This window comes from Rothia nasimurium (assembly GCF_928392795.1).
Classification (GTDB): domain Bacteria; phylum Actinomycetota; class Actinomycetes; order Actinomycetales; family Micrococcaceae; genus Rothia; species Rothia nasimurium_F.
Window position 1 is genome coordinate 113802 of sequence record NZ_CAKMTJ010000006.1, and the last position, 57671, is coordinate 171472.

Annotated in this window: 53 protein-coding genes (2 of these 53 cut by a window edge); 19 read left to right on the forward strand and 34 right to left on the reverse strand. The window is 58.6% G+C overall.

Translation table 11 applies throughout. The features are described 5' to 3' along the window. Both L6963_RS07840 and L6963_RS07845 read right to left on the reverse strand, forming a co-directional pair. A protein-coding gene (locus L6963_RS07840) for a zinc-dependent metalloprotease (RefSeq protein ID WP_237207314.1) crosses the window boundary here: on the reverse strand, positions 1–84 show its 5' end (the start). Its footprint begins 1044 nt before the window's first position; 84 of the gene's 1128 nt are visible here — the first part of the coding sequence; its start codon is at positions 82–84; the stop codon falls past the left edge of the window. Positions 85–238: 154 nt separating this feature from the next. Further along, on the reverse strand, positions 239–757 hold the full coding sequence (locus tag L6963_RS07845; protein WP_237207315.1) for an inorganic diphosphatase: 519 nt from the start codon (positions 755–757) through the stop codon (positions 239–241). Positions 758–965: 208 nt separating this feature from the next. Here L6963_RS07845 and dacB point away from each other — a divergent pair, with 208 nt between their 5' ends. Further along, on the forward strand, positions 966–2366 hold the full coding sequence (gene dacB / locus L6963_RS07850) for a D-alanyl-D-alanine carboxypeptidase/D-alanyl-D-alanine endopeptidase (protein ID WP_237207316.1): 1401 nt from the start codon (positions 966–968) through the stop codon (positions 2364–2366). A gap of 88 nt (positions 2367–2454) precedes the next feature. Here dacB and L6963_RS07855 read toward each other — a convergent pair whose 3' ends face one another. Beyond that, entirely contained in the window at positions 2455–3573 is a 1119-nt protein-coding gene (locus tag L6963_RS07855; RefSeq protein WP_237207317.1) for a CAP domain-containing protein, read from the reverse strand. 408 nt (positions 3574–3981) lie between these two features. Between L6963_RS07855 and L6963_RS07860 the strand changes: the two genes are divergently transcribed. From L6963_RS07860 to L6963_RS07870, 3 genes are read left to right on the forward strand one after another with little or no spacing between them, the layout of a single operon-like run. Further along, entirely contained in the window at positions 3982–7776 is a 3795-nt protein-coding gene (locus tag L6963_RS07860; RefSeq protein ID WP_237207318.1) for an AAA domain-containing protein, read from the forward strand. Between the two features lies 1 nt (position 7777). After that, positions 7778–8506 carry a hypothetical protein gene (locus L6963_RS07865; protein WP_237207319.1) on the forward strand — a complete coding sequence of 243 codons (729 nt, stop codon included), beginning with the start codon at positions 7778–7780 and terminating at the stop codon, positions 8504–8506. Between the two features lie 36 nt (positions 8507–8542). Next, positions 8543–9157 carry a recombinase RecJ gene (locus tag L6963_RS07870; protein ID WP_237207320.1) on the forward strand — a complete coding sequence of 205 codons (615 nt, stop codon included), beginning with the start codon at positions 8543–8545 and terminating at the stop codon, positions 9155–9157. A gap of 19 nt (positions 9158–9176) precedes the next feature. Here L6963_RS07870 and L6963_RS07875 read toward each other — a convergent pair whose 3' ends face one another. From L6963_RS07875 to L6963_RS07895, 6 genes are all read right to left on the reverse strand, one after another. Continuing rightward, on the reverse strand, positions 9177–10097 hold the full coding sequence (locus L6963_RS07875) for an AEC family transporter (protein ID WP_237207321.1): 921 nt from the start codon (positions 10095–10097) through the stop codon (positions 9177–9179). A 27-nt stretch (positions 10098–10124) separates the two neighbouring features. After that, positions 10125–10490: a thiol-disulfide oxidoreductase DCC family protein gene (locus tag L6963_RS07880; RefSeq protein ID WP_237207322.1), complete on the reverse strand. Its 366-nt coding sequence runs from the start codon at positions 10488–10490 to the stop codon at positions 10125–10127. Continuing rightward, positions 10468–11454: a glycosyltransferase 87 family protein gene (locus L6963_RS07885; RefSeq protein WP_237209109.1), complete on the reverse strand. Its 987-nt coding sequence runs from the start codon at positions 11452–11454 to the stop codon at positions 10468–10470. Before L6963_RS07885 ends, L6963_RS07880 begins: the two co-directional genes overlap by 23 nt. A gap of 271 nt (positions 11455–11725) precedes the next feature. Further along, a complete protein-coding gene (locus L6963_RS07890) occupies positions 11726–12094 on the reverse strand; it encodes an antitoxin HicB (RefSeq protein ID WP_237196313.1) in 369 nt (122 codons plus the stop codon). Next, entirely contained in the window at positions 12084–12290 is a 207-nt protein-coding gene (locus tag L6963_RS11910) for a type II toxin-antitoxin system HicA family toxin (RefSeq protein ID WP_135012196.1), read from the reverse strand. The genes L6963_RS07890 and L6963_RS11910 overlap by 11 nt, the downstream gene beginning before the upstream one ends. Positions 12291–12543: 253 nt before the next feature. Continuing rightward, entirely contained in the window at positions 12544–13404 is an 861-nt protein-coding gene (locus L6963_RS07895) for an HAD family hydrolase (RefSeq protein ID WP_237207324.1), read from the reverse strand. A 218-nt stretch (positions 13405–13622) separates the two neighbouring features. On the opposite strand from L6963_RS07895, the gene L6963_RS07900 reads away from it, so the two are divergent. After that, positions 13623–14306, forward strand: a complete 684-nt coding sequence (locus L6963_RS07900; RefSeq protein WP_237185258.1) for a metal-dependent transcriptional regulator — start codon at positions 13623–13625, stop codon at positions 14304–14306. Between the two features lie 84 nt (positions 14307–14390). Here the strand turns inward: L6963_RS07900 and L6963_RS07905 are convergent, their stop codons facing one another. From L6963_RS07905 to serS, 4 genes are all read right to left on the reverse strand, one after another. After that, entirely contained in the window at positions 14391–15206 is an 816-nt protein-coding gene (locus L6963_RS07905; protein ID WP_237201925.1) for a metal ABC transporter permease, read from the reverse strand. A 31-nt stretch (positions 15207–15237) separates the two neighbouring features. Further along, positions 15238–15981, reverse strand: coding sequence for a metal ABC transporter ATP-binding protein (locus L6963_RS07910; protein WP_237207325.1), 744 nt, complete (start codon positions 15979–15981; stop codon positions 15238–15240). A 149-nt stretch (positions 15982–16130) separates the two neighbouring features. Further along, positions 16131–17078: a metal ABC transporter substrate-binding protein gene (locus L6963_RS07915; RefSeq protein WP_237207326.1), complete on the reverse strand. Its 948-nt coding sequence runs from the start codon at positions 17076–17078 to the stop codon at positions 16131–16133. A 220-nt stretch (positions 17079–17298) separates the two neighbouring features. Further along, positions 17299–18606 (reverse strand): serine--tRNA ligase, encoded by a 1308-nt coding sequence (serS, locus tag L6963_RS07920; protein ID WP_237207327.1) that lies wholly within the window; start codon positions 18604–18606, stop codon positions 17299–17301. A gap of 144 nt (positions 18607–18750) precedes the next feature. Between serS and L6963_RS07925 the strand changes: the two genes are divergently transcribed. After that, the gene (locus tag L6963_RS07925; RefSeq protein WP_237207328.1) at positions 18751–19911 is read left to right on the forward strand and encodes a diacylglycerol/lipid kinase family protein; all 1161 of its coding nucleotides are present in this window, start codon (positions 18751–18753) and stop codon (positions 19909–19911) included. A gap of 265 nt (positions 19912–20176) precedes the next feature. Continuing rightward, positions 20177–21160 (forward strand): Abi family protein, encoded by a 984-nt coding sequence (locus tag L6963_RS07930; protein WP_237207379.1) that lies wholly within the window; start codon positions 20177–20179, stop codon positions 21158–21160. A 47-nt stretch (positions 21161–21207) separates the two neighbouring features. On the opposite strand, the gene pheA is transcribed toward L6963_RS07930, so the two are convergent. After that, positions 21208–22161, reverse strand: a complete 954-nt coding sequence (pheA, locus tag L6963_RS07935) for a prephenate dehydratase (protein WP_237207329.1) — start codon at positions 22159–22161, stop codon at positions 21208–21210. A gap of 227 nt (positions 22162–22388) precedes the next feature. Here pheA and L6963_RS07940 point away from each other — a divergent pair, with 227 nt between their 5' ends. Beyond that, positions 22389–23135 (forward strand): PmeII family type II restriction endonuclease, encoded by a 747-nt coding sequence (locus L6963_RS07940; RefSeq protein WP_237207330.1) that lies wholly within the window; start codon positions 22389–22391, stop codon positions 23133–23135. Positions 23136–23233: 98 nt separating this feature from the next. Here the strand turns inward: L6963_RS07940 and dcm are convergent, their stop codons facing one another. Both dcm and L6963_RS07950 read right to left on the reverse strand, forming a co-directional pair. After that, positions 23234–24490 carry a DNA (cytosine-5-)-methyltransferase gene (dcm, locus tag L6963_RS07945; protein ID WP_237209110.1) on the reverse strand — a complete coding sequence of 419 codons (1257 nt, stop codon included), beginning with the start codon at positions 24488–24490 and terminating at the stop codon, positions 23234–23236. Positions 24491–24704: 214 nt separating this feature from the next. After that, positions 24705–25742, reverse strand: a complete 1038-nt coding sequence (locus L6963_RS07950) for an HNH endonuclease (protein WP_237207332.1) — start codon at positions 25740–25742, stop codon at positions 24705–24707. 235 nt (positions 25743–25977) lie between these two features. Here L6963_RS07950 and L6963_RS07955 point away from each other — a divergent pair, with 235 nt between their 5' ends. The 5 genes from L6963_RS07955 to L6963_RS07975 all read left to right on the forward strand — a co-directional run bounded on the left by L6963_RS07955 (position 25978) and on the right by L6963_RS07975 (position 29306). Then, on the forward strand, positions 25978–26658 hold the full coding sequence (locus L6963_RS07955) for a DUF6318 family protein (RefSeq protein WP_237207333.1): 681 nt from the start codon (positions 25978–25980) through the stop codon (positions 26656–26658). Positions 26659–26705: 47 nt separating this feature from the next. Beyond that, positions 26706–27635, forward strand: coding sequence for a hypothetical protein (locus L6963_RS07960; protein ID WP_237207334.1), 930 nt, complete (start codon positions 26706–26708; stop codon positions 27633–27635). 352 nt (positions 27636–27987) lie between these two features. Further along, the gene (locus tag L6963_RS07965) at positions 27988–28410 is read left to right on the forward strand and encodes a hypothetical protein (protein ID WP_237207335.1); all 423 of its coding nucleotides are present in this window, start codon (positions 27988–27990) and stop codon (positions 28408–28410) included. Between the two features lie 67 nt (positions 28411–28477). Continuing rightward, a complete protein-coding gene (locus L6963_RS07970) occupies positions 28478–28903 on the forward strand; it encodes a hypothetical protein (RefSeq protein WP_237207336.1) in 426 nt (141 codons plus the stop codon). Beyond that, positions 28896–29306, forward strand: coding sequence for a hypothetical protein (locus L6963_RS07975; protein ID WP_237207337.1), 411 nt, complete (start codon positions 28896–28898; stop codon positions 29304–29306). The genes L6963_RS07970 and L6963_RS07975 overlap by 8 nt, the downstream gene beginning before the upstream one ends. Before the next feature lie 98 nt (positions 29307–29404). Here L6963_RS07975 and ald read toward each other — a convergent pair whose 3' ends face one another. From ald to L6963_RS07995, 4 genes are all read right to left on the reverse strand, one after another. After that, positions 29405–30493, reverse strand: coding sequence for an alanine dehydrogenase (ald, locus tag L6963_RS07980; protein WP_237207338.1), 1089 nt, complete (start codon positions 30491–30493; stop codon positions 29405–29407). 175 nt (positions 30494–30668) lie between these two features. After that, positions 30669–31640, reverse strand: a complete 972-nt coding sequence (locus tag L6963_RS07985; protein WP_237207339.1) for an Abi family protein — start codon at positions 31638–31640, stop codon at positions 30669–30671. Between the two features lie 180 nt (positions 31641–31820). After that, positions 31821–32237, reverse strand: a complete 417-nt coding sequence (locus tag L6963_RS07990; RefSeq protein ID WP_237207340.1) for a DUF3151 domain-containing protein — start codon at positions 32235–32237, stop codon at positions 31821–31823. A gap of 41 nt (positions 32238–32278) precedes the next feature. Then, complete coding sequence (locus tag L6963_RS07995; protein ID WP_237207341.1) at positions 32279–33490, reverse strand: Fic family protein; 1212 nt, start codon at positions 33488–33490, stop codon at positions 32279–32281. A 312-nt stretch (positions 33491–33802) separates the two neighbouring features. Between L6963_RS07995 and L6963_RS08000 the strand changes: the two genes are divergently transcribed. Beyond that, on the forward strand, positions 33803–35026 hold the full coding sequence (locus tag L6963_RS08000; RefSeq protein ID WP_237207342.1) for a sodium/glutamate symporter: 1224 nt from the start codon (positions 33803–33805) through the stop codon (positions 35024–35026). 121 nt (positions 35027–35147) lie between these two features. Here L6963_RS08000 and fbaA read toward each other — a convergent pair whose 3' ends face one another. The 7 genes from fbaA to L6963_RS08035 form a co-directional block, all read right to left on the reverse strand. After that, the gene (gene fbaA / locus L6963_RS08005; RefSeq protein ID WP_135012224.1) at positions 35148–36173 is read right to left on the reverse strand and encodes a class II fructose-bisphosphate aldolase; all 1026 of its coding nucleotides are present in this window, start codon (positions 36171–36173) and stop codon (positions 35148–35150) included. A gap of 335 nt (positions 36174–36508) precedes the next feature. Then, positions 36509–38119 (reverse strand): SLC13 family permease, encoded by a 1611-nt coding sequence (locus L6963_RS08010; protein WP_237207343.1) that lies wholly within the window; start codon positions 38117–38119, stop codon positions 36509–36511. A 142-nt stretch (positions 38120–38261) separates the two neighbouring features. Next, a complete protein-coding gene (locus L6963_RS08015) occupies positions 38262–39722 on the reverse strand; it encodes an MFS transporter (RefSeq protein WP_237207344.1) in 1461 nt (486 codons plus the stop codon). Positions 39723–39974: 252 nt separating this feature from the next. Next, entirely contained in the window at positions 39975–40631 is a 657-nt protein-coding gene (locus tag L6963_RS08020; protein WP_237207345.1) for a TrmH family RNA methyltransferase, read from the reverse strand. Beyond that, positions 40632–41213 (reverse strand): orotate phosphoribosyltransferase, encoded by a 582-nt coding sequence (gene pyrE / locus L6963_RS08025; RefSeq protein WP_237187354.1) that lies wholly within the window; start codon positions 41211–41213, stop codon positions 40632–40634. 83 nt (positions 41214–41296) lie between these two features. Further along, complete coding sequence (locus L6963_RS08030; RefSeq protein ID WP_237207346.1) at positions 41297–42718, reverse strand: anthranilate synthase component I family protein; 1422 nt, start codon at positions 42716–42718, stop codon at positions 41297–41299. 176 nt (positions 42719–42894) lie between these two features. Beyond that, entirely contained in the window at positions 42895–43224 is a 330-nt protein-coding gene (locus L6963_RS08035; RefSeq protein WP_237196268.1) for a rhodanese-like domain-containing protein, read from the reverse strand. 205 nt (positions 43225–43429) lie between these two features. On the opposite strand from L6963_RS08035, the gene pgm reads away from it, so the two are divergent. Then, positions 43430–45067 carry a phosphoglucomutase (alpha-D-glucose-1,6-bisphosphate-dependent) gene (gene pgm / locus L6963_RS08040; protein ID WP_237207347.1) on the forward strand — a complete coding sequence of 546 codons (1638 nt, stop codon included), beginning with the start codon at positions 43430–43432 and terminating at the stop codon, positions 45065–45067. 260 nt (positions 45068–45327) lie between these two features. Then, positions 45328–47310, forward strand: coding sequence for an OPT family oligopeptide transporter (locus L6963_RS08045; RefSeq protein ID WP_237207348.1), 1983 nt, complete (start codon positions 45328–45330; stop codon positions 47308–47310). A gap of 128 nt (positions 47311–47438) precedes the next feature. Here the strand turns inward: L6963_RS08045 and mnhG are convergent, their stop codons facing one another. The 6 genes from mnhG to L6963_RS08075 are packed head-to-tail and all read right to left on the reverse strand — an operon-like array spanning position 47439 to position 54057. Then, on the reverse strand, positions 47439–47795 hold the full coding sequence (gene mnhG / locus L6963_RS08050) for a monovalent cation/H(+) antiporter subunit G (protein ID WP_237207349.1): 357 nt from the start codon (positions 47793–47795) through the stop codon (positions 47439–47441). Positions 47796–47798: 3 nt separating this feature from the next. Beyond that, positions 47799–48218: a monovalent cation/H+ antiporter complex subunit F gene (locus tag L6963_RS11840; protein WP_336603540.1), complete on the reverse strand. Its 420-nt coding sequence runs from the start codon at positions 48216–48218 to the stop codon at positions 47799–47801. After that, on the reverse strand, positions 48215–48799 hold the full coding sequence (locus tag L6963_RS08060) for a Na+/H+ antiporter subunit E (RefSeq protein WP_237207350.1): 585 nt from the start codon (positions 48797–48799) through the stop codon (positions 48215–48217). The genes L6963_RS11840 and L6963_RS08060 overlap by 4 nt, the downstream gene beginning before the upstream one ends. Then, positions 48796–50412: a Na+/H+ antiporter subunit D gene (locus tag L6963_RS08065; protein ID WP_237207380.1), complete on the reverse strand. Its 1617-nt coding sequence runs from the start codon at positions 50410–50412 to the stop codon at positions 48796–48798. Before L6963_RS08065 ends, L6963_RS08060 begins: the two co-directional genes overlap by 4 nt. 9 nt (positions 50413–50421) lie before the next feature. Beyond that, positions 50422–50934 (reverse strand): Na(+)/H(+) antiporter subunit C, encoded by a 513-nt coding sequence (locus L6963_RS08070; RefSeq protein WP_237196262.1) that lies wholly within the window; start codon positions 50932–50934, stop codon positions 50422–50424. Positions 50935–50937: 3 nt separating this feature from the next. Then, positions 50938–54057, reverse strand: coding sequence for a Na+/H+ antiporter subunit A (locus L6963_RS08075; protein WP_237207351.1), 3120 nt, complete (start codon positions 54055–54057; stop codon positions 50938–50940). A 279-nt stretch (positions 54058–54336) separates the two neighbouring features. Between L6963_RS08075 and L6963_RS08080 the strand changes: the two genes are divergently transcribed. From L6963_RS08080 to L6963_RS08090, 3 genes are all read left to right on the forward strand, one after another. Beyond that, positions 54337–55152 carry a type IV toxin-antitoxin system AbiEi family antitoxin domain-containing protein gene (locus tag L6963_RS08080; protein WP_237207352.1) on the forward strand — a complete coding sequence of 272 codons (816 nt, stop codon included), beginning with the start codon at positions 54337–54339 and terminating at the stop codon, positions 55150–55152. Beyond that, positions 55142–55903 carry a nucleotidyl transferase AbiEii/AbiGii toxin family protein gene (locus L6963_RS08085; protein ID WP_237207353.1) on the forward strand — a complete coding sequence of 254 codons (762 nt, stop codon included), beginning with the start codon at positions 55142–55144 and terminating at the stop codon, positions 55901–55903. Before L6963_RS08080 ends, L6963_RS08085 begins: the two co-directional genes overlap by 11 nt. 121 nt (positions 55904–56024) lie before the next feature. Next, positions 56025–57371: a uracil-xanthine permease family protein gene (locus tag L6963_RS08090; RefSeq protein WP_237207354.1), complete on the forward strand. Its 1347-nt coding sequence runs from the start codon at positions 56025–56027 to the stop codon at positions 57369–57371. A 101-nt stretch (positions 57372–57472) separates the two neighbouring features. On the opposite strand, the gene L6963_RS08095 is transcribed toward L6963_RS08090, so the two are convergent. Then, positions 57473–57671, reverse strand: the 3' end of a protein-coding gene (locus L6963_RS08095; protein ID WP_237207355.1) for a glycerophosphodiester phosphodiesterase family protein. It continues 602 nt past the right edge of the window; 199 of the gene's 801 nt are visible here — the last part of the coding sequence; its start codon lies beyond the right edge, outside the window — the gene reads right to left on this strand; it ends in the stop codon at positions 57473–57475.

Sequence of the window (57671 nt, forward strand, 5' to 3'; positions counted from 1 at the left end):
CTTAGCACGCGGGCCAGCCGGAGCCAGCACACCGGCAATCTTATGGGCTAAAGAAAAATTCAGAGGCAAGGAAGATGAGCTCATGCCACCCCACTCTACCGGCTCCTAGCCACCCTAGCCTACCCAAGCCGCCCACCGGCGTCCGCACCCTTAAAGGGGCGGAGGCTGGGCCCTGTGCAGGGCCCAGCCTCCTATCCCGGTGGGGGCACTAGTTAGCTTTCGCTACCCCACCAAGTCTTTAGTTCTCGTCTGCTTCAGCTTCAGCAGCGGACTCGTAGTGCGACTTCTCAAAACGCTCCTGAGCCTCAGCTACCAGCTTCTCAGCGAAAGCGCGGTCTTCCCAGCCCTCGCCCTTAACCCACTTGCCGGGCTCCAGATCCTTGTAGCGCTCGAAGAAGTGCTTGATTTCTTCCTTGAGCTGGTCAGCGACATCGCCGATTTCCTGGATGTGGTCGTAGCGCTTATCTGCGGGAACGCACAGAACCTTGTCGTCGCCGCCAGCTTCGTCGGTCATACGGAAAACACCGATGGGGCGGGCTTCAACCAGCACGCCGGGAACAACGTCAACATCAAGAATAACCATGGCGTCGAGCGGGTCACCGTCTTCGCCCAGGGTGTCCTCAAAGTAGCCGTAGGCGGTGGGGTACTGCATGGAGGTGAACAGTACGCGGTCCAGACGCAGGCGACCGGTTTCGTGGTCAATTTCGTACTTGACGCGTGAGCCGCGGTTAATTTCAATCGTGACGTCGAGTTCCAAGGGGAACCTCCTGGTTGAGTGGTGTGTTTGACCCGCGCTGCGCGCGAGTGGTTCGGCATATTAGTCTAACCGAGAACCGGCAGACTGTACCCTTTTTACAGGGCAGGCGCGCCAGTGTCACCCGTATTACATGCCTCTGCTTCCAAGGTCAGGCATATACCCTATATAGAAGGACCCCTTCGCCCAAGAGCTAACCTGTGGAGGTTTCATGGCCACTTCTCACCGACGCCCCCTGACCGCCTGGCTGGTTACTGCCCTGCTCGCAGCCGGGTGCGCAGCAGCAGGAGCCTGGGCTGTACCGGCCTGGCAGGAGGCCCAAGACCTTCGCGAAGCCTCGGTAGCCCCCGATATCACGGCCTCGCCGGTTGCGGTGACAGAAGCAGGCACCGGTGCTGCCCCCGATTCAGCTGCCCTGAGCACAGAGCTCGATAGCGTCCTTGACGGTTTAGGCCAGGGAGTTTTCTCGGCCCAGGTTCTTGATGCAGAAACCGGCCAGAGCATCTACTCCCGTGAGGCCCAAGCGAGCCGAACCCCGGCGTCCAACATGAAGCTACTCGTGGACTACGCCCTGCTGACCACTGCACCGCAAGCCCGCTTCACCACGTCCGTCGACCTCAACGACGACTCAACCCTTACCCTGGTTGCCGGCGGCGACACCCTACTGGTGCCAGGGCACTCCGACCCCACCGCGGTGATGGGGCACGCCGGTATCGAGACCCTAGCAGAGCGCACCATCGAGGGCCTTAAAGAGCAGGGCATCAGCGGCAAGGCCCTTACTCTCAACCTGGACACCACTATCTTTTCCGGCAGCTCCCTCAACCCCGAATGGGCCCAGGAAGATATCGACTCCGGCTTCATCAGCGCTGTTACCCCCCTCGCCTTTTACTCCCACTACTCCCCCACCAGCGACGGAACCGCATCAAGCGGCAGCCGCCCCAGCAACGCCCCGGCAGAAGTGCAGCAGGTGCTGGTAGAGGCTCTCAATAGGTTAGGAACGGACGCCGGGCTCACCTTCACCGCGGGCGAGCAAGTTGCAGCCCCCAGCAGCGGACGCGAGATTGCGGCCGTACAGTCAGCCACCGCCGCAGAGCAATCGGCCCTCATGATGCAGGAAACAGACAATTCTCTGGCAGAGACTCTGGGGCGCAACCTTTCTACCCTCACCGGCGGCGACGGCTCTAGCCAAGGGGCAATAACCGCCGTGCGCGAGGCTCTCTCCACCGCAGGGTTACCCACCAACTACACCCAGATGGACCTCAGCGGCCTTTCCATGAACAACAAGGTCAGTAACGAACTGCTCACCAGCATTGCCCTGCGCGCGGTCAAGGGAAACACCAGCGAACGCCTCGCCCTGCAGGGTCTACCGGTAGCCGGCTACAGCGGAACCTTGGGCCTCGCCAGCCGTTTCAACGATGCTGACGAAACCGGTGGGCGCGGGGTCGTCCGGGCTAAGACTGGAACCCTGAACTCCGTGCTGTCCCTCACCGGCTATACCGTCACAGAATCGGGGCGGGTAGTAGTCTTCTCGATTATCATGAACGATCTGGAAGACACCGAGGCAGCCAAAAACACTATCGACCGGTTTGCAGCTGCTCTCAGCAACCGGTAGATATAGATAAATATAAAGACGGCGGCTCCACAGGTGTGGAGCCGCCGTTCGTGTCGGTGTCTAGGTGTCGGCGCCTAGAAGATAGTAGTTAGCTTACCCAGGTACCGCGAGCCTGGGTCCAGTTAATGGTGGTGCCGCTTGAGAAGGTCACACGGGTAACACCGTCAATCCAACGAACCTCGTCGGTGACAGGGAAGCCCAGTACAGCAGGACCGCCAAGGGCGTACCAGCGAGCTGAAATAGCGCCGGTCTCGATAATGGCTCGGGCACCGGTTGAAGGGGTCCAGTAGACCGAGGTAATGACGCCGCCCTTCACAAAGTCCTGGCGTATGCTGCCCCAGAATTCATACTCAGAGTTCATGGGGTAGCCCCAGTTACGCTCAAAGTCACTGCCCGCATAACGGCCACCGATAGCACCAGGCCAGTAAACATCTTGAGCTCCAGTGGTGGGAGACCAGTAGATTGTACGGCCCTTGGCGAAGTTCTGAATGATGCCACCGTTGATTGATGAGAAAGCCGCGCCGGTAGGAAGACCAAAGAAGTCGGCGCCGCCCCTGGATCGGTAGTGGCTCGCAAGCTTGTCACCCACAGCATAGGTGCCCACCTGAGACGACCCGTTAGATAGGGTATTGACGCCTGTGATGGTAGAGACATAGTCGTTCGGCCCCTTGCCCGCTTCGAAGCGGTAGATACCGACATTACCCAGCACGCGCCAGGGCAGGGAGGTGCCGTGGCCGTAGCAGAGACCGATAGCCATAACATTTGCCTGGGGAGCCAGAACGGCCTCGCGGTGCGGGCGCGAGCTCTTCCAGAAGTTCATCAGCTGGTTAAGATCATCGTTGTATGACAGAGCAATGACTTCGCTGACAAAGCTGTAGCCCTGCACCTTGGGGTTACCGTAAAACTCGGTACCATGAGAGTAGGATCCGGCCCTGAACTGGCGGGCTGCCTCGGCATCCATGATGGAAGCGATGGTTGCCGAGTGCTTTACAGGTGCCAGACCGTTCTGGATGCGGTAGGCATTAATGAGGTTAAGTAGAGTCTGCCGATCGGCTGCACGCTGGGCTGCTGAGACTGTGCGAATATCTGATGCAGCGGCAGTCGCAGCAGTCATAGCTGATGCAGTAGCCAGACCGGTTAGGGTCAGGACGGCAGCCTGACGGCGAGTGGGCCGAACAGCTCGTGTGGTTTCGAGAAGGCTCTTCAATCGTACTCCTGAGGTTCTAGTGGTAATGAGCAAGGGGGATTGCCGAAAACAACTTTATAGAACCGTGACCTATTTTTGATCATTTTGTGATGTTTTTTTGGGATTTAATTCAGGTCTGATGATCGACCGAGAGTTGCAGAATCTCCCATTCATTACATACCCGCAAGCCAATCGCAGCAAGCAAGCTCCGCGCAAAAAGAGAGGGGTCTGATATGAGCAAAATTTGTATATATGATTCAGATTACATCTTCAAAGTTTTTGTTCTATACCTGATAGTAACTTATAGAATTTATGTTCTAAATACCTCAAATGGTACGGACCAATTATGCGTGGGGTGAGCGTCCCCTGAGCTCCCTAAAATGTCAGTCTCCCTTGCTAGCCTTGAAGACAGTAACCTCTAGGAGCCCCATGTTCTTCATCGATGCAGATTCCGCACCGTCGCCGCTAGCGTCTGGCCTTGAACCCCTTGGTAAATCGCTGGTCTACTCAGCCTCTGACCTGGTGCTCTCAGCCCAGTGCCAATTTGCCGCCCTCTATGCTCTTGACCAGGCGTTAGGCAGGGTGCCCCGCTTAGAGCGCATTGAAGACCCTCAGCTTCGCAGAGCTGCGGCCCTGGGAGAAGCGCATGAGCAACGTATCCTACAAAACTTTAGAGACACCTACGGCAGCTGGAGCCCTGCAACGGGGCAGGGGGTATATGAGGTGAATCCGCCTCAGGCTTACACCCGGCAGGCCCTTGAAGAGAAGCGGGTAGAGACCCTGGAAGCTCTGCGTGCAGGCGCAGATGTTGTCTTCCAGGCCAGCTTCTTCGACGGGTCCTTTCACGGGCGTGCCGACTTCCTCGTCAAACAGCCCAACGGGAGCTATCGAGTAGTTGATACTAAGCTGGCACGTACAGCCCGCGTCCCTGCTCTCCTTCAGGTCGCTGCCTACGCCGACCAGCTCCACCGCGAGAGCATCCCCTGTGACCCTTACGTCTCGCTCATTTTGGGTAACGATATTGAGTCCCTGCACGAGCTTGCTACCCTCGCACCGGTCTTCGAGCAGAAGCGCCAACGCCTCGTAGAGCTCCTCACCGCCCATCGGGAGCCGGGGGCTGCCCCGGTGAGCTGGTTTGTAGAAGCCGGTAGCCCAGAGGTTACCAGGTGCGGGAGTTGTGATACCTGCCAGGTGATGGTGCGAGAGCATCGCGACATGCTCCTGACTGCCGGCATGACATCGAGGTCGCGGCAAGCTATTTACGAGCGCTGTGGTGTGCAAAGCATCGACGAGCTAGCTTCCTTAGCGGGCCAGCCCCAGCTCCCTGGGCTGGTGCGCCGCTATGCGGAGCAGGCAGCCCTACAGACCGGTGTGTCGGAGCCTGACGGGGCAGTGGTGGTTGAGAAAGAGGGGCAGGAACATACTGTCTCTTACAAGCTCCTGCCCCGGCACTCTTTACGTATGCTTCCGCGGGCGAGCGCGGGCGACCTTTTTATTAGCCTGCGATCTGACCCGCTCTGGCACGATGGGAAGGCAGCTCACCCTTCTCTTGCCTGGGGTTTAACCTATCTCGTAGGTGCTGTGCACCTGGCTGAGCAGCCCGACGAGGAGCCCCTATTTAGCCAGTTTTGGGCGTCTGACCGGGCGGCGGAAGGGCGGCTGTTAGCCGATTTTCTCGGTATGCTGCACCATCAGCGCCAGCTGAACCCCGGTTTGCGGGTCTACTACTTTGGGGCGTCTGTTATAGCTGCTCTTCAGCAGTTAGCGTCGATGCACGGGATTGGCGAAGCTTATCTCACCGATATGCAGCGGGAGGGTGTTTTCATTGACCTTTCTGAGGTGCTGCGCCGGTCGATGCGTTTGAGCGAGGGCACCCGGGCACTGACCGCTATTGAGCCTCTCTACGCTCAGGGGCTTGAGCCTGACCTTGATATTCCGGTGACGGCCTTTGCTGATGTAGCCGAGGCAGAGAAGGAAGGGAGTGCTGAGCAGGCCGAAGCTATGCGCTCTGCACTTGCTCGTAGTCTGTATCGCACGGGCCTGTCCCTCTCTCAGTTGCGTGCCTGGTTGTTGGGGTTGGCTGGCCGATCGGTCGATGATGAGCTGGTGCAGCCCGCTCCCCTGGCTGATCTGAACGAGCTGCTGGTGCAGGCGGGTAGGGCTGAAGACGAGACGGATACGGAGCGGGTTCTACGCCGGTTTGTTGAGGCTCTGGACGCCGGTGGCGAGTTGGAGCCGCAGAAGCAGGCTGTTGCTATGGTGGCTACGGCTACGGGCTACCATCGTCGCGAGCGCCGTCAGTTCTGGTGGGATCATTTCAATCGCCTGACGGCTCCCCGTGAGGATTGGGAGGACGCCCGTGATGTGGTTTTGCTGGGGCGATTGCAGGTGGTTGCCGATTGGCATCGTCCGGAGCGGGCACGATCCACGGTGCGTTTGCTGAGCGGGGTGGCGAGGGTCGCTCCGGGCTCGTCGGTGAAGGTGGGCGATAGCAATCTCTTTGCCATGTATACGCGCCCTTTTCCGCCTTTTTTGGAGCGGGAGGCTCGGCAGCAGGCTTTAACCTATGCGGCTCTGCATGAAGGAGTACTGCCGGTGGAGGCCGAGCGGGCCGGTGCCTTTAATACCGAGATTGTGGAGCTGGAGGAGATTCCGGAGCATGAGGCGGGTCAGCCCAATCTGGTGCGGATTACGGTGCGGGAGAGTTTGAAGACCTCAGACGGTGAGCCACCTGAAACCTACTCACATCTGCCGATGGCGCTCACTCCCGGGCAGCCTATTCCGACGCAGGCCCAGGAGCAGGCTCTACTTGAGTTGGCGGCGCGTACCGCCCGGGTGCTACCTGAGTTACCGGCGTCGGCGGGTACCGATGTGATTCGTCGTGTTCCGCCGCGGCTGGTCGGGGGCGGTGTTTTGCCGCGTCCGCAGGATTTTGTAGAGACGCACGGTTCTCTTGCGACGGTGCAGGCTATTTATCAGGCGGTGAGCCAGCTTGATCGGTCGTACGTAGCGGTGCAGGGCCCTCCGGGGTCGGGCAAGACCTTTGTGGGCTCGCACGTCATTGGCCGTCTGGTAGCTGCCGGCTGGAAGGTGGGCATTGTGGCTCAGTCGCATGCGGTGGTTGAGAACATGCTGCTGGGTTGTATCAGTAATGGCGGGGTTGCCCCCGACCAGATTGCTAAGGGGGCGGGCAAGAGCCAGACCCCGAATTTTCCCTGGCGCGAGGTGCGTAACCCCGAGGTCGCCCGGTTTATGGACGAGCCCGGTGGACGAATCTTCGGCGGTACGGCGTGGGATTTCGCCTCTGACCGCAAGTTCCGGTTTGAGGGCCTTGATCTGCTGGTGATTGATGAGGCGGGGCAGTATTCCTTAGCCAATACGCTGGCGGTGGCCCGTTCGGCCAAGAATCTGCTGCTCCTGGGCGACCCTGCCCAGCTACCCCAGGTCACGCAGGGCACCCACCCCTACCCGGTGGACGAGTCTGCACTGGGCTGGCTTTCAGCGGGCCGTACGGTGCTGCCTGAAGAGTTTGGCTATTTTCTCGATGTCACCTGGCGTATGCACCCTGCCCTGTGCGCCCCGGTCTCGGCCCTGTCGTATGAGGGGCGGCTGGCGTCCGCTCCTTCGGGCACCGAGAGGCATCTGGAGGGGTGGGAGCCCGGGGTCTACCTACGCACGATAGAACACCGGGGTAACTCAACAGCTTCAGTCGAAGAGGCTGATGAGATTGTGGCTTTGGCCCGCGGCTTCCTGGGGCACCTGTGGACTCCCCACCTGGCTGCCCCCGAGCAGGCAGCGCCCCTGGCCCCCTCAGACATTATTGTGGTGGCAGCCTATAACGCCCAGGTTGATACGATCCGGGCGGCCCTGCTGGAGGCGGGGCTAGCGGACGCCGACGGCGGGGGTGTGCGCGTCGGTACGGTTGATAAGTTCCAGGGGCAGGAGGCTCCGGTGGTGCTGGTGTCGATGGCTGCTTCGAGTGCCGGTGATAGCCCCCGCGGAACCGATTTTCTGCTCTCGCCCAACCGGTTGAATGTTGCCCTGTCCCGCGGCATGTGGGCGGCGGTAGTGGTGTGTTCAACCCGGTTTACCGACTTTCTGCCCACCAGCCCCGAGGCGCTAGCCCTGCTGGGTGCCTTTATCCGCCTTGAGCGGGCAGCCCTGCCCTTCCCCGATGAGGGGGAGGCGGGCGTCCGCCCCGATACCCCCACCGTTAGGAGTTAGCATGCCCCTCTCCCCCACCCACCGTAAGCGTTCCCCCTATCTCTTTCACTTTGACGGGCAGACCGTGGCCCTGGGCGAGCCCCGCTACCTGCAGCGTATCGACGAGCGCCTGCGCGAGCAGGGGTATGCTACCAGGCCCACCTACTGGGATCAGGCCTACCTGGCTGATTTGGCAGCGTCCAGCCCCGAGGACGCCGAGCACGGCCAGTTTGCGGCGCCCAGCGACCCCGCCCAGCTCAACAGCGTGGGGGTTTCTTGCAGTAGCAGTGAGTTCTGGTCGGCCATGTATGCCCGCAGTTTCGGTTCCACCCCCTGGGGCGGTGAGGGCGAGACCCTCTACATGCCCCAGCTACCCGACTGGTTGGAGCGCACCCGCGCCTGGACGCTCGACCCTCTAGCTCCGCAGGACGGCCCCGGCGACCTCGACCCGGCAGGCGGCTGGGTGCGGGTACGGGACCAGGCGGGAGCCGGTGCTCCCCTGGGGCTGTTTCAGCTCACCAGTCCCGACTATTTCTGGGTCTTTGGGTCAGGGCCCGACCTGAAACAGGTGGTGCACCTGTGCCGGGAGTTGGGGCGCGATTTATCCGGCTTCGAATCTGCCACCGCCTACCTGGGCTACGACCTGACCTGCAGCAGCATCCGGCTTCCGATTGAGTGCGCCCAGCCGCTCCAGGAGCAGCTCTTCTTAGCCGGGGTGGACGCCGAAACCCTGCTCTGGGGTGAGGGCTAGTTTCCTGCCAGGTCGCTCTAGGGCATACTGAAAGACATGTTTGTACTGACCTTCATCACCCGCTCTGCTCGGGCGGATCTCACAGACCTGGAGAACCGTCTGGAGCAGCTGGCTCCCACTGTTGCTTTTACCCGCACCTACCCCGATGAGCTGCAGGGGGCTTTCGATCAGGCCGAGGACGCCCTCGCCGCCGCCCTGCTCGGGGCCCGTTTTGGTGGTTTCTGGGTGGGTATCGGAGCCGGTGAACTGGTGCGGCCGCGCTTCGCGGCGGCCCTGGGGGCGGTTTCTACCCCGGAGTGTTCCGGTGCTGCTTTGAGCCTGTCACGCTCGGCGGTGGAGCAAGCCCAGACCGGGGCCCCGCCGCGCGGTATCTGTGTGCACGCTGAAGGGCAGGGCATCCGGGCCGACCAGGTAACCGGCCTATTGCGCCTGCTCTACCGGGTGGCGTCCGCCCGTACCGAAGCCGAGTGGCGGGTGCTTGACCTGCTAGTGCCCGGTGTGCGCGGGCAGCAAAAGGCGGTAGCCCAGGCTCTGGGAATTACCTCCCAGGCGGTGAGTAAGACCCTGGTGCGGTCCTACTGGCATGAGGAGCTGGCTTCTCGCGAGCTCATCGCCGAGCTGCTTGAGGGCTTGGAGGGGCAGGAGCAGTAGGCCGGGCACCGGCAAACTGTCAGTGCAAGAGGAGTGAAATTACCAGAATCACGGGCATAGCACCCAGGGTGCTGAGCAGCACGATATCGCGGGAGAGCGTGGTTGCTACGTTGTACCGCACCGCGTAGTTATACATATTCTGGGCGCTGGGCAGAGCTGCAAGAATGGTGGCCGCGAAGATATCGCTCTCACTGAGGTGGAAAACGTAGCGGGCTAGCAGGTAGGCAACCAGCGGCATCAGAAGGTTCTTAAAGCTAGCGGCAAGCACGGTTTCGAGGCGCTGGCCGGTAGTATCGAGCACCCTGGAGCCCCGCAGCGACATGCCGAAGGCCGCCAGGATCAGCGGTACGCCCGCACCACCCAAGATGCGGAAGGGCTCCATCACCACATCAGGAACCTGCAGGTTGAGCACGTTAACCAGCAGCCCCAGGGCTGAGCCGATAATCAGCGGGTTTTTGATGGGTTGGGTGGCAACGGTCTTCATGGAGACCGCCCCGTGCGAGATGGCGTCCAGAATGGAAAGCACGATGGGGGCGGCAATCAGGAGCTGGAAGAGCAGGATAGGGGCTACCTGGGCAGCGTCGCCCACGATGTAGGTTGCTACGGGCAGGCCCATGTTGTTGGCGTTGATATAGCCGCTGGCTGCGGCGCCCACGGTGACGGTACCGGCGTCCCTTTTGAGCAGGAACCTGGCGATAACGGCAAAAAGCAGGGCGACCGTAGCGAAGCTCAAGATAGCCACGGGAAGGCGGCCGGAGAAGATAACGTGCAGGTCAGCCCCGGCCATGGTCACGAACATGAGCGGGGGCAGGGCTACGATGAAGGCAAAACGGTTGAGGGAGAGCCCGGAGTTGGGCGGCAGAATGTCGAGGCGGGCGACCAGGTAGCCTACGCCCACCACGACCGCGATGATGGTAAAGCCTTCAAGGACTGCGAGCATGCTGGGCTTCTTTCTGCCGTCGAGCCGTTAGGGCTTGAGTTGGCAGGCGGTGGAGCGGTTGGTGGAAATACGCAGGTAGATACGCTCACCCAGGGGGCGCAGCAGGGGGTTCTTCAGGGCGGACGCCGCCACCCGCACGAGTGCGTACCGGCTGGTGGCTAGGGCTAGGGCAATGGCGAGCGCCCCGTAGGCCACCTGCCCGGTGGGGGTGATGAAGGGGATCTGGCGCATGAAGCGCTCAAAATCGACGCCGTGCTCTTCTAGGCGGTCGTAGTGGCCGGGGCGCACCTGGGCTTCTAACCCGAGGTGAGTGAGTACCCCTGCGGCTTTCTGGCAGATGCCGCAGTCGGGGTCGTAGAGCAACAGGCCTTTAGCTGGTACGGAGGTGGTCACGGTGGCCCTTTCTCTTCCGGGTCAGATGTAAGACCACCATAGCAAGCAGGGCGAGCAGCACCAGAGATGAGCGCATTATTTCAACGGGTATGACGGGCCAGCCGGCGTGAGCTGCTAGGTCACCCAGGTCTGTGAGTTGAGCCAGGCAGGCTAATATCCAGATAATGGCCAGAGCGCGTGCAGCTCGCCCACGAGTAACCAACACTGCAAGAGTGGGTATAACCCAGACCCAATGGTGCAACCAGGACACCGGGGAAAGCAGGCAAGTAGCACAGCCGAGTACTGCGGCGGCAGCAAAACCATCACCACACGCTAACTCTCGGTGGGCCTGGGAAAACGCTACCGCTACAACAACTAGCAGTAAGGGTGCTAACAGGAGCAGAGAATGGGTACCTACCCAGCGTTCAGCCACACCCTGCAGAGAACTGTTACCCGAAGTAGCGAAGTTGCTTCCTAAATCGACAACATTTTCCAGGCCAGAAAGTTTGGGCCCAAAATAGGTCGAACTGGGTTCAGGCAGGAGTAGGAATCCCAGGACTACGGTGGCTAAGGATGTCGCCGTTGCCGTCAAAGCCGGTCGCAGGCGTCCGCTTACCCAGAAGAAAAGAATAAAAAGAGCCGGAGTCAGTTTGATCCCTGCTGCCAGCCCGATCAGCACTCCGCGAGGCAGATAGCGGGCCTGCGGGCGAACCATATCGATGAGGCAGAGAGAAACAAGAAGCAGATTAATCTGCCCAAAGATAAGATGCTGAGCTACGACGTTCAGGGGTAGGGCAAGCAGGTAGGTGGCGGAGAGCGCCGCGGCCAGGCGGACGCCGGTGAGGTGCGGGCGCACGTAGATGAGACTGAGCAGGAGCAGGATGCCCAGCGCCAGGCAGTTGAGGAAGGTCCAGCCCCCAATCCCTAGCGGTTCCGGCAGCCAGGCTAAAGGGACCAGCAACAGAGCGGTAAAGGGCGTGTACACGAAGGGGAGCCCCTGGGGTACGTACACCCCGGTAATGTTCTGACTATAAAAGTCAGCCCCGGCAAGCACTGCTACCCCGGTTCCACGGTAGACTCCGTAGTCAGCTGGATTAAAAATGAGGGTTGAATCCAGGAGTAAGCAGCGCGCCCAGGCGGTAGCCAGAGCTAAAAGGCAGAGAACAACCGCCCCTGCACAATAGTTCTTAAGGATGGAGCGGTTCGCCCCCCCTGAGAGCCCTGATGCTGGTTATCAACGAGGGTGACTCTCACGTCTAGGCGACCTGGAGCTGCTGGACGCGTGCTTTTGAAACTTCAAGAATCGCTGCTGTCTCGCCTAGCGAAAGCCCATCTTGTCTGAGTTGCCGCACAACTTCTCGAATCTTTGCTGCAGCTTCTTCTTCTTTTTGCTGGGCGAGTTTTAGGTCTCGGCGAGCTGACTCAAGTTCCTCAGATACTTTTTCATAAATTAGGTGAACTCGAATAGTAGAAAAGTCGATGTCGGGGTAGAGGGTGCCCATATAGTCAATTACTTGCTGGCGGGCAGAGGTAAGACTACGCACCTGGGTAGCATTGTCTTCATCGATAATGAGTTCCCATCCACCCGCCCAGGGACGCGCCAGAACGTTAAGATCAGTTTTCATTCTGCTCTTTCTCCTTAATAGCTTTTAAAGCGTTTCGTGTAACGGCGGGCGAAATCTCGCGAGTCTGCGTGATGATAACTGGCCGTGAAATGCCGGGGTAAGACCATTTCTCATGGTCCCCTTTTCCTTCACTTCGAGTAAACCCCGCAGCTACCAGCAAAGCCACAAGATCCCTGTATTTCATGGGCTTAACCATAAATACAGTATATCCCCCCTACACCCAATAGGTATAGAGGGGATATATGGGGGCTTATTCATTAGGGTAGGTGGAGCAGGCTCACAGCGAAGCTGCTGGCTCGGATGAAGTGAGCGGGTGCGCCAGCACGCAAGAGCGAACGGAATCCGCCGTTAGGCGGGGCGTGAATCGCATTGTGAGCGAAGCGAACCATGCGAGAGGGTCGGCAGCGAGCGTGAGCCTGCGGAACCCCTTATGAATAAGCCTCATGGTTTTAGAGCAGGTCCCGCAGGATCGGCACCGTGCCGTCCTCGTAGACCGAGCCGGTGACGTCCGTAGCCAGCTCCGCCACCTCAGGCAGGGCCTGGCCCATAGCCACGCCGCGGGCGGCCCAGTGGATCATTTCCTTGTCATTCAGCCCGTCACCGATGGCGATGGTGTGGCGGGGGTCCACGCGCAGTTTGCGGCGGATCTGCTCCAGGGCGGTTGCTTTAGAAACCCCGTGGGCAGCTACATCGAGCCAGGCACTCCAGCCCACTGCGTAGTTGACCCCGTGCAGACCCGAGTCGTAGATAGCGCGCTTGAAGTCATCGGGGGTGTCGGTGGGTGAGCAAACCACCACGCGCACGGCCGAGTTCATAGCAGCCATCTCGGTGCGGGTGGTCTTGACGGTGTTAACCCCAAAGGACCAGTCCTCAAAGTTGTCGGTGGCGTAGACGGTGCCGTCGGGTGCTTCAAGGGCTAGGGAGGCATGTGGCAGCTTAGCTTTGAGTAGCTTAATAGCGTTGGAGGGGTCGAAGCTGACCTTGTCGATAATGCGGTAGCCAGCCTCAAGGGAAGGGTCGATACTGAGAGTAACCGCGCCGTTGGAGCTCACAGCGTAACCGCGGGTCAGCCCAATCATCTCGACGATGGGCAGGGTGGCACCCAGGGAGCGTCCGGTGGAAATCACCACATGGTGGCCGGCGTCCACAACGTCCTGGGCGGCCTTTTTGACAGCCTCGCTCATGGCGCCGTCGTGGTTGACCAGGGTGCCATCAACATCGATAGCGACCAGGTACTTGGCGCCTTCTTCTTTCTGCCAGGTGGAGCGGCGTAGCGGCAGGGTCTGCATGTCTTTGATCTCTGAAATCATCGGTGTCTCTTTTCTTCTCGTGTAGACCAGACTATACAAAAGCCGGGTTAAGGCAAGGTGAGCAGGGGGTGAAGGGTCGCCCAGCGGGGGCGTCCGTAGGGTGAACTGCATGGTTTCTTTCGAGATGCGGTAAGAATATCCGCAGTTCGAAAGAAACCCCGCAGTTCGCGAATCTACCGGGTCGGGCCAGTACAGAAGTGGAGGTTAAACTTGTATGTATGTCTCTTGCCAAGCTGTCTAACAGTACCCAGAACTACCTCAAAATTATTTGGGGCATTACCGAGCACGGTACCGAACCTGCATCTACCTCTGTCATTGCGGCGAGGGCAGGGTTGCGTCCGTCGTCGGTATCGGACGCGGTGAAGCGGCTTGCTGCCGCCGGGCTGGTGGAGCACCAGCGATACGGGACAATTGAGCTGACAGAGCAGGGACGGGAATATGCGGTGTCGATGGTGCGCCGCCACCGCCTAGTTGAGACTTTTCTGGTGAAGACGCTGGGCTACACCTGGGATCAGGTACACGATGAGGCGGAGGTGTTGGAACACGCCGTCTCGGATTTAATGATTGAACGGATTGACGCCCTGTTGGGGCACCCAACCCGCGATCCGCACGGCGACCCGATCCCCTCCCCCACGGGTGAGGTAGAGTCCATTGCCCCGCATACCCTTCTTGATTGTTCGCCGAAGGACAGGGTGCTGGTAGAGCGTATTTCGGACGACGACCCCCAGCTTTTGCGGTTCTTTGCGGGGCATGGCATTGCCCCAGGTACGCGCTTGGAAGTTACCGCTGTTAACAGTGCAGAGGCGGGGCAGGGTTCCGCCGTGAATCTGGCTCTGCCTAATGATTCTGAGCTCTCCCTCGATGCGGGTGCAGCTGCCGCCGTGTATGTCTCTTACCTGTAGAAGGCAGGAGTGCAGGGCGGTCTCGTCGTGGCCTGCCCGTCCTGTGAGGAGGTGCCGGTGAGCGCTTCCCTCGTCCCTGGACGCCTAGCCCTTGGACGCCTGAGCGGTTGCCTGGCGTCGAGCCAGCAGGCCATGGCGCGGGGCACATAGGTAGGCTGCGCCGAAGAAGGTGCCTAAGGCGATTACTACCGCACCACCGGCGGAGACGTCTAGATGGTAGCTGGCGTAGAGCCCCACCAGGGCACCGGCCAGGGACACACCGGCAGAGATCGCCAGCATGGTGCTGAATCTGTCGGTGAGCAAACGCGCTGTAGAGCCGGGAATTACCAGCATGGCGACAACCAGCACCACGCCCACAATCTGCAAGGCGAGTACCGAGGTCAGGGCGAGCGCCACCAGCAGGATCCCTGCCAGCAGCCGCGGGCTCAGACCAATGGCATGGGTGTAGCCGGGATCGAAGGCGTAGAGCACCAGGTCGCGGCGTTTGATCATGAGTACGGTGACTACCAGTACCGCCAACACCGCAATTTGGGCGACTTCAGCCCAGGACACCCCTAGCACGTTGCCAAAGAGTATGTTGTGCAGGTCCGTCTGGGAGGGCGTCACGGAAATCAGTACCAGCCCCAGCGCGAACATCACCGTAAAAACGATGCCGATGGCGGCGTCCTCCCTGATGCGCCCGCTGCCACGCACCGCCCCGATGAGGGCAACTGCAAGCAAACCGGCGATCACCGCCCCCACGGCGAAGGGCGCACCCACCATGTAGGCGAGCACCACCCCCGGCAGGACGGCGTGAGAGATAGCGTCGCCCATGAGCGACCAACCCATGAGCACCAGCCAGCAGGACAGCAGGGCGCAGACGAGGGCGGCAATCACTGTCACCAGGAATCCGCGTTGCATAAAGCCATAGGTCAGCGGTTCTAGGAGTACGTCAAGCACGGTTGCCCTCCTGGGTTGGGGTCAGTGGGTTCATGCCGAAGGCACGCACCAGGTTATCGGGGGCGAGTACAGTGGCGGGGTCCCCTGCCATCAGCACTTGGTTGCGGAGCAGGACGGCGGTGTCTGCTAGGTCTGCTAGGTTGGCTAGGTCGTGGGTTGAGATCAGGATCCCTGCCCCGGCGTCCCGTAGTTCCCGCAAGAGGGTTACCAGCATGGTTTCGCTCCGTTTATCGACCCCTGCGAAGGGCTCATCGAGTAGCAGGAGTTTAGCTCCTTGTGCCAGTCCGCGTGCCACAAAAGCTCGTTTGCGCTGGCCACCTGAGAGGTTGCCAATTTGCCGGTGGGCCAGGTCGGTGAGTTCTACCCTTTCCAGGGCTTTATCCACAGCGGCGTGGTCTTCGGCCCGGAGCCGTCGGGCGAAGCCCAGCCGCCCGTACCGTCCTTGTGCTACCACGTCACGGACAGATACGGGGAACGAGAAATCGATCTCCTCCCGTTGGGGCACATAGCTCACCACGCCAGCTTTCCGCGCTGCTTTCGGGGTCATGCCGTCAATCATGACCGACCCGCTGGCGGGAGCAACGCCCATGATCGCCTTAAAAAGTGTGGACTTACCCGACCCATTCATGCCTACCAAGCCACACACGCTCCCGGCGTCTACTGCCAGGTGCGCCCCCCGAAGAGCATGCACGTCGCCGTAGGTAACCGTTACATCTCGGATATCTAAAAGGCTCATTCTTGTACTCTAACGTTGCTCAGTTTCTTTTGAAGTTATGGACGCGGCACCGGAAGGCAGGTTGCGGGTCTCCTGGGTGGGGCCGCGTCCTGCCCCGGCAGCCGCAGGTCAGTGGGCGGGAATCTACCAGGTTTTGTTATGTGCCGGGGCTACTTGCTGAGCGCATCTGCAATGGTTTCTGCATCATAGCGAATCAGATCCAGGTAGGTGGGCACGTCTCCGCCTTCTTCAGAGAGCGAATCGACGTAGAGCGCACCTGCATAGGTTGAGCCTGATTCTTGAGCTACCTGTTCCATGGTTTTCGACGACACTGTGGACTCGCAGAACACGGCGGGAACCTTGTTCTCCTCTACAAAAACAGCCACCTCAGCTACCCGGGAGGCGCTCGGCTCGCCGTCTGAGTTCACCGCCCACAGGTACTTTTCGGTGAGCCCGGCGTCTGCTGCTAGGTAGGAGAAGGCTCCTTCGCAGGTCACCAGGGCCCGTTTGCCTTCGGGTACGGTGGAAAGATCTGCCACTAGCTCGTCGTGGACGGCTTGTAGCTGCTTCTTGTAGGTCTCGGCGTTGGCTCGGAAGGCGTCCGCGTTGTCGGGGTCTAGCTCCGCGAAGGCGTCTGCGATGTTATCGACGTAAGTCTGCGCTGCTAGCGGACTCATCCAGGCATGCGGGTTGGGCTTACCGGCGGATTCTGCTTCAGCGATGTTGATGGTCTGTACGCCCTCGGATACGGTCACGCTCTGGGCGTCGGTGTCCTGTAAGAACTGTTCAAACCATGCTTCCAGGCCTAGTCCGTTAGCGAGGATGAGGTCTGCGTCCGCCCCCTTTTTCACGTCGGACGGGGTGGGGTCGTAGTCGTGTATTTCGGCGCCGGGTTTGGTGAGGGATTCTACGGTGATGTGTTCGCCGCCCACGTTCTGCGCCATATCTGCCAGCACGGTGAAGGTGGCGATGACGGTGGGGGTATCGTTTTGCGCTGTAGTGTCGCTGCCGTCGCCTGGGGTGCAGGCGGTGAGGACGCCCAGGGCGAGTGCCCCGCTGGCAGCGAGCATGCGGTGGCTGAGGCGGCGGGTGTGGGAGGTGCGGGTTGCCTTGTTCATGGGTGCGTTGTTCCTTCGTTGGAGATGCGCGTTCTTCTGACTTACGCCGTTGTAGTCGGTGAAGCCCTGTTCATGGTCTGGTGTGTGCAACCATCATAAGTTCGCCTAGACGAACTTTTCAAGGGATGCGATCTAAGCCTCCCGTTCGTTAACACAAAAATTCCCCACGAAACCCTGCTTGACAAGTACAAACAGTATCTCGTGGGGAACCAAAAATAAGCTACTGAGCGACGGTGGGGATGACCTCAAGACCGCCCATGTAGGGGCGCAGGGCCTCGGGGATGCGGACGGAGCCGTCGGCCTGCTGGTGGGTTTCGAGGATTGCGACCAGCCAGCGGGTGGTTGCCAGGGTGCCGTTGAGGGTGGCGACGGTACGGGTGCCGCCCTTCTTGGTCTTGCCGTCTGCGGTCACGGTGTCGGGCATACGCTCACGCACGTTCAGGCGGCGGGCCTGGTAGGTGGTGCAGTTGGAGGTTGAAGTCAGTTCGCGGAAGGCGCCCTGGGTGGGTACCCAGGCTTCACAGTCGAACTTGCGGGCAGCGGAGGAGCCCAGGTCACCGGCGGCGGTGTCGATCACGCGGTAGGAGAGCTCGCACTTGGCCAGCATCTCTTCTTCCCAGGCCAGCATCTTGGCGTGCATCTCTTCTGCCTGCTCAACGGGGCAGTAGACGAACATTTCGGCCTTGTTGAACTGGTGCACGCGGATAATGCCGCGGGTGTCCTTACCGGCGGAGCCGGCTTCGCGGCGGTAGCAGGAGGACCAGCCCAGGTACTTCTTGGGGCCCTTGTCAAAGTCAATGATTTCATCGGCGTGGTAGCCGGCGATGGCAACCTCGGAAGTGCCCACCAGGTAGAGGTCGTCGCGCTCAAGGCGGTAGATTTCGTCGTCGTGTTCGACGTTGAAGCCGGTGCCGTTCATGGTTTCGGGGCGTACCAGGGTGGGGGTGGTGAGCATGGTGAAGCCGTTGGCGGTGGCCTGGTCGAGGGCCATCCACATGAGGGCCTGTTCCAGGCGGGCTACATGGCCCTTGAGGAAGTAGAAGCGGGAGCCTGAGACCTTAGCGCCGCGCACCATGTCGATGCCGTCCACCAGTTCACCGATTTCCAGGTGGTCGCGGGGTTCAAAGCCGTCGGCTTCGAAGTTGCGAGGCTCGCCCACCTGCTTGACGACCACGTAATCGTCCTCGCCACCGGCGGGAATACCGTCGATAATCAGATTGCCAACACCGGCGACCAGTTCTTCCTGGCGGGCGGCAGCTGCGTCAGCGGCGGCCTTGGCTTCTGAGACTTTCTGGGAGAGTTCCTTAACCTCAGCGAGCAGGGCCTGCTTTTCTTCCTTGGCGGCCTTGCCGATCTTCTTGGAGAAGACGTTCTGTTCGGCGCGCAGCTTCTCGAACTCGTTGATGGAGGTGCGGCGGGTGGCGTCCGCTTCGAGAATCTGGTCGATGACGGTTTCGTCAGCGCCGCGAGCGCGCTGGGAGGCGCGGAAGGCGTCGGGGTTTTCACGCAGGAGGTTAATGTCAATCATGCCTCTAAATTTACCGTAGTTGCCGCTGCGATGTCAGGCGTGCGGACGCTGGGAGCGGCGGGGTGCGTCCGCTGGGGTGGTGGAGGGGCAGGTGCTGGGGAGCCGGGGTCGGCGGGGAAGGGTTTTATTCAGTATGCTGGTGATATGGTTTCGCGTACAACTCTCGGTGTATCCCTTACTGCTGCTTCTGCTCTTGCCCTGAGTGGGGTGGCACTGTCTGTGCGCAAGGGCAGGCGGGAGCGTCCTGATCTTTTCCCGGTCTACCGGCCCCTGCATCGCATGTTGGAGCCGGGTGAACCGAAGCAGGTTGCGGTGGTCTATAACCCCACCAAGGATCGGGCTGATTCGGTGATTCGCATGATTACCGCCGAGCTGGGCCTGGCTGATTGGCCTCGGGCTAGGTTCTATGAGACTGAGGCGGATGACCCCGGCTTTGGTATGGCCCAGCAGGCTGCGGCGGACGGGGCTGAGATTGTGCTGGCTGTGGGCGGTGACGGCACCGTACGCGCTGTAGCGGACGGCCTGGCGGGCACCACTGCCACCTTAGGCATTGTGCCCTTGGGCACGGGCAATCTGCTGGCTCGCAACCTCGACATGGACGTCAATGACCTGCACGCCTGCATCAATATTGCCTTGCACGGGCAGAGCCGCACCATCGACATGATTCGCATGGAGATGCAGGGTGAGAAGGAGCTGCCGCCGGTCAATTTTGTGGTCATGGGTGGAGCGGGCTTTGACGCCCAGATTATGACCGATACCCGAGAGGATTTGAAAGCCCGCATCGGCTGGTTGGCCTATGTTGAGGCTAGCACCCGGCACATGTTTACCCGCCGCCGCCCAGCGGTGATTACGGTGAATAACGGTGCGACCGTTCGCCGCAAGATTCGGGCTGTGTTGGTTGCCAATACCGGCAAGATTCAGGGTGGGGTGAATCTTGCTCAGACAGCTCAGCTGTCCGATGGGCAGCTTGAGGTGATTGTGCTGACCCCGCGCAACCTGGGTAGCTGGGTGCGTATGGCAGCTCAGTTTATTCTGCGCCCCACCCGGGTGCGCTACCCGGTGGTCGAGCACTTTGTGGGTACGGACGTCCGCGTCTACTTCCCCAACACCCGCCTCCCCGTTGAGGTGGACGGGGAGGTTCTGGGTGAGGTGAGCGATTTTCATGCCCAGGTGCTCCCCGCCGCGGTGAAGGTGCAGATTTACCCTGATGACATGCAGATTCGTTCGCTCAGTGATTTTGTGAATGCCCGTGATGAGCTGGTAGAGCAGCAGCGCCTCTGGTGGCAGCGGCTACTGAGGCTCTAGATGTTGTGCTTGAGGCTTTCGGGCTGTGGTGATATATACACACGCTTTCTAGATAAGATGCCCTTGTCTGTGTATAATTGATATCAATCGTTCAGCCCGCCTTCCTTAGTGAAGCCGCCTTCTTTAGTGAAGCCCGCTTTCCTTAGTGAAGTGTGGGCTGGATTTCTATTCCCTCCTTCACCAGGCCGTGGAGTTTTCAATGACGTCACCGCACAAACCGCCCACATCTATTGAGCAACAGATTGACCTGCTCCGTGAACGAGGCATGGATGTCAATGAAGCTGAGGCTCAGCAATGGCTATCAACTGTTGGGTACTACAGACTAAGCGGGTACTGGTACACCCGTAGGAAGCTAAACGACCCACCTCTTTCGACGGGAAATCCGCCCCGTCCTGTGCGGACGGATGACTTCATGCCGGAAACCCAGTTTACCGAGATTACCGCTCTTTATGAGTTTGACCGGAAGCTACGAACTCAGGTGCACGACGGTATTGAGCGGGTAGAAATTGCTCTTCGCACATCTTTAGCAGATGTTATTGGCGCCACTGATGCACTTGCCTTGTATGATAGAGATAATTTTCGGATGCACCGTGGTAAAGAATACGAGCACTACCAGATCATTAGCACTATTACCTCAAGAGTGAATCGTGCACTAGGGTCACGAGATAGTTCTCATATTAAGCACAATGTAGAGAAATATGGGGTTCAATTAGCACCATGGGTTGTTATGGACGTGCTAGATTTCTCTGATCTCTCAAAACTCTTCAATCTGCTGAGAACCCCAGACCAGAACGAGGTTGCAGGTCGAGTCGGCATAAACGTTGGAAACCTGGGACTTAATAGGGAAGAGGCCAGGGGGCTTTCACCCAATCATCCCTTTGCGGCTGCTCTGCGTCAGCTGACCCTGCTACGGAACAAATCTGCCCATCACGCCAGAATATGGAACTGCACCTTATCCCCTATGGGTACCGGTATTCTATCCAGGATTAGCGGTTTAGAATCTCTCTCAAACCTCCCTCTCCCGCCGGGGCAGGAAGGCGACCCAAGGCAACAGAGCGAAAAAATTTACGGTGCGCTTATCATTATTGCCAAGATTCTTGAAACAGTATCCCCTGGTTCAGCCTGGGCAAGTAGAACTTCCTCTCTTGTCGATTCAGCGCTATCTGCAGTTTCTTTTCTTACTGCCCAGGAAATGGGATTCCCGGATAATTGGAAGGACCACCAGATTTGGGGGCTAAAAGAGTCTTAGTGGTATTTGCAATGGCCAGAAACTTCCTTATAGGTAGAGACCCTGGTTCAGATATTGTGCTTGAGGCTTTCGGGCCGTCCGCCGGGGAAGAGGGTTTCGACCCAGTCGCGGGCGGCGGTGAAAGAAGCCTCATCGTGCATGGGGTCTACTGCGGCTAGCCGCTTGTCGGCGCGGGGGTAGGAGCCCAGGTAGAGCACGCCGGGTGAGACTCGGTGGATGCCGCGCAGGGCATCGCGCACGCGGGCGTCGTAGAGGTGGCCGTCGATGTCGATGGAGAAGAAGTAGGCTCCCAGGAATTCGCCGGTGGGGCGGGACTCAATGCGGGAGAGGTTGATTCCCCGGGTTGAGAACTGTTCGAGCAGGTCAAGCAGGGCGCCGGGGCGATCCTGGGGCAGCGGGATGACCAGGGTGGTTTTGTCTGCGCCAGTGGGCACGGGGGTTTCGGCGTCGCGGGCAACCAGCACGAAACGGGTGACGGCGTTCTTGTTATCACCAATGTTGTGGGCCAGCACCTGCAGCTCGGGGTGAGCCTGGGCCACAGCGGGCGAGCAGATAGCGGCCTCGTAGCCGGGGTTCTCATTCAGCAACCCCAGGGCAGCGCCCGCGGTGGACGAGCCCGGCAGGTAATTCACGCTGGGCTTGTTCTCAGCCACCCAGGAGCGCACCTGCGCCCAGGCATGCGTATGGGTTGAGATAGTTTTGACGCTCTCTAAGGTGGTGCCGGGGCGGGCAACCAGCACAAAGGTGATGGGCACCAGCACCTCCCGGACGATACGCAGGGACCCATCAAGCGAGGCGATAGCATCCAATGTTGCGGTGACGCCACCTTCAACAGAGTTTTCGATAGGCACCATGGCGGCGTCGGCGCTGCCGTCACGCAGGGCATCGAGGGCTGCGGGTACGGACGTCGCGGGGATGCGTTCAGCGTCAGGCGCGCCAGGCACGGTGAGAAGAGCTGCTTCGGTAAAGGTGCCCGACGGGCCAAGGTAGGTGTAACGCATGGGGTCTAGTTTAGCGGGTGGACGCGGCGCCCCGGCCCCCTGCCAAAGGGTTCATGGAGGTTTGTACCGGGTGGTGCCCATATAGCGGGAGCAGAGAATTGAAAGAGGTAAAACAGGCTTACGCTCGCTGCCGACCCTCTCACCCCAGAAGCCACAATAACCTATCAGCAATTAAATCTGTGCTACTTTAAAATAAGTTAATTCCTACATAGGCTGAGAGGTGCAGCATGCTCCCTGGAATCACTCCGATGACAGAAAATGAAAAAGAAGAAATATTAAATGGAGTTCAAGAATGGTTTTCTGAAAATATCGCATCAAAACACGGTGAAAACACCAAAAAAGCCTCAAAACTCAACTCCTATAAATATAATCCATTTCTAATTAACTATCTTGCAAAATTCGCCTTCGGGGAAGTTACAGCCGAAAATATCGCAAAGGTTCTAGTTTACCCAAGAGTAATGGGAACCTCTATTAACACTTCTTTTGGCCAAAATATTCAAAATTTCATCTCTCAAGCACTACCAGGATACGCATCACTAGTTAGCGGGCTCGATATTGAATTTTTTTCGAAAGTTGATGGTAAGAAAAAATTTTGCCAGCTGAAAGCAGGTCCTGAAACTATCAATAAAGATGACATCGCTTCAATCACTGGCCACTTCAAATCAATTCGCAACCTTGCCAGAACCAACCAGTATCCGGACTTCAATGCAGACAGGGATTGCGTCGTTGGGGTTCTTTATGGAGAGCGTGATGAGCTGAACTCTCACTATCGAAAAATTAATGAAGACTACCAAGTCTTGATCGGGCAAGAATTTTGGTACCATCTGACTGGGGATTCGAGTTTCTACAGTGATATTATCAAAAAGTTTGAAGAATGCGCAGAATCTCTCAATTCTTCCGATGCAATGAACCAGTCCGTCAAGGCTCTCACAGAAGAAATTAAAAGAGAATTCCAGATTTTTTCTGGAGAATAATTCAGTGTCATATCATAGACAAGCAAGGAAAGTGCATAATTACACTTTCCTTGCTTTCATCATCCTATAATCTGTTTATGTCAAGATAACCAATCAGTCTATACGGATTCCAAGACCTCAAGTTCGATATACTCGTCCTCTATCCGCTGCTCGAGCATAGCACGCACAGCCCGCCCAATATGGAAAGCAAGATTTGATGGAACAGCATTACCAATTTGCTTATATTGTTGGCTTATAGAACCTGAAAACTGCCAATCATCAGCAAATGATTGAATCCGCGCATACTCTCGCACAGTTAAAGGACGAGTTTCTTCTGGGTGGCAACGCTCGGTTTGCTTCTGCGCTGGACTACATGTCAGAGTCAAAGACGGCTCATCCCACGACAGCCGACGCGCCATGCCAGTTTTACCACCACTCAGATGATAGGAGCCACCCAAGTAATCTCGCTGCACCTCCTCAGGAAGGTCACGCCAATACCCACCCGCAGGAACCTGTTCTAAAACCTTTCGCTTTTTCTCAGGGTAAGTTTGCCCAGGCGAAGGAGGACATTTACCAATTGCTTCCCAAAGGCTAATGATGTAATCACGTTCTTTTGGTAGCAGTAAGGGTGAATCGATATCGCTACGTAAACCGACGAGAATAAGGCGCTCTCTTTTCTGGGCAACATCATGGTACTGTGCTCTTACAATACGATAACCAACCTTATAAGTACGGCCTTTGTCATCTCTGATTGAGGTAAGGGTTTTAAGCATAGTCTCAAGTGTTCTACCATTATCATGCCGCAAAAGCCCCTTCACATTTTCTCCGATGAAAACTTTAGGCATTACCTCTTTAACAGCTCTTGCAAACTCAAAGAAAAGTGTTCCCCTAGTATCTTCAAAGCCTCGAGAATGCCCAGCATACGAAAATGCCTGACATGGGAACCCTCCTTCAAGTAGGTCTACCGTGTCGTAGTAATCAGTAAAATCAATGTTCGCGACATCCCCTTCAACAACATTCCAGTGAGGCCTGTTAAGCCGGAGAGTAGCTGCTGCATCCTTATCAATCTCCGAAAGAAGGAGATGATCGAATCCTGCCCGCTCAAGACCAGAGGCCGTTCCGCCGCCACCAGCAAATAAGTCGATGGACGAATACCGTACGCTCTCATCTGAGCTAAGAACCCTAAACTGGTCAGTATCGTCCGCATCCCGACAGTGACGCTTGTTGTTTACGCGCTTAATCTCAGCAGTATCAAAGATTCGATGCCCCGCTTTATTGCGTTCAGCGCGGATGATACCTGACTTATCCCACCGACGAAGAGTGTCTATTGAGATATCTAAGTGCTGCGACGCTTCGCTAATTGTCATGAAAGCCATGCTTCAATAGTAACCGATGCCTATGCAAGGGTTACAAATTTTGTGTCTTAAAACTCTATTTCACACATCAAACATCTAGCCGTCTGCATGGGTAACGCCTTAGTCGTGGGTATTCCCAATGCACTCAGCAAAGCTATCGATCACCGGCGCTACGGGCTAAAAAGACAAGATCTCACAGGGTCTATCGAGCAAAAAAGGATCCTACGACCTTGTTCTAGAGCAGAAGTCCATCACGGTTTCGTTCAAAATGTGTTGCCAGCAGCGCTTTCTCGGTCTGCCCAATTTCAACGCCTAAATTACGTCCATGTAAAGCACGGTACTGCCCGCTCTCAAGCTCCTGATGGATAACCACACGTAAGCGCTGGTCTACAGCCAAGTAGCCCCGATCAAAAAGTGTATGCAAATCGCGACGCAAAAGTAGCCCTCCGTTTCTTCTATGCTCACCATGTTCTGCATAAGAGTAGAGATGAGCCGCATCTAGAGCAGCTAGAAAACAGGGGCCACTAAAAGCGCATACCGAACCAAAGCGACTGACTAAATGAGCACGGAACTGAGTTTGACCACGTCTGGTACGTACAGTGCGTTCGCTAAAACCATCCAAAGCCAATCTTGATCCCAGCTCACCAGGGTCAAGCGTCACGCGAGCGGCGACCTGAAGGCGTCCAAAGAACTCGCTAACCCGCTCGGGATTAAGCTCAACAATGCTGTTTTGTTTATTCCAGCGTTCTGCCAAGTGCTCCATTTCAGCAGCAAGCATAGCCCCTGCAAGATCTGACCAGGTATCGCTATACCGGGCAGTTTTCATGGTTGTTGTCTCTTGAGCAACGATAGGCCTAGTAGTACTACGAGCATCAGCATCCAGTTTGTAAGGCCGTAAGCAGGCTCCATCGCATCGCCAATCCTGTCGACTCTTCCGCCAATACATCTTGCTACTACTGCATACCGGACAATGGAGTCTTTCCACGGTTTGTTCCTGCTCGATAATCTCTTGGATTACAGCAGCCCCTAGTAGAACCTGATTATCTCTAACCAAGACCAAATCGCCCTCTTTGACCTGCCTGCTGTTAGGAACCTGATCACTGTAGGAGTAGTGGCTATCGATATCGTCATCATAGAGCAACCCTGATGTGGCACGGCGATTATCTTGCTCATCAAGAGCCCGAAAAAGCCAGACCTTACGCCTCTCATAATTCTGCGGCACGGTGATGCGAGGATAAACAATATCAGGGCGAGCAGAGAATTCAGGAGACATAAAAGCAGCATACTCCAGCACCTAACGAGAGCGAAGCCCCGCAGAGTCGAACTCAGCAACAACCTGTAGGCCTATTAGCCCACGTCAGATACTGAAATCTGTGGATAACTCACGGTTCCGGGCGTAATCTGCTGTCAAAAACCAGGCAAGAGCACGAAAACCCTTGCCATGGCACAAACCCAGCACTATAAACACACATAAGACCTAGTCACAAAGATGTCACCAGGAGACCCTCATGAAACACACTCCCACCCGCAATCTTGCCCTAACAGCTATCGCGCTACTAGCTCTTACAGGTTGCAGTGCGCAGGCAACAGGCTCAGTTCCCGAACCGGATTCAAGTACCACGACTTCCGCGGTAGCAGCCACCTCTGCGAGTGCCGTTGAGGAAACTGCCAGAGCAGAAGAAACGAATTATTCGGGTGGCTCAAAAGCACCCGAAGGTGAATATCGCGCTGCTGACGAGCACGGCCCCGCCCAGAACGTGCCCAAACCGGTTGCTCCAGAAGGCATGAATATTGAGTCTCCAGAGGCGATGGAAAAATTTATTGTGTACTGGCAGGAGATGCGCAATTATGCTTACCAGACCGGCGATACCTCAGAGGTGAAACTACTAGTCGACGAATCCCATACTAAAGAACATGAATTCTATCAATCACTGGAAGAGATCTATGCCTCAGGGGGGTGGGTTGTCGCTGGTGGACTTACCATCCACTACAACAAAGAGCTCATTGTCTCTCTAGGAAACGGAGAATACTCAGTCGGGAGCAACTTTGAAGCAGAAGACTCTGTTCTCTGGTATGACGGTAAAGCAATCTATAACGACAACTCAGATTCAATAAGTAAGGGCGTAGATTTTCGCCTGAAATTCCAAGATGGGGGTTGGAAGGTACTCAGCACAAAGGAGATTAACTAGTGCGGATTAAAGTATTTTCAATCTCTTGTGCGCTTTTACTAGCTGTTTTGAATGTATCTCCGGGGGCTCATGCTACCTCATCAGGTGAGGCAGACGATGATGGATTTAAAATCGATATCATTGAGAGCTTTATCAAGTCTGAAGATGGTGTAGATAGTTCGGATGAGGCTCCTCCTGAGTATCAAGTCCACGATGAGGGTCTCCCATCTGCGGTTAAACTCATCTACTTCGATAAGCCCCGAGGCCCCAACCGTGCAGCCCTCCAAGTAGGAGGCGTGCCCTCCCCGGGAACCTACTGCCTAGCAGGCAACGGTGACCTCGGCGTCCTCTCCCTCGTCCCAGCCGACTGGGCCGACGGTGCAGACACCCCCTACAACACTCCCCAAGGCCCCATCGGCTGCGTCCCCCTCACCCCAGCAGAACTCGAAGCTGCAGGCCTAGAAATCGCCGAAGAAAACGGGCAAACCGTGCTACGCACCATCCGCGTCACCCTCACAACCCACGACTTCGACACCTTCCCCATCGCAGCCGCCACACCCCAGCAAGAACGCGCACCTCACACCCTCAAAAACTACAACACCAACTTCTGGGCCGACCCCAACCCACAAGAATTCACGCGCACCATCAACGGCCAAAACGTCGTACTTCGCGCAACCCCCATCTCCTACACCTTCGACTACGGAGACGGCGCCGCCCTCGGGCCAATTACCTACCCCGGCTACCAGCTCGGCGCGGACGTCTGGGACCAGCCCACCGACACCTCCCACCGCTACACAGACCCCGGCGACTACTACTTCGCCCTGACCACCACCTACCGCGGTGAATACTCCGTCGACGGCGGGCCTTGGCAGGTCATCGACGGAACCGTCAGCCGCACCAGCGATCCGCAGCTCGTGCGGGTCTGGCGTACCAAGGTTGGGTTAGTTGCCGACGACTGCGCCGCGAGTGCGGACGCCTGGGGTTGCACCACCGGCTAGTTCCACTACCAGCCAGCGTAGAAACTTCACTGGAAAAGTATTTTCTTAGGTTTCGCACAGGTTCCCCGAACTGAGCTCAAAGGTTAGGGTGCCATAGTTAAAGACATGAGGACGAGGAGAGAAAACCTCACCACCTCAAGAGACTGAGAATCTCACCGTGGCGATGAGTCACCCCTTTCAGAGAAATGTGTGTAACCTCTGAAGCTCCTCCCGTGAGGGATAGGTGCGAAAGAAATGTGTGTGTATGAGAAAAGGTCGCAACCAGAAGGTTGCGACCTTTTCTCTGCCCTCCAAAAATAGTAAGCAATGATATAATTGGGTGGAGTAGGCAAACAATAAGGAGGTTACCGCCATGACAACACCCTTACAGGCCGCCGAAAAAGTTGGATACCAGGCCAATGGAGCACCCTGGAAGCCTTCCCTTCTGCTCGCAGCCATATACACAGGCATGCTCGCCGTCATACTTGCAGGACACGGCTACTTAGCTGGGCTCTTCCCGCTCATATTCATCCCCATCTGGTACACGCAAGATCAGTCCAAACTCAAATATGACCGTATCGAAACATACACCCGCACCAGCTACACCGTTATCTCCCTAGCAACTCTCGTTATATGGTTTTTTACCGTTATGTGGCTTATTCTCACCGAGCCAGAAACAGATGCCTGGTCAAACATTGCAATCCTCATCAGTAGCTTTGGTGCCCTCACCATGGCAGCCCGGTTCGCGATGCCCTGGATTCATAAGAGTAAACCCGTCATACCCAACAACAAATAACAGGCAACTCTAGCCTGACTAGAACCTACAGTTCTACAATGGTAGAAATCTCAAGGAGGAGATTCCCATGACCGAACAGACCATCCAGTCCCAGCCGGCCGTGCAGCAGGCGTCCGCGCCCTACACCTACGAGGAACGTATCGGCAACCGCTGGGCACCAACCCTGCTCTACACCATAGGAGCATCATTCGTGGCAGCCGCTATCCTGTACGAGCTTTACCCGCTAATGTTTGTGGGGCTCGGTTGCGTCATGACGTACAGTTTCGTGTTTGCGCGCCGCCCCGCACAGACTGCCCCCTCCGACATCAAACCCAGCTACAAGATAGCGAGCAATCTGATTTATATGATTGCCATCATTGCTCTTTTAGAGCCCGCAATTAATGGCAATGCGCAGGAGACCTGGCGCCTAATTGCCATTATCGCCCTGGCTTTCACATTTAGCCATTGGGTCATGATTGGCTACCACCCCATCGAGAGAACCACTCATGACTAGCTCCACAACCAAGAGCCTAGTCTTCGGGGCGCCAGTTTGGCCATCGTTGCTAGCAGCCTTCGGGTTTAGCCTTATAGCCTGGGTGGATCACGTCGACAGTATCTGGTTCAGAATGGCTAACGTCCTCCTTGTCTATATCGGGCTTAACCTCATGCCGTTACCAAGGACCTTCACACCGGTTAAACCCGCACTCATTTCTCTCGGAGCATCACTTCTCATCATTGCCCTGCTAGTCGGCACCACCATTCTGGTTCACGAGGTTCTCCTCCCCGAGCCCTTCGCACAGAGCGTCCCCGGCGCAGTTGCCAACCAGGCCATCACCGGGCTGGTCGCTTTCGTGCTCTTCCGCTGGGCTATGCCGGTACTTCCCAGCTACGAGGGTAAGCACGCATCCAACCGCTAAACCAGTACCGGAAATACACAAAGGACGCCCGCCCCACTCCCCTGCCGCAAGGCAGGAAGGTGGGGCGGGCGTCCGCACCCTTAAGCTACCTCTAAAACCTAGGCGGCAGGCAGCTCAGGGAAGGCCTCAGCAACGCCGGCAAAAGTAATCTTGCCAGCATCGGTGTTCAGGCCCAGAGCCAGGTCAGGGTTGTTGGCCAGGGCCTCGTCCACACCAGCAGCCAGCTTCAACACATAGGGCAGGGTGGCATCGGTCAGGGCGATAGTCGAAGTACGGGGCACAGCACCGGGCATGTTAGCAACGCAGTAGTGACGGATGCCGTCCACCTCAAAAATCGGGTCAGCATAGGTGGTGGGGCGGGAAGTCTCGAAGCAGCCGCCCTGGTCAATCGCGACATCAATCAGCAGGGTGCCGGGCTTCATAGTCTTCAGATGCTCACGGCGCACAACCTTAGGAGCCTTAGCGCCAGGAACCAGAATCGAACCAATAATCACATCAGCCTCAGCGATTTCACGCTCAATATTCGCGGGAGTGGAGTTCAGCACGCGCGCAGTAGACCCGAACAGATCAGACAGTTCACGCACACGGGGGCCGTAACCCTCAAGAATAGTAACCTCAGCGCCAGCACCAACAGCCAGCTTAGCGGCGTGGGTGCCCACGTTACCGCCACCCAGAACCACCACACGGCCGGGGGCAACACCGGGCACGCCACCCAGCAGAATACCCTGACCACCCTCGGTAGCCATGGTGTACTGGGTCGCAGCCTGAGCAGCCAGACGGCCCGCAACCTCACTCATGGGAAGCAGCAGGGGCAGGGCGCGGCCGTTACGCACGGTCTCGTACGCGATACCGCGGGTCTTCGCAGCCAGCAGGGCCTCGGTCAGGGGCTTGTCAGCAGCCAGGTGCAGGTAAGTGAAAAGGGTCAGATCCTCACGCAGGTACTTGTACTCGGATTCAATCGGCTCTTTGACCTTCACCAGCAGTTCAGCCTGGTTCCAGGCCTCGTCCTGGCTGACCAGGGTAGCGCCTGCCTTCTCGTATTCCTCGTTGGAGAAGCCTGCGCCGAGCCCGGCGTCCTTCTCAATCAGTACTTCGTGGCCAGCCTGAACAAGAGCCAGCACGCCGTCGGGGGTGAGGCCAACGCGCTGTTCCTGGGGCTTGATTTCGCGGGGTACGCCAATGCGCATGAGGGGGTCTCCCATTCATTTTCGTCGTTGAAAACTGTTGCGTTAATCAGCCTACGCCCTTTTGTTGAACGAAGACAAACCGCCCCGGGTTTTCTTCATATTTCTAAGAAAATCCGGGGCGGTCAGGGGCTAGGCCAGCTCGGCGGCGGCAGCTGGGTCGAAGATTTGAAGGCATCTATAGAGAGGGGAAAAGCATTCCTTCTTCATATGTTGCATCGCTACTGACAAGCTGCCATAGCTCAGTTGAGTACGTCTCGTCTCCTTGAATATGGTCCACCCAATCAGACAACAGACGCAGAATATGAACGGGAGCTTCCACCGGTAACCCTGAATACTCTAAACCTGTTGCGCCTTTCCACGGTGACTTTGCAACAGGACGAGTAAGACGCCTACCCCACAATCGGTTATGGTGAGCAGCTAGGTTCCGAAAGAAATTTACGTTACCAATAGCTCGACGTAGTTCCTCAGCTCGTGTAAACCCTAAATCATCCATCAGACGCTGTATCTGGTTGGTATCTTTCCAGGTGCTCACCATCTTTGAGAGATCCCCGAGAGACATCGCCTCAACCATTGCCCACAAAGGAACCTGCTGCCCCTGATTCACAAAGTGCTGAAGATACAGCTCCTCGCGATTCAAGGTGTCTTCAATGCTTCTCATCAAAGATTCACGGCTACGAGTAAGACCCGCGTGTTTAGCCTGCCAAGCATCTAAGGGCATCCCACGAGGCGGCAGGTTACTAGGGCGGGAGGGCTCGTATGCACTTCTCAAAAGATAGCGAGTAGGCCCGTTCTTTGCCCCTTCAGCCAGGCGAAAGGCTACCCGTGTTCTAATAATTGGTTCAATCACCTGCACACCACGAAAAACCAGTAGCCGCACCTGATCATCAAGCGAGTAGACCGTCAGAAGCTGTTCGAGAGTCGTTCCCGGCTTGAACTCATCAGCCGGAGCAGGTTCCATAAACTGCTTAAAGTAACCGCTGAAACGGTAGTAGTTCTGGTGCGCAAGGAAGTTGGCCAAAAGAACCCGCTGCGAATCGTCCAAAGGCAACCCACGCATCTCTAGTTTGGCTACCTGTTGGTCTATATCAAGCCATGGTTTGGTACGTTGCGGAGGGTGTTTTGATGCCAGGTCTGAAGGCAGAATCATGTCTAAATTTTATAGAAAAATCCCCGTAGCGTACACGGCTAACGGATCAGCCAGTCACAAAGGACCGTACGCAACGGGGATGAATGTTGCTCTATAGTCTACCCGATTTCTGCTCGCGTGTTGAGCCTGCTCAAGGTAATCTGCTCAACATCTAGAGCCACTGGAGAACCTAGATACAACCTAGGCCAGCTCGGCGGCGGCAGCCGGGTCGGAGTCGTTCAGGAACTTCTCAATACGCTCAGCCTCGTCCGTCTCGCCAATTGCTGCTGCAGTCTGGCCCAGAATCAGCAGGGCCTTCAGGAAGCCCCGGTTCGGTTCATGGCTCACCGGAATCGGGCCGTGCCCGCGCCAACCATTGCCGCGCAGGGCGTCCAGACCGCGGTGGTAACCCACGCGAGCGTAGGCGTAAGCCTCAAGGGTCTTGCCAGCCTTCAGGGTATCTTCGGCCAGCAGGGCCCAGGCCAGCGACGACTTGGGGAAGGCCTGCGCAAGGTCGGCAGGAGCTTCACCGGCGCGGACGCGGGCCGTCAGCTCCGGCTCTTCAGGCAGCAGGGTGGGGGCGGGGCCATCTAGCAGGTTCTTACCGGCAAGTGACATGGGTACTCCATTCAACTCAAATTCTTGTAACTACAAAAAGTCTACGCGTGCCCGGGGAAAAGTAGGGTCTTACCTGCCTCACTCAACCGCACGCGCAATGGGCGGGACGAGGTGCGCTCAATGAGTTTTTGCTGCTCTAGCTCCTCGAGATAGGCCCTAACTGTGTTACGTGATTTCTCAAGCATCTGGGTCAGCTCATCCCAGGTAAGCCCGCGGGCACCGCTCAACAGGTAGGTCTGCCCCACAATAAAAAGCACCTCACATACATCAGACCCCAGTTCAGAGCTACCCTCTTTAAGACCATCAACCCGTTCACGCAGTGCCTGTATCAGCTGTTTCTTCTGCCCAAAATCATGCAGAAGCTCACGCTGGGCAGTATAAATAAGCCCTAGAATGACATGTGCAAAAGAGGTAACCTCACCGTAGTTAAGGGGCTCTTCAACATCGCTAAAGGCCCTGTGGTACTCCTCTTTTTTCTGGTTCACAACGCGTGAGAGCGTAAGCACCGTGTAGGTCGAGAGTACCTCTTGCAGCTGGGCGCTCAACAGAAAACGCCCAAACCGCCCGTTACCGTCGTAGAAGGGGTGAGCCGCCTCAAACATAAAGTGAGAAACAGCCCGCGACAGAAGAAAAGGAACATCAGCACTCTCAAGATGGTCCAACATAGCCTGCAGCTGCTGTTCGAGGGCATCTTCACCGCGGGCCCCGGCATGAATAATTGCACCTGAGCCATCATGCACATAGACAGGGCCAGCTCTAAACAGTCTGCCATCAGGCCGATCCTCATCGGCAATCTCTGCGCCGAAGAGGCGGTCGTAGGTTGCTCGTATCTCTTCTAAAGAGCGCGGCACATTTACTTTGCCCTGGGAGAGCTCCATGTAGAGACGGGCTATCTCTCTAAACTTCTTATTGTCAGAAGGCTCAGCCTCGAGAGCCTCCTGGATCTCCTGCCTGGTTGACCGCACGCCCTCAATCTCGTTCGTCGCTGAAATTTCCTGGGTGATGAGCTCATACAGGTAACTTGCCCGAGCAGTCGCGGGAAGACTAGCGGCAAGTTCCTCAAGAGTTCTCTCATTCAGCAGGATCTGTTCCTGCAGAAGGAGCAGCTGGGGGGTCACTGTGTAAAACAGAGTGTGGTCGCCCAGAACAAAGCTGGTTTCGTACCCCATATCGCGGCGTTCCTGCGCGAACCTTTCAGCGGTCTGCCGGTCGAACTGGTGAAAAATGGATTTGAGGCTCCGGTATTTTTTCATGCTCCCCTATCTCCCAAAATCTCATCTTTTTGGTAGTTACAGGAAATCTTATGCCACCCTATCTCCCAAAAACACCCCATTTTGGGAGATAGCACCATAACCAAGCGCCCCTAACTCCCAAAACCCCCTTTTTTGTATTTAGGCCTAGCTCCGCCCGCCAGCTACTCCCGCGCCTGCCGACGGGAGGCGTCCGCGCACCTCACTGTGATGAAAACCCAGCCGTACCGCACCAAGGCGTCCCGTATAGTGTGAGAAGTCAACTTCCCCGACGAAGTGGAAAACACACACCATCACAGATACAGAGAGACCTCTATGACGCTTGAACTCACCATGGTTCAGTCCGCCGGCTGGGCAGTAATGCTGCTCCTACTCGGTATGTGGATTAAGAACCGCTTCTACTTCTTCCAGCGCTTCGCTATCCCCTCACCCGTTATTGGCGGCTTCCTTTTCTCCCTGGTCAACCTGGTGCTCAACCAGACCGGAGTCCTGACCGTCAAATTCGATACCACCCTGCAGAGCTTCTTCATGGTCATCTTCTTCACCTCGGTGGGCTACGGAGCCTCCCTTAAGGTGCTGAAGTCAGCCGGTTCTAAGGTCGGTCTCTTCCTGCTGATAGCAACAGGTCTCTGTATCGCCCAGAACATCGTGGCCGTCCTGCTGGCACCCGTCGTCAATGTTGACCCTGCCCTGGCCCTGATGACCGGTTCCACCCCCATGACCGGCGGTCACGGCGTCTCCGGCGGTATCGCCCCGCTCGTTGAGGCCTCCGGCGTCACCGGCGCAGAAACCGTCGCCTACACCGCAGCAACCTTCGGCCTAATCGCCGGCTCGCTCATGGGCGGTCCTCTTGCCAACCGTCTCATTATCAAGCACAACCTGCTTGAAAAAGAGCCCTCCCACCAGGTCAACATCAACACGGCCCTGCTGACCGTGCGCCCCCGCAAACTCGACGCCGACAGCATCCTGCACGGCTTCATCATGATCCTGGTCGCCATGTTCATCGGTAGCTACCTGACCGAAGCCCTCAACTACCTGGTCGGTCAGCTCACCGACCGCGCCGCCTTCCCCAGTTACATGGGCCCCATGATTATCGCCATCGCCCTGCGCTACATCAGCGACCGCCGCAACTCCAAGGAATACCACGAGCTCGTACCCGAGCAGGAAGTCGAAGTTTTGGGCAACATCGGCCTCAACGTCTTTTTGGCAATGGCGCTCATGAACGTGCAGCTCTGGCAGCTGGCTGAGCTGGCTATCCCCCTCATCGTGCTGCTCCTGGCCCAGATTGCGCTCATGTGGGTTTGGGCTAACTTCGTCACCTTCCGAGCCATGGGTGCAGACTACGACGCCGCCATCCTCACCGCCGGCCACTGCGGCTTCGGCATGGGTGCAACCCCCAACGGCATCGCCAATATGGCCTCCCTGGTCACCAAATACAAGGCCTCCAAGCTGGCCTTCTTCATCCTGCCCATCGTCGGCGGCATGTTCATCGACTTCACCAACCTGGTGAACATCATGACCTTCCTGTCCATCGTCTAGGCGGGGGCGGCCGTCCGCTCACATTAACGACGCTCCCATACGACAAAGGCGCCGGACGCACCCCGCACAAGCGGGAGCGTCCGGCGCCTTTAGTCTAGGCTAACGAGCCTAGTAGCAGAGCTTACTTGCCGGAGGTACCAGCGGAGCCGAGCTGCTGGGCAGCCTCAACAACGCGAGCGGCCATGCCAGCTTCAGCAGCTGCACCCCATACGCGGGGGTCGTAGGTCTTCTTGTTGCCGACCTCGCCATCAACCTTGAGCACACCGTCGTAGTTGCGGAACATGTGGTCCACAACGGGGCGGGTGTAGGCGTACTGGGTGTCGGTGTCGATGTTCATCTTGATAACACCGTAGGAAACTGCGTCTGCGATTTCCTGCTCGGTGGAGCCTGAGCCGCCGTGGAAGACCAGGAAGAAGGGCTTTTCGCCCTTGCCGTACTTGGCGCCAACCTCGGTCTGGATTTCCTTGAGCAGTTCGGGGCGCAGGTGAACGTTACCGGGCTTGTAAACGCCGTGAACGTTACCGAAGGTCAGGGCTGCCATGTAGGTGCCCTTTTCGCCCAGGCCGATGGCCTCAACGGTCTTGATGGCGTCCTCAACGGTGGTGTAGAGGGAGTCATCGATAGCGCCTTCAACGCCGTCTTCTTCGCCGCCGACAGCGCCGATTTCGACCTCGAGAACCTGGTGGTTCTTGGAGGTACGCTCGATCAGTTCCTGAGCGATCTTGAGGTTCTCTTCGAGGGAGATAGCGGAGCCGTCCCACATGTGGGAGTTGAAGATGGGGTCTTCGCCGCGGGCTACAGCCTTCTCTGATTCTGCGAGCAGGGGCAGCACGAAGTCATCGAGCTTGTCCTGGGGGCAGTGGTCGGTGTGCAGGGCGATGTTGACGTCGTACTGCTTGGCAACTTCGCGTGCGTAGGCAGCGAAGGCGAGGGAGCCGACAACCATGTTCTTCTTGTTGGGGCCTGACCAGTAGGCGGCGCCACCGGTGGAGGCCTGGATGATGCCGTCTGAGCCTGCTTCTGCGAAGCCGCGGATAGCAGCGTTCAGGGTCTGTGAAGAGGTGACGTTTACTGCGGGGTACGCAAAGCCCTTGGCGCGGGCGTTTTCGAGCATTTCTGCGTAGACTTCAGGGGTTGCAATAGGCATGCTGACTCCTTGGTTGTCGGTGGGGCCACCCGGTTGGTGGCCTGGTGTGAGTTGGTGCTGCACCCGGTGCGTGTAAGGACGCGGTGGGGCGAGCGCCTGCCTGCTTTTCAGTTTACCAAGGGCGCGGCGGGAAAGGGTAGGTTTCCCACACTAATTTCGGACATAAACCCACAGAAAACCATGTGTTTCTGGGGGTCTTAAGCACCCTAACACCGGCTTTTGGTGCTTGCCGGTGTTAGGGTGTTGGGTTTTTATGGGTTTAGTGAGGAGTATTCAAAAGGTGAGTGAGGCAGGGTCGCAGCCAGCGCGAGCCTGCCAAACCTTTTGAATACGGCCTACAGCGCGAAGATCCACATGGCCAGGGTCATGGTCACTGCGGTGATTGCCACGATGGAGAAGAGGTTGAGCCAGAGGCCGCCCTTGACCATCTGCCCGATGGTGACGTAGCCCGAGCCGTAGGCGATGGCATTGGGCGGGGTCGCTACGGGGAGCATGAAGGCACAGGTGGCAGCAAGGGCTACAGGGATGGCGAGCAGCATAGGGTCGTAGCCCATGCCCATGGCGATACCGCCCGCGACGGGTAGGAAGGTGGCTGCAGTGGCGGTGTTGCTGGTGAGCTCGGTCAGGAAGATGACGCCGGTGGTCACCAGCAGCACGATGATGAGGATGGGCAGGGTGCCGAGAGCGCCAACGGAGTCGCCGATCCACTGGGTGAGGCCGGAGCTGGTGAACTGGCCGGAGAGGGCTAGGCCGCCGCCGAAGAGGAGCAGGACGCCCCAGGGCAGCTTGGTTGCGGTTTCCCAGTCGATAAGGCGCACGCCCTTGTTGGCGGTGCCACCGGCGGGTAGTGCAAAGAGCAGCAGGCCGACGGCGACGGCGATGCCGGCATCGGTGATGGGTGGTGATTTAGACCAGATGATAGGGACGAAAATCCAGGCCAGGGCGGCAACGATAAAGATGATGAGCACGCGCAGTTCGCCCGAGCTCATGGCACCGAGTTTGGCGTATTCGTTGGCGATGAGTTTCTTACCGCCGGGAATCTCTTTAATTTCGGGTTTGAAGAGCACCTTGGTGAGCAGGAACCAGCAGACAAAGAGCACGATCACCGACAGAGGTACGCCCACCAGCATCCACTGACCAAAGCCGATGTGCACGTCGTGGGTGTCTGCCATGTAACCGGCGAGCAGGGTGTTGGGCGGGGTGCCGATCAGGGTACCGAGGGAGCCGATGGAGGCGGCGTAGGCGATACCCAGCATGAGGGCGGTTCCGAAGTCGGACTTGATTACGGCGTCCTTGACGGCCTGGTCGTCGGGGGAGGCACCGTCCTCAATTTTAATTTCGGTGGTGCCGCTGGCCTGGGCAATCAGCATGAGCACGGAGACACCGATAGGGATCATCATGACGGCGGTGGCGGTGTTCGAGACCCACATGGAGAGAAAACCGGTGGCTACCATAAAGCCCGCGACCATCATGGAGGGCTTGGTGCCCATGACCTTGAGGGTGAGCAGGGCGATGCGGCGGTGTAGATTCCAGCGCTGCATGGCCAGGGCCAGCAGGAATCCGCCCATGAAGAGGAAGATGATGTTGTTGCCGTAGCTAGCGCCGATGTCGTTGATTTTTACTTCGCTGTTGAAGACGGGAAAAATCACCAGCGGCAGCAGGGCGGTGGCGGGAATGGGCAGGGCCTCGGTCATCCACCAGGCACCCATCAGGACGGCGGTAGCTGCGGTCAGGCGCGCAGCGTCGGGTACGTCGCCGGGCATGATGACGTAGACCAGGGCGGCTGCAAGCAGGCCGCCGAAGAGGCCGATGAGGCGCTTTTTGCGTTCACCGGCTTCAACCTCTGGCGCCTGAGAGCCGCGTGAGCGGTGAATCTGATCTATGGCCTGGGTAGGAGCTGCACTGTATTTTTGCAGGTGGTCACCCGTGATGTGGGGCTTGTCCATATCAACCTCACTCCATTGTGTGTGCTGATGCCGCAGGTCGCTGTTTACGAAAAAGAAACGGCTGATCTAGGCGGAATGTGTGTACAGGGAATGTTTTTACTGTACCTGATAAGCACTTTTATGAAGCGGGCGCGGGCGAGTGTTACCCCTCGCGCAGTTCGCGGCGGCGGTCGGCGATGGTGAAGGTGAGGCCCAGGGAGAGGGTCAGCACGATAGCGCCGAAGGAGGCTATGAGCCCGACGTTCCAGTGGGCACCCGACTCTACCAGGCCGTAGAGGATTGAGGGAATGATGGCGGTACCGATCGCGGTGCCCATACGCTGGCCGAGAGAGAGCACGCCGCCCGCTACGCCGCTGATGGCGGGAGGCACGGACGCCAGGGTCAGGGTCTGATTGGGAGAAATCACCAGACCACCACCGGCACCGATCAGAATCAGGGGCACAGCCAGGGCCCATACCGGTAGCAGACCCTGTTCCACCGGAGTCACGGTGAGCATGGTGGCCACAATCGAGGTGAGCGACAACCCAAACCCCAGCATCACCATACGGCGCCCCATAGTCAGCACGCGGCGTCCTGCCCAGGGAGCTGCAAACGCAGACAGCAGGGACGAGGGAATGGTAATCAGCGCGGCGGTCAGCGCGCTCTGGCCCAGGTGGTTCTGCACGTAGATGGGGATAACCAGCCACACGCTGGTGTTGCCCAAGAAGTAGAGGGTCACAATCATGATGCCGTTGCGGAAGGCAGGCTTGGTCACCAGGTCGATATCGAGCATGGGCGGACGACCTGCCTTCTTGTAGCGCTTTTCCCAGGCGATAAAGAAGGCGATGAGGGCAAGACCTACGGGCAGAACCGCCCAGACCAGCGGGTTGCCACTGCGCTCGACGAAGGGGAAGAGTACAGCGAAGATCGCCAGGGCCAGGGTAGTCATACCGACGGGGTCTAGGTCGAGGCGGGCGCGCTGCGAGGGGGCGGACGGCCGATCGTTGGGTACCCAGAGACGGGCCAGTAGCAGCCCGGCAAGACCAATGGGCACGTTGACCAGGAACATCATGCGCCAGCCCAGGGAGTCCCCGAAAATCTGGATGAGGAAGCCGCCGAGTACCGGCCCCACGATGACGGCGAGCGCTACCACCGTACCGAACATGCCGTAGGCGCGGGCGCGGGCCTGGCCGGTGAAGTTGGCCTGGATGATGCCCGTGGTTTGGGGGTTGAAGAAGCCCGCGCCGAGGCCCTGGAGCACGCGGGCGGCGATAAGGATTTCGATGGTGGGTGCGACGGCACTGAGCAGGGAGCCCAGGGTGAAGAAGGAAACCCCGATCATGAACATGCGGCGGCGGCCGGTGGCGTCGCCGATGCGTCCAGCGGCAACCAGGGGCACGCCGAAGGCCAGGGCGTAGCCGGAGACGACCCACTGGGTTTGGCTGGACCCCGCGTTGAGGGAGTGCCCGATAGGGGTGAGGGCGACATTGACGACCGAGATGGCCATGAGGGCCATGAAGAGCGGGGTGAGCAGGGCCGTGAGGAGCTTACGGGGGCTGCTGGTGGCGGGCAACTGGGCGTCAGGTGCTCCCTGGGTGTTACCGGGCTCTGGCCTTGTGTTCATGCTGCACCTCTTTGCTCTCGTCTTTAGCGTACATAGCCATTCTAGACCCGGTAGTACATTAATAAAATACTTCAGGGGGAAAGTTTTTGCAGAAATGCAAGTGCTTACGAGAATCGCGGAGTACCCACGCAGCATGTGGGCACTCCGCGACTCTCGTGGACACTCAGCGGATTGTTGACGTGCGGACGCCAGTGGGCCAGAGCGGCAGGCAAGCGTGACGGACGCCGTTGGGGCAGGCATCCGCTCCCAGGTCTAGCTAACGCGCTGGCCAAACTCGTGGCGGCGGATCCAGGCATGCATGGCAATGCCGGCGGCGGTTGCTGCGTTCATGGAGCGGGTGGAGCCGTACTGCTCGATAGACAGGGTTGCCTCGGCGGCCGCGTGAATCTCCTCTGACAGGCCGGGCCCCTCCTGACCAAAGACCAGGACGCAGTCCTTGGGTAGGTCGTAGGTTTCCAGCTGCTTGGAGTCGGGGAAGATATCAATGCCGATGATGGCAAGCCCCTCACCCTTCGCCCAGGTCACAAAGTCCTCGACGGTGGGGTGATGGCGCACGTGCTGGTAGCGGTCGGTCACCATAGCCCCGCGTCGGTTCCAGCGCTTCTTGCCGATAATGTGCACTTCTTTCGCCAGAAAGGCGTTAGCGGTGCGCACCACGGTGCCGATGTTGAGGTCGTGCTGCCAGTTTTCGATGGCTACGTGGAAGGAGTGGCGGCGGGTGTCGAGGTCGGCGATGATGGCGTCCATGGTCCAGTAGCGGTAGTGGTCAAGGACGTTGCGGCGGTCTCCCTCGCGCAGCAGCTCGGGGTCCCAGTGGTCGCCTTCTGGCCATTCGCCTTCCCAGGGGCCGACGCCGATCTCTCGCTCCGGGCTCTCGGTTTCAGGCTCGGTTACTTCTAGGTCTGCCACTTAGTCCAGGCCCAGGTCGGTCTTGGAGTAGGCATAGAGGCAGGGCACGCCCGCAACCTCTTCGATGTGCTCCTTGGCGCCGGTTGCGCGGTCAACGATAACGGCAACAGCTACAACCTCAGCGCCTGCCTTGCGCAGGGCTTCGACGGCAGTGAGAGCGGAGCCGCCGGTGGTGGAGGTGTCCTCGACAGCTACCACGCGGCGTCCTTCCACTGAGGGGCCCTCAACCTGACGGCCCATGCCGTAGGACTTCTGAGCCTTACGCACCACGAAGGTATCGATGGCGCGGCCCTGGTCGCCTGCGGTGCGCATGATGGCGTGACCGACGGGGTCGGCACCCATGGTCAAACCGCCGGCGGCGTCAAATTCGATGCCGGCTGAGTCGAGCAGGTCGAGCATGACCTGGCCAACCAAGCGGGAGGCCTCGTGGTGCAGGGTGATGCGGCGCAGGTCAACGTAGTAGTCGGCTTCCTTGCCGGAGGCCAGGGTGACCTTGCCGCGCACGACGGCCAGTTCGCTGATGAGCTCGCGCAGACGTTCGCGGGCTTCTTCGATGGGGAGGGTGGTGGAGAGGTTAGTCATGCTTTTTAGTCTAGTAGACCGGCAGATATTTACCCCGCGAAAAGTGCAAGTGCCCCGTGAAAAGTGACAGGCACTTGCACTTTTTAGGGGGTAGCTGCCTTGAGCTTGGTGACCATCTCGTCATATTCGGCGGCCGGGTCGGAGTCGGCGACAATCGCCCCACCGGCGGCCAGGGTGACCAGGCCGTCCGAGTGGGCCACCAGCGTCCTAATGACGATGGAGAGGGCGGCTGAACCGTCCGCCCCCAGGTAGCCCAGGGCACCGGAGTAAACACCGCGGGCCCGGCCCTCAAGCCGGTCGATAATAGCCATGGTGGCGGCCTTGGGCGCCCCGGTCATGGACCCGCCGGGGAAGCAGGCGGCGACCGCGTCCAGGGCGGTGACGCCGGGGCGTAGCTGGGAGACGATGGTCGAGACCAGTTGGTGCACGGTCGAGTAGGATTCCACCCCCATCAGCACCGGCACCCGCACGCTCTCGGGGTGAGAGACCAGGGAGAGGTCGTTACGGAGCAGATCCACGATCATGAGGTTTTCGGCCCGGGTTTTGGGGTCTTGTGCGAGCCAGGCAGCTGCCTGGGCATCTTCATGAGCGGACGCGCCCCGCGGCACGGTGCCTTTGATGGGCTTGGCTTCGGCGCGGCCCTCAGCGGTGACAGTCAAGAACTTCTCAGGCGAGGACGAGAGCACCGTGAAGTCATCGCACCGTAAGAAAGCGGCGTAGGGGGCGGCGTTGGCCTGCCTCTGGGCCAGATAGAGGCTCAGAAGTTCATCGGCACCCAGTGGGGTGGGCAGCTGCTGGGAGGTCTCAGCCGTCAGGCACACCTCGTAGCTGTTGCCCTCAGCAATCTCAGCCTGGGCGGTGGCAATAGCAGCTAGATAGTCCGTTCGATCGGGCAGGGGGAAGTCGGGTAAAACTACCCGCGAAGCATATTCTTGACCGGCTATAGATTCAGGTAAAGTGCTGGTTTTAAGCAGTTTTTGTGCGGTCTCTTCAACCCAGTCAGCGGGGCCAACCAGCCAGGCTTTCCCGCTATCGTGCTCGTACATCAGGTAGTGGGTGGCGGGCATCCAGAGGGCGTCGGGGGTGCGGGCCACCCGCTGGGGGTGTTCGCTGTGGAAGGCGGTGACTTCTAGGTCTGCGTGAGCCTCATAGCCCATAAACCCCACATAGCCGCCCAGTAGGACGTCGGTGGGCGGGGCGTCCTGACCCTCATCGAGTTCGGGGCGGGGCGCGGATTCCAGGAAGTCGGGGAGCACCTGCCAAATACTGTCGCGATAAACCTGGTACGGGCGTCCGCTCGTATCGAGCACATCAACCTGCCCCGGCTGCGCATAGCGCAGCACTCCCCCGTCCAGGGGCGCCCCCAGGTAGGAGTAGCGGGACATAGGCGACTCGTCGCGGGCTGAATCCAGCCAAAAAGCATACGCAGAACTACCAGCCAGCACGGGAAAGGCGGTGGCGGGTTCTACCGGAAAGTTCAGGGTACGACAGGTTAGAGAGGTCACCGACTCATTGTAACGGGGTAGGTAGGGGTTTTACCTACACGGGTGCGTGGGAGGACGACAAGAGGCGGGGCGGAGGTTTTACCTGCGCAAGCCCGGCTCGGGGCTGACGCCCAAGGGTGACTTGCGCAGGTAAAACTGTAGCTACCCGCCATCGAGCGAGCGAGGCCGGCGGGTAGTTAGCGGACCTGAGGGGTTTCACCGTTTTCTGAGACCATGGGCTTTTCGGCGTCCTGCCAGGCACCCATACCGCCGATGACGTTGATGGCGTCGAAGCCGTACTGGGTGAGGTAGGCGGCAGCGCGCAGGGAGCGGCCGCCGGCGCGGCAGATGACGTAGACGTCCTCGTCGAGGGGAACTTCGCCGTAGCGTTCGGGCACCTCGCCCAGGGGGATGTGCTGGGCGCCTTCGATGTGGCCTTCTACCCACTCGTAGTCTTCACGCACGTCAAGGATTTTGGCGTCTGCGGGAATTTCATCGACGGTGACCTGGCGGATATCTTCGTTCATCGCTGAACCTCTCTTTCATAGTGGTTCTTTCAGCCTATGCGCGGTTCTTTCAGGCTTCAAGGTTGAACCCTGGGTTTAGCCAATAGCGTGCCCTGACTGCGGTTTTTGTGCAGGGAACCTGTCATAAAACGTCCCTTCGTCCTTTATTTTCCGGGAGGACGGCGGGGCGCGGTGCGTAGCTGGTTCTTCAGTGTTTAATAAGGCTATGTCAAACCGTGCCGGCACCCTTGCCACCCCAGAAGATCTTGTCAATGTTGATGAGCTGCTCGCTGCTTACCGCGAGCGCACCCCTGACCTGGCTGACCCTGCCCAGCGTGTAGCTTTTGGCACCTCGGGTCACCGGGGTAGCTCGCTGAAGAGCTCTTTTAATGATGCGCATATCGCGGCGATTTCGCAGGCGATTGCTGAGTACCGGGCCGCGCAGGGTATTACCGGGCCGCTGTTTATGGGTAAGGATACCCATGCTCTCTCTGGCCCGGCGCAGGATACCGCTTTGGAGGTTCTTGCGGCTAACGGTGTGACCGTGCTGCTGGATGAGGCGGACGGTTTTGTGCCCACTCCGGCACTCTCCCGCGCAATTATTGTGCACAATGCTAACCCTGATAACACCGGACTGGCTGACGGCATTGTTATTACCCCCAGCCATAACCCGCCCGCAGATGGTGGCTTCAAGTACAACCCTCCTCACGGCGGCCCCGCAGATTCCGATGCTACTGGCTGGATTGCCCAGCGCGCCAATGAGCTGCTGGAAGGCAAGAATGCTGACGTTAAGCGTCTGCCCTTGGAAGAGGCTAAGACAGCTGCTACCACCGGCACCTACGACTACCTGGGTGCCTACGTTGCTGAGCTGGGCGATGTCATCGACATGGACGCTATCCGTTCTGCCGGCGTCCGTATCGGCGCAGACCCGATGGGTTCCGCGTCCGTTGAGTATTGGAAGCGTATCGCCACCGACTACGACCTGAACCTGACGGTAGTGAACCCCGATGTGGACCCCCAGTGGGCCTTTATGACCCTGGACTGGGACGAGAAGATCCGCATGGACTGCTCATCCCCCAACGCCATGGCCTCCCTCATTGCCAACCGCGATCAGTACGATATCGCTACCGGCAACGATGCAGACTCCGACCGCCACGGCATCGTTACACCCGATGCTGGCCTCATGAACCCCAACCACTACCTCGCGGTAGCCATCGATTATCTCTACACCCACCGTGACGGCTGGGCCGCAGATGCAGGTGTTGGTAAAACCCTGGTTTCTTCGTCCATGATTGACCGCGTGGCAGCTGCACTGGGGCGCACGCTGGTTGAGGTTCCCGTTGGTTTCAAGTACTTCGTGGACGGCCTTCGCACCGGCACCATCGGTTTCGGTGGCGAAGAGTCCGCAGGTGCCTCCTTCCTGATGCGAGACGGCAGCGTCTGGACGACCGACAAGGACGGCGTCATCCTGGCTCTCCTTGCCGCCGAAATTATTGCCGTTACCGGCAAGACCCCCTCCCAGCGCTACGCCGAACTAGCTGCAGAATACGGTGCACCCGCCTACGCCCGTGTAGATGCCGCCGCAAGCCGCGAGCAGAAGGCTAAGCTTGCCAAGCTTTCCCCGGCGGACGTCACCGCCTCCGAGCTGGCGGGTGAAACTATCACCGCTAAACTCACCGAGGCTCCCGGAAACGGGGCAGCTATCGGCGGGCTAAAGGTAACCACCGACAACGCCTGGTTTGCGGCCCGCCCCTCCGGCACCGAAGATGTCTATAAGATTTACGCCGAGTCCTTCCTGGGTGCCGACCACCTGGCACAGGTACAGGCCGAGGCGAAAAAACTGGTGGACAGCGTCATCGCCTAACACTCATACACCAGGGCCCCACCTGTGCGGACCAGCGCACCGGTGGGGCCCTTCTTTTAAATTAAAGCAACCGGGCTTTACCCCGGCTCTTTACGTTTTCACACAAGGGATACCTCCGTGCGCAGGCTCAGCAGATTCTTGCATATATGCACGCTGAAGTTTAAATATGCCAAGCGACAGGAGTATTGTTGAGGCTGGCTTCAGAAGCAGCATCACCTGAACCGCACCATCATTGGCAAATTTTCGGAAACGAGTTAATCTTGTCCTCACATAAAGCAGAGGCACCAGCCCCCACTGGGTCCTCCAGCCCCGTCCGCGAATTCACACTTCGCGCCGTCATCCTCGGTGGTCTCATCACCCTGGTCTTCACCGCCGCAAACGTCTACCTGGGGCTCAAAGTTGGCCTCACCTTCGCGACCTCTATCCCCGCAGCCGTGATTTCCATGGCGATCCTGCGCAACTTCAAGAACCACTCCATCATGGAGAACAACATTGTGCAGACCATCGCTTCAGCAGCGGGTACCCTCTCTGCAATTATCTTTGTGCTGCCCGGTCTGGTCATGATTGGCTGGTGGGCAGGTTTCCCCTACTGGACCACCGCTTTTGTCTGCGCCATCGGCGGCATCCTGGGCGTCACCTACTCCATCCCCCTGCGCCGCGCGCTGGTCACCGGCTCAGATCTGCCCTTCCCCGAAGGTGTTGCAGCGGCTGAGGTGCTCAAGGTCGGTAACGACCAGGGCTCTGCAGAAGAAAACCAGAAGGGCCTGCGCATGATTGTGTGGGGTTCACTGGCATCTGCTGGCTTCGCTATCCTGACCTCGCTGAAGGCAGTAGCAGGCGGCTTCACCCAGTTCTTCCGCCTCGGCGCGGGTGGCACTATGGTCAGCACCTCCTTCTCCCTGGCTCTGATTGGTGTGGGCCACCTAGTGGGCCTGGCCGTCGGTATCTCAATGATCGTTGGCCTGCTGATCTCCTACGGCGTGCTGCTGCCCATGCGCACCTCAGGCCTGCTACCGGCGTCCGGCGATATCTCAGATGTTGTCTCCTCAACCTTCTCCCAGGACGTCCGCTTCATCGGCGCGGGCACCATGGCAGTTGCAGCGGTATGGACCCTCATCAAAATCATCGGCCCCATCATCAAGGGCATCAAGGACTCCCTAGTTGCTTCACGCGCCCGTCAGGCTGGCCAGACCGTTGATATCACCGAGCGCGACATCCCCTTCTCCACCGTCGCCGGTGTAACCATCGGCGCCATGATCCCGGTCGGCCTGCTGCTCTGGCTCTTCGTCAAAGACACCGCCATTGCCCACCACACCGGTACCCTCATCGTCCTCTCCATCGTGTACGTGCTGCTCGTGGGCCTGATTGTTGCTTCCATCTGTGGCTACATGGCGGGTCTGATCGGCGCATCGAACTCACCCATTTCAGGTGTGGGCATCATCGTCGTCCTGTCTGCCGCCCTGCTCATCAAGACCGTCATCGGCAACGACGCAGACACCGCCTCCTTGGTCGCCTACACCCTCTTCACCGCTGCCGTGGTTTTCGGTATTGCCACGATTTCTAACGACAACCTGCAAGACCTCAAGACCGGCCAGCTCGTTGGCGCTACTCCCTGGAAGCAGCAGGTTGCCCTGATTGTCGGTGTTCTCTTCGGCTCTGCCATCATCCCGCCCGTTCTGCAGCTGCTCCTGACCGGTTTCGGTTTCGCTGGCTCCCCCGGCGCCGGTGAGGAGGCCCTTTCGGCGCCTCAGGCTGCCCTGCTCTCCAGCGTAGCCGAGGGTATCTTCGGCAACTCCCTCAACTGGGAACTGCTGGGCCTCGGCGCTATTATCGGCGTGGTTATTATTGCCATCAACGAGGTTCTGACCGCTACCACCAAGGGTAAGTACTCCCTGCCTGCCCTGGCTGTCGGTATGGGCATGTACCTGCCTATCGCCCTGACCCTCATCATTCCCGTGGGCGCTCTGCTGGGCTTCCTCTACAACCGCTGGGCCGCCAAGCAGCGTAACGCTGAGGGCGCTGAGCGCATGGGCGTGCTGGTAGCAACCGGCATGATCGTGGGCGAGTCACTATGGGGCGTTATCAACGCCGGTATTATCGCAGCGGCGGGCAACCCCGATGTCCTGGGCATCTTCGGTGACCAGTGGGTTGAGGGTGGCGGCTATTACCTGGCTCCGGTCGTCTTCATCCTGATTATTTGGGCCCTCTACCGCAAGGCAAAGAAGGACGCCGTAACCTCCTAACTTTCTGCCCCTCTTCTTCTGAAAGGGGACCGCAGAACCAAAAAAGGACCGCATATTTCGCGGTCCTTTTTTGGTTTTCTGGTCCCCTTGCGGGAATAGGGGCAGGCGGACGCCCGTGGGCTAGTCCCCTAGTTCCCCTCCACCTCATCGACCAGGGCACGCAGGTCGTCGTGGCGCAGGTCGTCCTTGCGGAAGTGCTTGTTGCGGTAGCCAGAGCGACCCATCATGTGCCCCGAGATGGGGATGGTGAGCATCTGCAGAAGCAGGATAACCAGCAGTACGGGCAGGAGCGCCAGGGAACGGAAGTGGAAGGCCACAGCCAGCAGCATGAGAATCATGCCGAAAACCTGGGGTTTAGTACCCGAGTGCAGGCGGGTGAGCAGGTCGGGGAAGCGCACCAGGCCAACAGCGGCACCCAGCGACATGAAGGCACCCAGAATCATGCAGATGATGGTCAGGGCATCGAAAACGGTATCAAGATTCACGGTCTACTCCCCCAGGTCCTTGCTCGCCCGCACGGGGTGGGCACCCCCGTGCCCCTGCTTATCGGTGTCTTCTGCCAGCTCCCCGGGGGCGTACTTGCTGCCCTTCTTGCGGGAGCGGCGGCGGGGGCGTCCTTCATGTAGACGGGAAACCGGGGTGCTCTCGTCTGCCTTGGAGTTATCGGCGAAGCGGGCCACGGTCACCGACCCAACGAAGCCGATCATGGCCAGGGCCACCAGTAGAATCAGGAAGAACTGGCTGTCGGTATAAATCATGAGCACGCAGAGCGCGGCCGTGAGAATTGAGAGCAGCACGTCGCTGGCGAGCACGCGGTCCAGCAGGGCGGGGCCCTTCCAGATGCGGTAGACGGTGCCCCAGGTGGCTAGGGTGAGAATCAGGCCGGTGGCCCAGATAGCCCAGGTCATGCGTGCTCCTTTCGGCTGGCTGTGCGGTCGGCTTCTTCGTCCTGTTTGAGGGCTTCGTATTCTTCGCGGCTGCCGGCGGCCTTGATGATGAGGTCTTCGAAGTAGGCCACCTGGCGGGTGAAGCGCTCGATTTCTTCGGGAGTGGAGGTGTTGAGCACGTGGAAGTAGAGCACCGACAGAGAGCGGTCCACTTCAACCACCACGGAGCCGGGAATCAGCGACATGGTGTGCGAAACGGCGGTCAGCAGCAGGTCGGAGTGGGTGCGCAGCTGCACGGCAACCACCGAGTTGCGCAGGGGCGGGCGGAAGGTCATGGCCAGCCACATCACCTCGATTGAGGCCTTGGCGATATTCCAGAAGAGTTCCACCACAAAACGCGCCGCGTAGAAGATATTGAAGCGGTTCGACAGGTAGAGAGTTGGCAGCCGGAAGACCGACATGGTCAGGGCCGCCAGCACCGCGCCGAAGGCGATGAAACGCAGGGAGAAGTCCTGCCAGAGGGCGCACCAGACAAAGACCAGCCAGAGGAAGGGCGGGATAGCGTGAATCAGGCTCTCACGTGAGAGGTTGGGCTTTTTCACTGGTTCACCTCCTGGGAGTTGTTATCGACGATTTGCTGTTCGAGGTACTCGGCCCGGCTGGGGGCGTCGGGGCCAAAGACCGAGCTGATGTAAACGTCGGGGTTGAAGAGGTTGTCTGAGGCGTTATCTGCCAGCTGGAAGAGGGGGCCTGAGAAAAGGGTAATCAGCACACCCACCACGACCAGGGAGACGGTGGATGCCATCATGGATGCCGGAATCGGCTTGGTCTCGTAATGGGCGGGGTCGTCGGAGTGCTCGGCCATGACCAGTTCGGGGGTGGGCTCTTCGGCTTCCTTGGCGGGGCGCCAGAAGGCCTTGTTCCAGACACGGGCCAGGGCCAGCAGGGTCAGCAGGGAGACCAGGACGCCCACGCCCGCGTTGATGTAGGCCAGGGCGCTACCGTTCTCTACGGACGCCTCAATAAAGCCGACCTTACCGATAAAGCCGGAGAAGGGCGGGATACCGCCGAGGTTGATGGCGGGAATGAAGTAGAGCAGGGCCAGGACGGGGGCAGTCTTCATCAGGCCGCCCAAACGGCGTACGTTGGTCGAACCGGCCCGGCGTTCTACGAGGCCAACCACCATGAAGAGGCCGGTCTGAATCACGATGTGGTGGGCGATGTAGAAGACCACGGTGGTCAGACCCAGCTCGTTACCCAGCGAGATACCCCAGATCATGTAGCCGATGTGGCTAATCAGGATGAAGGAGAGCAGACGCTTGATATCGCCCTGGGCCAGGGCACCTAAGATGCCCACGAACAGGGTCAAACCTGCCACGACCCCCAGAAGCGTATCCAGGCGTCCTTCGGGGAAAAGCAGGGTTTCGGTACGGATGATCGCGTACACACCCACCTTGGTCAGCAGGCCCGCGAACACGGCAGTCACGGGCGCCGGGGCTGTGGGGTAGGAGTCAGGTAGCCAGAGGGAGAGCGGGAAGACCGCAGCCTTGATACCGAAAGCAATCAGCAGCATGAGGTGCAGCTGCATCTGGGTACCTTCAGGCAGGGTACCCAGCTTCAGCGATAGGTCAGCCATATTGATGGTGCCCACCGAAGCGTAAACAAAGCCGATGGCGGTGAGGAAGAGCATGGACGAGACAACCGAAACCACCACGTAGGTCACGCCCGCACGAATACGCGGGGTGTTGGCGTTCATGGTAATCAGCACGTAGGAGGCCATGAGCAGAATCTCGAAGCCCACGTAGAGGTTGAAGAGGTCGCCCGCCAAGAAGGCGTTCGACACACCCGCCAGCAGCAGCAGGTAGGTGGGGTAGAAAACCGAGATGGGTACCTCGTCGTCCTCGTCCTGCAGGTTCTGACCGGTGGCAAAGACCAGCACCGCCAGCGAGATGGTAGACGAGACCACCAGCATAAGCGCTGAGAGTTGGTCTACCACCATAGTGATACCGAAGGGGGCCTCCCAGCCTGCCAGGTGCACGGTCTGGGGCGTTGCGTCCCACACTGCGGCCAGCAGTAGACCCTCAAACACCAGGGTAATAGCTACCGCAGCAAAGGCAATGACGCGCTGCACGCTGTCCTTCTTCGAGACGAAGGTGATAGCGGCGGCCAGGAAGAGAATGATGATACAGAGAGGGGCAAGCTGGGCGATAGCGATATCCACGGGCTAGTCCCCCTTCTTTGACACGGTCGGCTGAGCGGTTGTCTGGCTAATTTTCTTCTTCTCTTCTGCTTCGTTGAACTCTTTTTCGCGGGTCGCTTCGTCGGCGTCGAATTCAGAAGAATCGAACTCGGCGGCGGCGTCTTCTTCCTTATCGAAGGCGTCCTGCTCCGCCACGCGAATATCTTCGGCGTCGTCGGTAATTTCATCGGCCTTAGAGAGCAGCCAGGAGCGGTAGATAATACCCAGAATCAGGGCGGTCACCGCGCAGGAGATCACGATAGCGGTCAGAATCAGGGCCTGCGGGAGCGGGTCGGAGTAGTCTTCAGCGGCAATGTCTTTGCTGTAGAAGGGGGCCAGACCTGCCGGGCCGCCCGCGTGCAGAATCAGGATGTTAGTCGCGTTAGTCATGAGCATGAGGCCCAGGAGCACGCGGGTCATGGAGCGGTCGAGAATCAGGTAGACCCCCACGGCGTAGAGCACGCCCATGACCAGGATTAGACTGAGGTCGATAATCACGGTTTATGCCTTTCGTGCCTTGTCGCGGGCTTGCTTTTCTCTCTTGCGGCGTTCGGCTACCAGCTTGAGATCGATGCGCTCACCCAGGCTACGCAGGATATCGAGTACCAGGCCGATCACCAGCAGGTAGACGCCGATATCGAAGATGGTGGCGGTGACGAAGTGAACATCGCCAAAGACCGGCACCCAGAAGTCCAGCACATAGCTGGAGAAGACGGGGTCGCCCCAGAGGGCCGGGGCCAGGGCGTAGAGGGTAGCGATACCCAGGCCAGCTCCCAGGAAGGTACCGGCGGAGAAGGGGGACGCTGCCCGTAGCTCCGCACCGCCACCGGCCAGGTAGCGCACGGCAAAGGCCAAACCTACCATCAGGCCACCTGCGAAGCCGCCGCCGGGCAGATTGTGACCGGCAATCAGCATGTAGAAGGAGACGATGATGAGGGTGTGGAAGAGCAAGCGAGTCATAACCTCCAGCAGAATCGAACGGGATTCTGGGGGCAGGGTACGACCCGCCACGATGAAGGGGTCACGCTCAACCGACGAGAACTGGCCGGCCACGCGCTGGGCCACAGTAATCTGGGTGCGCTTGGCGAAAGAGCTCTCAATTTTCTTCATGGCCTGGGTGTCGAGCCTGCGCGCGGACGCCGAGTCGGCGCGTCCTTCGATAAAGAGCAGGGAGGCGACGCCGGTGGCGGCCAGGGCCAGCACCGAAATCTCACCGAAGGTATCCCAACCACGCATGTCTACCAGGGTCACGTTAACCACGTTGTAGCCGTGGCCAATTTCGTAGGCCAGGCGAGGCATCTCGAGTGAGATCGGGTCGAGGGAGCGGGACGAGAAGGTGAACATGGCCAGGGCCATCATGAGGGCTGAGAAGCCCAGGGCAATGATGATGCGCAGGGTCTTGTGGGCCCCGTCCTTGCCGTCCTTGGAGCGGATGCGGGGAATCTGGCGGGGCAGCACGCGCATAGCCAGCACGAAGGCTACCAGCACGATGGTTTCAACCAGCAGCTGGGTGGTGGCCAGGTCGGGGGCGCTGCGCAGGGCGAAGAGAATAGCCATGCCGTAGCCGGTCACCGAGACCATCATGATAGCCAAAAAGCGCTTGCGCACGAAGACCACGACCAGGGCAGCCACAATCATGACCACGGCAATAGCCCACTGAGCCGGGGACTCCGAAACACGCACGTTAGCCAGCGGCGGGGTCTCGTTGATAAAGAGGGCCGCGAAGGGTACTACCACAGCGGTAATCAGAATAACGCCCAGGTAGAAGCCCAGGGAGCCTCGCTGGGTCATACCGGTGACCCACACAGCCAGACGGTCAAGCCCGTCGATGGTATCGCGGTAGACCACGGAGGCCGCCGGGGTACTGGGCAGGGCCTTCTGCAGCTCTTCAATCTGCTTGCGGAAGATAAAGAGCAGCGCGCCGATGGCCATAATAACCAGGGAGGTCAGGAGGGCAGGAGTGACGCCATGCCAGAGGGCCAGGTGCAGTTCTAGTTCGGCTGCGGTCTCGGGGAAGGCCGCTAAGAAGGGCTTGATAAAGAGGTGGACGGGTTCGGGGTAGAGGCCGTAGACCACGGTCAGGATGGTCAGCGCCGCCGGGGCAAAGAGGAAGGTAAAGGAGACCGGGTGGAAGGCGGTGTCGGGGCTGAGCTTCTGGCCGCGGCGGTTACGCTCTAGCGCCCGGGTGTTGATATCGATATCGCCATTGTCAACCTCTTCAAAGTCGGCGGTTCCCTTCTCAACCTTGCAGTACTTGACGCCCTCTTTATGCATGTAGGCGTAGGGCTTGACGGCAAAAGCGCCCCAAACGAAGCGGGCTGAGTAGGCGAAAGTGAGAATTGAACCCAGGATGATGGCGATCAGGGTGGTTGCCCCCTGCCAGCCGGTGGTGTGGGAGAGGTAGGTTTCAAGCACCGCTTCCTTGGCCACGAAACCGGCTAGGGGCGGGATACCCGCCATGGACGCCGCCGAGATGGTGGCAACGGTGGCCAGCTTGGGAGCGCGGCGGCGAATACCTGAGAGCTTATGAATATCGCGGGTGCCGGACTGGTGGTCGATGATACCGACCGAAAGGAAGAGGGTGGCCTTGAAAAGGGAATGAGCCACCATGAGTGCCATAGCCGCGTAGATGGCGTCCGGGGTTCCCCCCGAAATCACCAGGGCCAGGAAGCCCAGCTGCGAGACGGTACCGTAGGCCAGAATCAGCTTGAGGTCGGTCTGCTTGAGGGCGGCCCAGCCGCCGAACACCATGGTGAAGGCGCCGAAGATAATCAGGACGTTCTGCCAGATTGCCACCTCGCCGTAGCCGGGAGTCAGGCGCAGCAGGATGTAGATACCGGCCTTGACCATCGCCGCCGCGTGCAGGTAGGCAGAAACCGGAGTGGGGGCGGCCATAGCGCCGGGCAGCCAGAAGTGCAGGGGGAAAATCGCTGATTTGGAGAGAGCACCGCAGAGAATCAGCACGAGGGCGGCAGAGAGCATGCCCATGGTCAGGGGGCCGTGCCCCTCCTGGGCGGCAGCGAGGACGCTCGGGCCCCGCTCCACGAGTTCGGCCAGAGAGTAGGTGCCCAGGCTGTAGCCCAGCATGACGATACCGACCAGCATGGCCAGGCCACCAGCGGTGGTGACCGTGAGGGCCTGCAGGGCGGAACGGCGGGCTGAGAGGCGGTGGCGGGAATAGCCGATGAGCAGGTAGGAGAGAATGGTGGTGATTTCCCAGAAGATGAACAAGAGAATGAAGTCATCTGCGGCAATCAGACCGAACATAGCACCGGCAAAGCCGAAGAGGTAGGCCGCGAACTGGCCGTTATCGCCGGTGGAGTGCTTGAAGTAGCTGGCACAGTAGAAAAGCACCAGGGAGCCTACACCCAGGACCAGCAGGCTCATGACCCACGAGAGGGTGTCCATGCGGAAGGTGAGCGCCATGTCCAGCTCGGGAATCCACTGGTAGCTCTCGCTCCAGGGGGTGCCGCCAAGAATCTGGCCGGTTTTGGTCAGCACCAGGGCGAGCACGGCAGCTGGAATCGCGGCCAGCAGGTAGAAGGTTGAGGTGCCCATGCGGCGGTAAAGCCAGGGGGTCACTATGGACACAAGCAGGAAAAGCGCAAGAACTGTGGTCACGTATCGGCCCTTAGGGTCGGCGGCGGTAGGAGCCGTCACCCGCGGGGCAAGGACGGCAAGACTCTCTCCTTTAAAGAGTAGGCATACTTAGTTTACCTGTCGATGACCCCGGTCTCATAGAGCCTGTAATATTTCATTTATTTCTGTGCGGTTCGCACGGTGCAAACCCTGATACATATTTCCCACTCTTCGGCGCGAGCACGACCATACGCTATACCACTCTTTCATCTTTATTCATAAAATAGCTGCACATGTTTCATTATATGCAACAATTGAAGCATGACTTTTGAGGAAGTAAGAGAAATTGCAGCTGAGCAGTACGGCCTGTTCACTACTGCACAGGCCGAAAATCTGGATCTGACACGTCTGAAGGTCCATCGTCTAGCACAAGCAGGCAGAATCCGTCAGGTGCGCAGAGGGGTTTACTCCACTGAGCCATTTCAGAGCGACAACCTCGAAGATCTACGGGCAGCTTGGCTTTCACTTGATCCAGCCAAAACAGTAGCAGAACGCCTCGCTGACGATGCATGCGCCGTGGCAGCAACCTCATCAGCCGCGCATGTGTTTGGAATCGGCAACCTCATGACCTACAAACATGAGTTCTTCTCCCCGCAACGGAAACAATCAAGGGCGGATGACCTTCATATCCGGGTACGGACGATTCCTGCCGCTGATCTTGTAACGGCACAGGGAATACGAATAACCACAGTTACTCGCACCGTGCTTGATTTACTGGCCGATGGCGAAGAGCTAGAACACATCAGCGCCCTGCTGCTGGAAGCGGTTCAAAAGAACCTTGATATTGATTGGCAGAGACTACACAAGGAATCTGCCCGCTTCGAAAAGGTCTATGGGGTCAACGGGGCAGATATTTTTTCAGCCCTATTCTCAGCAGCGTCGAATGAAGTGGAGCAAGCAAGTTTTGCCCAGGATATCGCTAGACAGAATTTCCCGGGCATCAGCGAACAGGTAGCAAAGATATGGAGCCAGCAGCTTGAACTAATGCTTCACAACATCACAGAAAACTACCCCACCTCCAAAACCTCGCTTTTCGGAAAAGTAGCAGAACCGCAGGAGGCCACAGATGAATCATGAGCCGAGAAGTTATCGCCAGGGTAGAGCTTCTGCTAACGGTGGCAGAGGGCAGTTTGCAACGATTTCTAAAGCTGAACGGGTAGAACACTATCATCGCAGCATCGTGCTCGCCCGCATCTTCGCGAATACAGATAAGAGATGGGTATTGAAGGGTGGCACGGCTCTCGTCTGGAGAGACCCTGGCCGTATAACGATTGCAGGCAATCGGCAGAGCACAAGCGTTCGGGTTCACCTTTTGAATGAGTTTGGTCGAAGAGTCCCCAACCCCATTTCAATTGATGTAGTGGTGGGTTGCCAGGTGACCGGCGAGCTAGAAGAAAGACGCGCACAACCGCTTGAAGATGCTTTACAAACAAAGCTTCCACTGATTTTGCTCTACCCGATAGTGGATCATTTAGCTGACAAGGTAGCTGCCACGATGCAAACCTATGAGCAGTTGGGCAAAGAGAATCCAAGCACTAGAGTCAAAGATTTGGTCGATATCGTCCATATAGCGTTAACGGAAACGATTGACGGCGCCCAGCTTCACACAGCTTTAGAATCCGAGCGTCTCGAACGCGGACTCACCCGGTATACCGAAGGGCTACTCTGCCCCGACTCCTGGAGGACTTTATATACGAACCGAAAAGTAAAGAAGGGGAAAGCACCCGAGTCTTATGACGAGGCACTAAGCATAGCTAAAGCCCTCATTGATCCTGCTATCGGAGGTGAAGTTAATGGAAAAATATGGCGAGCCGGAGCCTGTCATTAGAGATCAGCCAAAACACGCGTCTCTACCTAAATCACACCGCATTCCCCGTCATCAGGCGTCCGCGCGCCCCTTCCACGGCGTAAAATAAGGACGATTTACCCACATACTGCGAAAGCATCTCATGTCTAACGGTTCCCAGCCCGAAAAGGGCTCCCAGCTTGGCCTCGCCTGGTCCCTGCACGGCGACGGCAAAAATATCACCCCGGGCGGGGTCGTCCGCCCCCTCGAACGCCTCACCTGGGGCCGCACCATCGGCATCGGCGCGCAGCACGTCGTTGCTATGTTCGGCGCGACCTTCCTGGTGCCCCTGCTGACCGGCTTCCCTCCGGCCACCACCCTCTTCTTCTCGGGTATCGGTACCATGCTCTTCCTGCTCATCACCGCAGGACGCGTGCCCTCCTACCTGGGGTCGTCCTTCGCCTTCATCGCACCCCTGGCGGCAGCCACCAACCAGTACGGCCCCGGCGGCGCCCTGGGCGGTATCGTCATGGCCGGTGTCTCCCTGTTCATTGTTGGCCTGATTGTTCAGGTCGCCGGAACCGGCTGGCTAACCAAGCTCATGCCCCCGGTCGTCACCGGCTCCATCGTGGCGCTGATTGGCTTCAACCTGGCACCGTCCGCCAAGAATAATTTTATGGAAGCGCCCGTGACCGCCCTGGTAACGCTGAGCTCCATCATCCTGATTTCGGTGCTCTTCAAGGGCATGATTGGCCGCCTGTCGATCCTGCTGGGCGTCATCATTGGCTACATCACCGCCGTGCTGCGTGGTGAGGTTGACTTCACCGCCATCGAAAAGACCTGGGCCGAGCAGGGCCTGATTGGTCTGCCCCACTTCCAGCACCCCGAATTCCACTGGAACCTGGCCGGCCTCTTCATTCCCGTCATTCTGGTGCTGGTTGCTGAGAACATCGGTCACGTGAAATCCGTTGCCCTTATGACCGGGGATAATCTCGACAAGTACTCCGGCCGCGCCCTCATGGCGGACGGCCTGGCCACCACCCTAGCCGGTACCGGCGGCGGTTCGGGTACCACCACCTACGCCGAAAACATCGGTGTTATGGCGGCAACCAAGGTCTACTCCACCGCCGCCTATTGGGTCGCTGCGATTTTCGCCGTCCTGCTCTCGATCTTCCCAGTTTTTGGTGCCGCTGTGGCGTCTGTGCCTGCCGGTGTGCTGGGCGGCGCTGCCACCGTACTGTACGGCATGATTGGCATGCTGGGTGTGCGTATCTGGGTTGAGAACCGCGTGGACTTCTCAAACCAGGTCAACCTGACCGCCGCGTCTGTGGCCCTGATTGTAGGTATTGCTGACTACACCTGGGATATTGGCGACCTGCAGTTCGCCGGTATTGCCCTGGGTACTGCCGCGACCCTGGTGGTCTACCACCTGATGGCGGCACTCAATAAGGCGTCGAAGGCCCACCCCGAGCCGCTGACCCCGACCGAGGCTAAGGGAGACGTGCACTAACCTCTCCCCTGCCCCGGAGCGCTTGCAAGGGGACCAGATTTCCAAAAAGGGACCGCATATTATGCGGTCCCTTTTTGATTTTGCGGTCCCCTTGTTGCTGTTTAGGAAGCGAGGACGCCCGCGAGCAGGTCGGTGCGGTTAGTGACGATTCCGTTGACCCCCAGGGCGATAAGTTCCCGCATGGTGCGTTCATCGTCGATCGTCCACACGTGTACCTCTACCCCGGCCCGGCGGGCGGCAGCCACCAGCTTGCGGTCAACAATGCGCAGGCGGCGGCCCGCCACCCGATGATAGGCCGGC

Excerpts from the sequence above, each read along its gene's own strand:
- dacB (WP_237207316.1), top strand. The coding sequence starts at position 966 with ATGGCCACTTCTCACCGACGCCCCCTGACCGCCTGGCTGGTTACTGCC.
- L6963_RS07860 (WP_237207318.1), top strand. The coding sequence starts at position 3,982 with ATGTTCTTCATCGATGCAGATTCCGCACCGTCGCCGCTAGCGTCTGGC.
- L6963_RS07865 (WP_237207319.1), top strand. The coding sequence starts at position 7,778 with ATGCCCCTCTCCCCCACCCACCGTAAGCGTTCCCCCTATCTCTTTCAC.
- L6963_RS07870 (WP_237207320.1), top strand. The coding sequence starts at position 8,543 with ATGTTTGTACTGACCTTCATCACCCGCTCTGCTCGGGCGGATCTCACA.
- L6963_RS07875 (WP_237207321.1), bottom strand. The coding sequence starts at position 10,097 with ATGCTCGCAGTCCTTGAAGGCTTTACCATCATCGCGGTCGTGGTGGGC.
- L6963_RS07890 (WP_237196313.1), bottom strand. The coding sequence starts at position 12,094 with ATGAAAACTGATCTTAACGTTCTGGCGCGTCCCTGGGCGGGTGGATGG.
- L6963_RS11910 (WP_135012196.1), bottom strand. The coding sequence starts at position 12,290 with ATGGTTAAGCCCATGAAATACAGGGATCTTGTGGCTTTGCTGGTAGCT.
- L6963_RS07895 (WP_237207324.1), bottom strand. The coding sequence starts at position 13,404 with ATGATTTCAGAGATCAAAGACATGCAGACCCTGCCGCTACGCCGCTCC.
- L6963_RS07900 (WP_237185258.1), top strand. The coding sequence starts at position 13,623 with ATGTCTCTTGCCAAGCTGTCTAACAGTACCCAGAACTACCTCAAAATT.
- L6963_RS07905 (WP_237201925.1), bottom strand. The coding sequence starts at position 15,206 with ATGCAACGCGGATTCCTGGTGACAGTGATTGCCGCCCTCGTCTGCGCC.
- L6963_RS07910 (WP_237207325.1), bottom strand. The coding sequence starts at position 15,981 with ATGAGCCTTTTAGATATCCGAGATGTAACGGTTACCTACGGCGACGTG.
- L6963_RS07915 (WP_237207326.1), bottom strand. The coding sequence starts at position 17,078 with ATGAACAAGGCAACCCGCACCTCCCACACCCGCCGCCTCAGCCACCGC.
- serS (WP_237207327.1), bottom strand. The coding sequence starts at position 18,606 with ATGATTGACATTAACCTCCTGCGTGAAAACCCCGACGCCTTCCGCGCC.
- L6963_RS07925 (WP_237207328.1), top strand. The coding sequence starts at position 18,751 with ATGGTTTCGCGTACAACTCTCGGTGTATCCCTTACTGCTGCTTCTGCT.
- L6963_RS07930 (WP_237207379.1), top strand. The coding sequence starts at position 20,177 with ATGGATGTCAATGAAGCTGAGGCTCAGCAATGGCTATCAACTGTTGGG.
- pheA (WP_237207329.1), bottom strand. The coding sequence starts at position 22,161 with ATGCGTTACACCTACCTTGGCCCGTCGGGCACCTTTACCGAAGCAGCT.
- L6963_RS07940 (WP_237207330.1), top strand. The coding sequence starts at position 22,389 with ATGCTCCCTGGAATCACTCCGATGACAGAAAATGAAAAAGAAGAAATA.
- dcm (WP_237209110.1), bottom strand. The coding sequence starts at position 24,490 with ATGGCTTTCATGACAATTAGCGAAGCGTCGCAGCACTTAGATATCTCA.
- L6963_RS07950 (WP_237207332.1), bottom strand. The coding sequence starts at position 25,742 with ATGTCTCCTGAATTCTCTGCTCGCCCTGATATTGTTTATCCTCGCATC.
- L6963_RS07955 (WP_237207333.1), top strand. The coding sequence starts at position 25,978 with ATGAAACACACTCCCACCCGCAATCTTGCCCTAACAGCTATCGCGCTA.
- L6963_RS07965 (WP_237207335.1), top strand. The coding sequence starts at position 27,988 with ATGACAACACCCTTACAGGCCGCCGAAAAAGTTGGATACCAGGCCAAT.
- L6963_RS07970 (WP_237207336.1), top strand. The coding sequence starts at position 28,478 with ATGACCGAACAGACCATCCAGTCCCAGCCGGCCGTGCAGCAGGCGTCC.
- L6963_RS07975 (WP_237207337.1), top strand. The coding sequence starts at position 28,896 with ATGACTAGCTCCACAACCAAGAGCCTAGTCTTCGGGGCGCCAGTTTGG.
- ald (WP_237207338.1), bottom strand. The coding sequence starts at position 30,493 with ATGCGCATTGGCGTACCCCGCGAAATCAAGCCCCAGGAACAGCGCGTT.
- L6963_RS07985 (WP_237207339.1), bottom strand. The coding sequence starts at position 31,640 with ATGATTCTGCCTTCAGACCTGGCATCAAAACACCCTCCGCAACGTACC.
- L6963_RS07990 (WP_237207340.1), bottom strand. The coding sequence starts at position 32,237 with ATGTCACTTGCCGGTAAGAACCTGCTAGATGGCCCCGCCCCCACCCTG.
- L6963_RS07995 (WP_237207341.1), bottom strand. The coding sequence starts at position 33,490 with ATGAAAAAATACCGGAGCCTCAAATCCATTTTTCACCAGTTCGACCGG.
- L6963_RS08000 (WP_237207342.1), top strand. The coding sequence starts at position 33,803 with ATGACGCTTGAACTCACCATGGTTCAGTCCGCCGGCTGGGCAGTAATG.
- fbaA (WP_135012224.1), bottom strand. The coding sequence starts at position 36,173 with ATGCCTATTGCAACCCCTGAAGTCTACGCAGAAATGCTCGAAAACGCC.
- L6963_RS08010 (WP_237207343.1), bottom strand. The coding sequence starts at position 38,119 with ATGGACAAGCCCCACATCACGGGTGACCACCTGCAAAAATACAGTGCA.
- L6963_RS08015 (WP_237207344.1), bottom strand. The coding sequence starts at position 39,722 with ATGAACACAAGGCCAGAGCCCGGTAACACCCAGGGAGCACCTGACGCC.
- pyrE (WP_237187354.1), bottom strand. The coding sequence starts at position 41,213 with ATGACTAACCTCTCCACCACCCTCCCCATCGAAGAAGCCCGCGAACGT.
- L6963_RS08035 (WP_237196268.1), bottom strand. The coding sequence starts at position 43,224 with ATGAACGAAGATATCCGCCAGGTCACCGTCGATGAAATTCCCGCAGAC.
- pgm (WP_237207347.1), top strand. The coding sequence starts at position 43,430 with ATGTCAAACCGTGCCGGCACCCTTGCCACCCCAGAAGATCTTGTCAAT.
- L6963_RS11840 (WP_336603540.1), bottom strand. The coding sequence starts at position 48,218 with ATGACCTGGGCTATCTGGGCCACCGGCCTGATTCTCACCCTAGCCACC.
- L6963_RS08080 (WP_237207352.1), top strand. The coding sequence starts at position 54,337 with ATGACTTTTGAGGAAGTAAGAGAAATTGCAGCTGAGCAGTACGGCCTG.
- L6963_RS08085 (WP_237207353.1), top strand. The coding sequence starts at position 55,142 with ATGAATCATGAGCCGAGAAGTTATCGCCAGGGTAGAGCTTCTGCTAAC.
- L6963_RS08090 (WP_237207354.1), top strand. The coding sequence starts at position 56,025 with ATGTCTAACGGTTCCCAGCCCGAAAAGGGCTCCCAGCTTGGCCTCGCC.